Annotated in this window: 36 protein-coding genes and 1 pseudogene (1 of these 37 running past the window's edge); 20 read left to right on the top strand and 17 right to left on the bottom strand. The window is 45.3% G+C overall.

Annotation, left to right across the window (positions count from 1 at the left end; genetic code table 11):
* From QUB13_RS23720 to QUB13_RS23710, 3 genes are all read right to left on the bottom strand, one after another.
* Positions 1–2,925 carry part of the coding region annotated (locus QUB13_RS23720; protein ID WP_333385616.1) for an ATP-binding protein on the bottom strand (this coding region is incomplete at its 3' end). 1,445 nt of the annotated region lie to the left of the window's left edge, so 2,925 of the 4,370 annotated nt are shown.
* A gap of 916 nt (positions 2,926–3,841) precedes the next feature.
* Positions 3,842–4,681 carry a M56 family metallopeptidase gene (locus QUB13_RS23715; RefSeq protein ID WP_333385613.1) on the bottom strand — a complete coding sequence of 280 codons (840 nt, stop codon included), beginning with the start codon at positions 4,679–4,681 and terminating at the stop codon, positions 3,842–3,844.
* A complete protein-coding gene (locus QUB13_RS23710; protein ID WP_333090177.1) occupies positions 4,681–5,103 on the bottom strand; it encodes a BlaI/MecI/CopY family transcriptional regulator in 423 nt (140 codons plus the stop codon). The genes QUB13_RS23715 and QUB13_RS23710 overlap by 1 nt, the downstream gene beginning before the upstream one ends.
* Positions 5,104–5,314: 211 nt before the next feature.
* On the opposite strand from QUB13_RS23710, the gene QUB13_RS23705 reads away from it, so the two are divergent.
* Positions 5,315–6,265: an MbnP family copper-binding protein gene (locus QUB13_RS23705; RefSeq protein WP_333385609.1), complete on the top strand. Its 951-nt coding sequence runs from the start codon at positions 5,315–5,317 to the stop codon at positions 6,263–6,265.
* A gap of 184 nt (positions 6,266–6,449) precedes the next feature.
* Positions 6,450–7,646, top strand: coding sequence for an MbnH family di-heme enzyme (locus QUB13_RS23700; protein WP_333385605.1), 1,197 nt, complete (start codon positions 6,450–6,452; stop codon positions 7,644–7,646).
* A 38-nt stretch (positions 7,647–7,684) separates the two neighbouring features.
* Here QUB13_RS23700 and cydB read toward each other — a convergent pair whose 3' ends face one another.
* The 8 genes from cydB to QUB13_RS23660 form a co-directional block, all read right to left on the bottom strand.
* Positions 7,685–8,695: a cytochrome d ubiquinol oxidase subunit II gene (cydB, locus tag QUB13_RS23695; RefSeq protein ID WP_333090185.1), complete on the bottom strand. Its 1,011-nt coding sequence runs from the start codon at positions 8,693–8,695 to the stop codon at positions 7,685–7,687.
* 8 nt (positions 8,696–8,703) lie between these two features.
* A complete protein-coding gene (locus tag QUB13_RS23690; RefSeq protein ID WP_333385601.1) occupies positions 8,704–10,146 on the bottom strand; it encodes a cytochrome ubiquinol oxidase subunit I in 1,443 nt (480 codons plus the stop codon).
* A gap of 327 nt (positions 10,147–10,473) precedes the next feature.
* Positions 10,474–10,947, bottom strand: a complete 474-nt coding sequence (locus QUB13_RS23685; protein WP_333385598.1) for a hypothetical protein — start codon at positions 10,945–10,947, stop codon at positions 10,474–10,476.
* Positions 10,922–12,127: an urease accessory protein UreH domain-containing protein gene (locus QUB13_RS23680; protein ID WP_333385595.1), complete on the bottom strand. Its 1,206-nt coding sequence runs from the start codon at positions 12,125–12,127 to the stop codon at positions 10,922–10,924. Before QUB13_RS23680 ends, QUB13_RS23685 begins: the two co-directional genes overlap by 26 nt.
* A 396-nt stretch (positions 12,128–12,523) precedes the next feature.
* The gene (locus QUB13_RS23675; RefSeq protein ID WP_333385592.1) at positions 12,524–13,585 is read right to left on the bottom strand and encodes an LOG family protein; all 1,062 of its coding nucleotides are present in this window, start codon (positions 13,583–13,585) and stop codon (positions 12,524–12,526) included.
* A 322-nt stretch (positions 13,586–13,907) separates the two neighbouring features.
* Positions 13,908–14,231: a thioredoxin gene (gene trxA / locus QUB13_RS23670; protein WP_194011591.1), complete on the bottom strand. Its 324-nt coding sequence runs from the start codon at positions 14,229–14,231 to the stop codon at positions 13,908–13,910.
* A 204-nt stretch (positions 14,232–14,435) separates the two neighbouring features.
* Positions 14,436–14,570, bottom strand: coding sequence for a hypothetical protein (locus QUB13_RS23665; protein WP_333090199.1), 135 nt, complete (start codon positions 14,568–14,570; stop codon positions 14,436–14,438).
* 225 nt (positions 14,571–14,795) lie between these two features.
* Complete coding sequence (locus QUB13_RS23660; RefSeq protein ID WP_194011590.1) at positions 14,796–15,959, bottom strand: GuaB3 family IMP dehydrogenase-related protein; 1,164 nt, start codon at positions 15,957–15,959, stop codon at positions 14,796–14,798.
* Between the two features lie 110 nt (positions 15,960–16,069).
* Here QUB13_RS23660 and QUB13_RS23655 point away from each other — a divergent pair, with 110 nt between their 5' ends.
* Both QUB13_RS23655 and QUB13_RS23650 read left to right on the top strand, forming a co-directional pair.
* Positions 16,070–17,278, top strand: coding sequence for a lipid-A-disaccharide synthase-related protein (locus QUB13_RS23655; protein ID WP_333385589.1), 1,209 nt, complete (start codon positions 16,070–16,072; stop codon positions 17,276–17,278).
* A 367-nt stretch (positions 17,279–17,645) separates the two neighbouring features.
* Positions 17,646–18,836 (top strand): RNA-guided endonuclease InsQ/TnpB family protein, encoded by a 1,191-nt coding sequence (locus tag QUB13_RS23650; RefSeq protein WP_333385587.1) that lies wholly within the window; start codon positions 17,646–17,648, stop codon positions 18,834–18,836.
* A 35-nt stretch (positions 18,837–18,871) separates the two neighbouring features.
* Here QUB13_RS23650 and QUB13_RS23645 read toward each other — a convergent pair whose 3' ends face one another.
* Complete coding sequence (locus tag QUB13_RS23645; RefSeq protein WP_333385584.1) at positions 18,872–19,573, bottom strand: polysaccharide deacetylase family protein; 702 nt, start codon at positions 19,571–19,573, stop codon at positions 18,872–18,874.
* A 583-nt stretch (positions 19,574–20,156) separates the two neighbouring features.
* On the opposite strand from QUB13_RS23645, the gene QUB13_RS23640 reads away from it, so the two are divergent.
* Positions 20,157–26,657 (top strand): AAA family ATPase, encoded by a 6,501-nt coding sequence (locus QUB13_RS23640; protein WP_333385581.1) that lies wholly within the window; start codon positions 20,157–20,159, stop codon positions 26,655–26,657.
* A gap of 172 nt (positions 26,658–26,829) precedes the next feature.
* On the opposite strand, the gene QUB13_RS23635 is transcribed toward QUB13_RS23640, so the two are convergent.
* On the bottom strand, positions 26,830–28,065 hold the full coding sequence (locus tag QUB13_RS23635) for a response regulator (RefSeq protein ID WP_333385577.1): 1,236 nt from the start codon (positions 28,063–28,065) through the stop codon (positions 26,830–26,832).
* A 14-nt stretch (positions 28,066–28,079) separates the two neighbouring features.
* On the opposite strand from QUB13_RS23635, the gene QUB13_RS23630 reads away from it, so the two are divergent.
* From QUB13_RS23630 to QUB13_RS23600, 7 genes are all read left to right on the top strand, one after another.
* Entirely contained in the window at positions 28,080–28,283 is a 204-nt protein-coding gene (locus QUB13_RS23630; RefSeq protein ID WP_333385574.1) for a hypothetical protein, read from the top strand.
* 630 nt (positions 28,284–28,913) lie between these two features.
* On the top strand, positions 28,914–31,130 hold the full coding sequence (locus QUB13_RS23625) for a transporter substrate-binding domain-containing protein (RefSeq protein WP_333385571.1): 2,217 nt from the start codon (positions 28,914–28,916) through the stop codon (positions 31,128–31,130).
* A gap of 196 nt (positions 31,131–31,326) precedes the next feature.
* The gene (locus tag QUB13_RS23620; protein ID WP_333385567.1) at positions 31,327–32,211 is read left to right on the top strand and encodes an RNA polymerase sigma factor; all 885 of its coding nucleotides are present in this window, start codon (positions 31,327–31,329) and stop codon (positions 32,209–32,211) included.
* Entirely contained in the window at positions 32,151–33,884 is a 1,734-nt protein-coding gene (locus QUB13_RS23615) for a tetratricopeptide repeat protein (protein WP_333385564.1), read from the top strand. Before QUB13_RS23620 ends, QUB13_RS23615 begins: the two co-directional genes overlap by 61 nt.
* Before the next feature lie 547 nt (positions 33,885–34,431).
* A complete protein-coding gene (locus QUB13_RS23610; RefSeq protein WP_333385561.1) occupies positions 34,432–35,754 on the top strand; it encodes a hypothetical protein in 1,323 nt (440 codons plus the stop codon).
* A 683-nt stretch (positions 35,755–36,437) separates the two neighbouring features.
* Positions 36,438–38,216 (top strand): ABC transporter ATP-binding protein, encoded by a 1,779-nt coding sequence (locus QUB13_RS23605; RefSeq protein WP_333385558.1) that lies wholly within the window; start codon positions 36,438–36,440, stop codon positions 38,214–38,216.
* A gap of 30 nt (positions 38,217–38,246) precedes the next feature.
* The gene (locus QUB13_RS23600) at positions 38,247–39,110 is read left to right on the top strand and encodes a class I SAM-dependent methyltransferase (RefSeq protein ID WP_333385554.1); all 864 of its coding nucleotides are present in this window, start codon (positions 38,247–38,249) and stop codon (positions 39,108–39,110) included.
* Positions 39,111–39,501: 391 nt separating this feature from the next.
* Here the strand turns inward: QUB13_RS23600 and QUB13_RS23595 are convergent, their stop codons facing one another.
* Positions 39,502–39,687, bottom strand: a complete 186-nt coding sequence (locus QUB13_RS23595; RefSeq protein ID WP_333385551.1) for an NfeD family protein — start codon at positions 39,685–39,687, stop codon at positions 39,502–39,504.
* Between the two features lie 76 nt (positions 39,688–39,763).
* A complete protein-coding gene (locus QUB13_RS23590; RefSeq protein WP_333385547.1) occupies positions 39,764–39,952 on the bottom strand; it encodes an NfeD family protein in 189 nt (62 codons plus the stop codon).
* Here QUB13_RS23590 and QUB13_RS23585 point away from each other — a divergent pair.
* The 3 genes from QUB13_RS23585 to rodA all read left to right on the top strand — a co-directional run bounded on the left by QUB13_RS23585 (position 39,875) and on the right by rodA (position 42,568).
* The gene (locus tag QUB13_RS23585; RefSeq protein ID WP_333385544.1) at positions 39,875–40,303 is read left to right on the top strand and encodes a tetratricopeptide repeat protein; all 429 of its coding nucleotides are present in this window, start codon (positions 39,875–39,877) and stop codon (positions 40,301–40,303) included. The two genes, QUB13_RS23590 and QUB13_RS23585, sit on opposite strands and share 78 nt — an antisense overlap.
* Before the next feature lie 193 nt (positions 40,304–40,496).
* On the top strand, positions 40,497–40,850 hold the full coding sequence (locus QUB13_RS23580) for a VOC family protein (RefSeq protein ID WP_194011581.1): 354 nt from the start codon (positions 40,497–40,499) through the stop codon (positions 40,848–40,850).
* Positions 40,851–41,308: 458 nt separating this feature from the next.
* Positions 41,309–42,568 carry a rod shape-determining protein RodA gene (gene rodA, locus QUB13_RS23575; RefSeq protein ID WP_333385539.1) on the top strand — a complete coding sequence of 420 codons (1,260 nt, stop codon included), beginning with the start codon at positions 41,309–41,311 and terminating at the stop codon, positions 42,566–42,568.
* A gap of 288 nt (positions 42,569–42,856) precedes the next feature.
* Here rodA and QUB13_RS23570 read toward each other — a convergent pair whose 3' ends face one another.
* The gene (locus QUB13_RS23570) at positions 42,857–44,218 is read right to left on the bottom strand and encodes a proton extrusion protein PcxA (protein WP_333385536.1); all 1,362 of its coding nucleotides are present in this window, start codon (positions 44,216–44,218) and stop codon (positions 42,857–42,859) included.
* A gap of 53 nt (positions 44,219–44,271) precedes the next feature.
* On the opposite strand from QUB13_RS23570, the gene QUB13_RS23565 reads away from it, so the two are divergent.
* The 3 genes from QUB13_RS23565 to QUB13_RS23555 all read left to right on the top strand — a co-directional run bounded on the left by QUB13_RS23565 (position 44,272) and on the right by QUB13_RS23555 (position 53,330).
* Entirely contained in the window at positions 44,272–46,485 is a 2,214-nt protein-coding gene (locus tag QUB13_RS23565; protein WP_333385533.1) for a recombinase family protein, read from the top strand.
* Positions 46,486–46,831: 346 nt separating this feature from the next.
* Positions 46,832–50,116, top strand: a complete 3,285-nt coding sequence (locus tag QUB13_RS23560; RefSeq protein WP_333385530.1) for an Ig-like domain-containing protein — start codon at positions 46,832–46,834, stop codon at positions 50,114–50,116.
* A 154-nt stretch (positions 50,117–50,270) separates the two neighbouring features.
* Positions 50,271–53,330 (top strand): Ig-like domain-containing protein, encoded by a 3,060-nt coding sequence (locus QUB13_RS23555; protein ID WP_333385527.1) that lies wholly within the window; start codon positions 50,271–50,273, stop codon positions 53,328–53,330.
* Positions 53,331–53,653: 323 nt separating this feature from the next.
* On the opposite strand, the pseudogene QUB13_RS23550 reads toward QUB13_RS23555, so the two are convergent.
* Positions 53,654–55,016 (bottom strand): annotated as a pseudogene (locus QUB13_RS23550) (IS4 family transposase).
* Between the two features lie 1,394 nt (positions 55,017–56,410).
* Between QUB13_RS23550 and QUB13_RS23545 the strand changes: the two are divergent.
* Both QUB13_RS23545 and QUB13_RS23540 read left to right on the top strand, forming a co-directional pair.
* On the top strand, positions 56,411–56,863 hold the full coding sequence (locus QUB13_RS23545) for a hypothetical protein (RefSeq protein ID WP_333385524.1): 453 nt from the start codon (positions 56,411–56,413) through the stop codon (positions 56,861–56,863).
* Between the two features lie 70 nt (positions 56,864–56,933).
* Positions 56,934–57,515: a helix-turn-helix domain-containing protein gene (locus tag QUB13_RS23540; protein WP_333385521.1), complete on the top strand. Its 582-nt coding sequence runs from the start codon at positions 56,934–56,936 to the stop codon at positions 57,513–57,515.
* Positions 57,516–57,671: the final 156 nt, after the last annotated feature.

Here is a 57,671-nt window from a genome sequence, read left to right as displayed (position 1 = left end):
TAAAGCTAACTCACTAAATTGATAGCCCAGATCGATATTGTTGACGATTGCACACAAAAGCAGCCCGTATTTAGCATAAGCAGAGGCAGACTCAGAGGTGTTTCCGTACTCTAGGGATAAATTAACTTGCTTTAAGACAATCAACGGTAATAATTTAGGACTTGAGAGATAAGTGGCAGGAAACATAGTTGACAGAATCCGCATCATTGCCAGCTTATACGGATCTGTCATCTCTGGTAAATCGATTAAGCTTAAGGTATCTCTGTTATCTAGAATTAATAAGGTTTCTTTGAATGCTTGCTCAGTTTCAGAAGTGTCTGGTTCTAGGGAAAATCTTTCTCCTAAAAGTTCGAGAACATCAAGAGCTAGTTTGACAGCATCAAGCAACTTATTCTGAGCTTGAAATTTCTGGATTTTCAGATCGTAGGATTTGAGTTTGTCGAGAAGCGGATTGTCTTTTTGCAACACCACTTCAGTCAACCGATCCATCTGTTCAAAATCGCCACTGAGATATGTAGCTTCTGCGGCTGTTTCATACAGTGCTAATGCTAAAGGATATTGATGTTGCCAACAGTTTTCCTCTAGTAATTTGATCCCAAAAAGAGCATACTCGGCTCCAGCAGTATAAGCCGTAGAAATGTTAGCCTTTTGTCCAGCAGCTAAATTTAACCGAGCCAACTCTGGTTTTTCTGTAGAATGAAGTAACTCAAAACCTAGATTTAAATGACCTACAATGTCAAATAGGCGTTCTTCTTGTTCGATCTGAGAAGTTCCTTGCAACAAAAGTTGCCCAATTTTTAAATGTGTTGCTTGTTTTTGCTCGTCAGGAATCAAAGAATAAGCCGCTTGTTGAACGCGGTCATGCAAAAACCGATAAGTCGGATTAGCTAAACTATTAAAGGCTTCTTCATCCTCCAATTGGATAAAGAATTTATAGATTTCGGTAGTAGGAATAATCAAGCCTTCTTGCAATGCTTTCCATAAGGTTGTAGCTGCAACTTCCGCAGATTGTTCGCTAACAATAACTAAGGTATTCAAATCAAATTCAGCTCCAATACAAGCTGCTAATTTAAGGATATCCTGAGTCTGTGTCGGCAATTTTTGCAATTGCAATGCCATAAACTCCACGACATCATCAGTAAGTGCTAAGGCTTTAACTTGGGCAATATCGCACTGCCAATGTTGGATATTCCACTCAAAACTAATTAATTTATCGTCATGTAAGGCTTTGATAAACTGGGTTACAAAAAATGGGTTGCCTTGAGTTTTTTGATATACCAATTCTGTCAGCGGCTGTGCCAAGTTAGGAGAACAAACTAGCGTATCCGCTACCAATTGATTCAAACTAATTTTGTCGAGCGGTGCTAATGTAATGGTGTTGAGCGTTGTTCCTGCCTTACTAACTTCATCTAGGGTCAACATCAGGGGATGGGTTGGTGAGACTTCATTATCCCGATAGGCTCCCAGCAGCAACAGATAACCCAATTGCGACTCATTAACAAGCAATTGCATTAACTTCAGCGATGCCGAATCCGCCCATTGCAAGTCATCCAAAAACATCACCAAGGGATGCTCTTTTGTCGTAAAGACAGAAATGAATTTGTGGAAGAGCAAATTAAAGAGATTTTGAGCCGCAATCCCCGATAATTCTGGGGCGGGAGGTTGTTGTCCAATAATCCGTTCTAGTTCGGGAATAACTTCAATAATGACTTGTCCGTTGTCACCAAGAGCTTCGAGAATTTTAGTTTTCCATTCTTGGATTTTGGCATCACTTTCACTAAGTAACTGTGCCATAAAATCGCGGAAGGCCTGGACAAATGCCGAAAAGGGAATGTTGCGATTGAACTGGTCGAATTTGCCTTTGATGAAATAGCCCCGTTGCCGGACAATGGGTTTATGCACCTCGTTGATGACTGCCGTTTTACCAATCCCGGAGAACCCAGCGACTAGCATTAATTCTGATGTGCCATTCGCCACGCGATCGAAGGCACTCAACAGGGTTTGGACTTCAGTTTCTCGACCGTAAAGCTTTTCAGGAATCAGGAAGCGATCGCATACATCCCGCGTTCCTAACTCAAAAGTCTCAATGTTCCCAGTTGCTTGCCACTGCTGCAAACATCGTTCTAAGTCCTTCTTCAAGCCCAAGGCACTTTGATAGCGCTTTTCGGCATTCTTTGCCATCAACTTCATCACCAGATCCGACACTACCTGTGGGATTTCTTGGCTGTTAATTGAAGGAGGTTTTTTGCCAATATGGCAGTGAAGCAACTCCATCGGATCGTCACATTCAAATGGCAGTTTTCCTGTTAGCAGTTCGTAAAATGTGGCTCCTAGAGAATAAAAGTCGGTGCGGTAGTCAATACCTCGGTTCATTCGTCCGGTTTGTTCGGGAGAAATATAGGCGAGGGTTCCTTCTAAAACGTTGGGATTTTGAATTTCTTGAGTTTCTCTCGGCAGTAGGGAGGCGATGCTAAAGTCAATCAGTTTGACTTGTTTAGTTTCGGGATGAATCAGAACGTTAGCTGGCTTAATATCTTTGTGAATGACTCTGTTTCGGTACAGTCCGTCAAGAATGTCAGTTATTTGAATGGCAATTTCTAAGATTTCTGCTAGAGTCAGCTTCCGTTCTTGGGCGTAGTCTCGTAGGGAAATGCCACCAAAATCCTCCATCACGAGGGCATAGCTGTGGCGATAGGACTCTAAATTGTAGGGTTCAACTACTCCCGGCAGACGTAGATTTTTGGCGATGGTATACTGGTTGCGGAATTGCAGCAGTTCGCTAAAGCTGGGATAGTCTCGATTTAATAGTTTAATGACAACCGGAAGCTGATCTGTTTCTCGAATGGCTCGATAAACTAGGGTTCTCGAACCACAGTATAATTGCTCAACCAGATGATATCCAGAAATTCGGTTTGTCAAATCCACTGCGGTACTCCTCTGGATTACTCCATCTCAATGGAGTAATGATGACATTGACTCTTATCACTAAGTATAGCATTTCTCAGATAGATGAGGTACTATCCGGGATAGGGCATAGGCCTCCGTGGGCATAGGGCATAGGGCATACCTCATTTTTGTGAGAACCGCTATATAGCATTTCTCAGATAGATGAGGTATGTAATAATACCAATTTCATAAAGTAGTGCTAGATATTACCCGCCCCAACCCCCCCGCGAGTTCGGGGGGGCTAAGACTTCATCTATGGCACATCTTTAGAAAAATGGTATAAGGCTTTAAATTCCCGATATTCAGGGAACAGGAGTGTACCTCATCTTTTTAAGAAAGGCTATATACACTTTTATTGATCTAGTCTGAGGAAAATAAAACTGCGAAATCCCCAGCCTACAAACTCTACCGTTTTTATGCTTTTTAACTTTTGAATAAAAAGATGGCGCTCTATCAAGATAGTCTGAGGGAGCATCTGAATGAAAGCAGCTAAGCTAGAAATTGGAGTTTTGAGGCAGGAGGAAAGAAGAAGAAGGATGGAGCTAGAAGAAGTCTTTTTACAAATATGAGATGCTCCCGGATAGCAGGAGGCAGGAGACAGGAGACAGGAGACAGGAGGAAAGAGGAAGAAAGAAGGAGTCACAAGAAGTGTTTTTATAAATATGAGATGCTCCCAGACAAATCCCCCCTAGCCCCCCGAATCAAGGTGCGGACAAGAAGTTGCTCTTTCATCCCCCGACAATCATGCAGATGCGAGGGATCTCTCCGGGAATTAACAGCTTAACAATCGCTTATTGAGTTATGACGGGGACGGTTTCAAGCAGCAAGTCAAACTTTCGTCCGCCGAAGACCGACTGGTCGATCGAGGGGTTTCAAAACCCAGGTTTGGTATTAATCAACTGTGAAACGGCACCGTCAACAAAGGCAAAAGTGTTAAAATTAGCCAAGCAAAAAACCACTTATTCACCTTTAAAACTAATTCAGGCTCTGCCAACAGCGCCTCTATTCTCTCTCCCAATCTATTTTGCGAACCGACAGCACCAACCACGCAATCTACATCAAAATTTCGGTGCGGATAACTCGCCACTAACAGCAAAGCTTCTGCTAACAATAAACCATCCACTCCCGCCGCCGCCTTGGCATCAGCCCGCAATTCCCGCAGCGTTAATAACTCTTCCCACAAAGCTTGTGTATTCGGCAGCCACACAGTAATTTTTCGCAGCCATCCCAGCCAGAAAAACCAGAACGTATCGCGATAATAGTAGTGCGCTTGTTCGTGAGCAATTACTGCTTGCAGGTGAGCTGAGTCGAGGGTTTTTAACAATCCCGTACTGACTACAAATTCGGTTTTCCAAAAACCAATTATAGCAGAAAAAAAAGCTGGCGTGTTGATGATTTTGACATTAATTCCGGCTATTTTTTTCTGAGGAAAAGTGCGAATTTGCTTTAAAAATAGATAGCCATCTGTCGCTAACTTGACCCACAAAATTGTAGCTACGTTCAAAAAAGTTACAGCTAGCAAATAGCTAAACCATCCGTCCCACAATCTTACCATTTGTCCCTGAGTTCCCATAACAACAACTGCTGTAGCTGTCGCGAGCAACAGCAGCGGAGGAAATAAGAAAAATAAGAGCGATCGCTGCCAGCGACGGGCCCAATTTCCTTGAGGAACAGACCATCTAATTCTCAAAAAACAAGCTGCAACCAACGCGGTAAAAATCAGGATTAAGTGCATTATTTTTGCTCCTCCCGGGCTTGGCGGACAGCTTGAATGCGAAGGGAAATTTCTTGTAATTGTTCGACTGTTGCTTGGTCGAGGCTGTCAGCAAATGCTGCTACAATATCGGGATTGCCAACTGCTAGAAACTTTTGTAGGCGATCGTAAGCAAAAAGCGATCGGGCTTCTTCGCAAGAAACTAAAGGTTGCCAAGCGAACGTCCGTTCTGTTTTGTCGCAGGCCAGCCAACCCTTCTCGGTCAAGCGGCGCAGCACTGTTGTTACTGAAGCGTAGGCCAATTCGCGATCCGGATCGGCTAAAATGCGATCGTGCACGTCTTTGACTGTAGCAATTTCTAGCTCCCAAACTATATTTAAAATCTCAGCCTCCAAAGGGCCGAGAGAAAGTTGCTTGGGGCGATAATTCGGCAGAGGATTCATGTAATTTTAGATTTGAGGTTTGAGATTTTAGGGATAATATAATTAATTATCGATCGACAATACATCATTAAGGCTTTTTATCGACTGTTTCTTTAGAAAGGCTTAATCACTTTGCTATTTATAAGTTTGACAAGCCGTCATTTGACAGTTGCAGCAAAAAGTGTAAAAATCAGGCCGGAATTACCTGAGTTAGTATTTTAAGTATCCCTAAATGAAAAAACAACTAATCTTGGCCTCAACCTTGGCAGGCGCAGCTATTTTGGGCAGCTTTTTGGTGATTGACAGGCATCAAGCCACAGCCGCAGAAACTCAAGAAATCGAAATTAAATTTAGCGCAACGGTAGGCGAAAAATCTTTTAACTGTGGCGAAAGCTACAGCAATTTAGGCACTTCGGCTGCTACCGTTACACCTACAGATTTCCGCTTTTATGTATCCGAAGTTGCTTTAATTGACGGTAGTGGCAAAGCTGTACCGCTGACTCTCAAACAAGACGGCAAATGGCAGCATCAAAATGTGGCTTTGCTAGACTTTGAAAATAAATCCGGTGATTGCGCTAACGGAACAGTCGAAATTCGCGATCGAGTAATCGGCACAATACCCAAAGGCAACTACAAAGGCCTGCAATTCACCCTCGGCGTACCTTTTACCCTCAATCACGAAGACGCAAGTCTCGCACCTTCTCCCCTCAATTTAACATCCCTGTGGTGGAACTGGCGCGGCGGCTACAAATTTCTGAGGATTGACATGAAAAATCAAATGGCTGACAAAAACCCCGACGGTAAATCAGGCACAGAAAGCCGCCAAATTGCTCACAACGCAGGCAATCACGGCAGCAGTCACGGTGGCGGATTGCACGGTTTTATGATTCATTTAGGTAGCACGGGATGCAAAGCTGAAGGCAACAATCAAAAGCCGACTAGCTGTGCCAATCCTAACAAATCAAAAGTAATTTTTAGCAACTTCGATTCAACTAAAAATACAGTAATTGCTGACTTGAACTCCCTAGTTTCTCAAACTAATTTAACAGCAAATCAAGCCAATACTCCGCCCGGATGTATGTCGGAACCGAAGGACGGCGACTGCGCCGGAATCATGAAAAACTTAGGTTTGCCATTTGGAGATCAACCTGCTGCGGGACAAACTTTCTTTAAAATTCAGTAATAGCACTGACGCAGCATTTTTGTATAGCAGTCGTGGGGGCGGGTTGAGCTATATCTAGGCTGGTGCATTTTTGCTCGTTACCAGGCTCTGCCTGGTAATGCAGATCCGGAGGCTCTGCCTCTGTTTATGGCACACCTCAATCTCTATGTAATTGTCAAACCGCCGACTACCTACAAAACATCAAATGAAGTGGAAAAAATTATTAAATCTGACTATTATCTGCATTTTATCATGCTTCCTAGCAATTAGTTTGAGTGCAGTATTATCCCAGCCAAATTTTAGTTTAGCCACTGCACCGCCTCCAACTTACAATTGGAACATTCCCGCTGGAATACCAAAACCAATTGTACCAGCCGACAACCCAATCAGCCAAGAAAAAGTCGAATTAGGCAGGCATCTTTTCTATGAAAAACGCCTGTCAATCACAGGAAAATTTTCCTGCGCTTCCTGTCACATTCAAGCCAAAGCTTTTACCGACGGAAAAACGCTAGGAGTCGGCGCAACCGGAGAAAAACACCCGCGCAATGCTATGAGTTTAGCTAACATTGGCTACAATTCCGTGCTGACTTGGGCAAACCCGCTACAAAATAAACTCGAATCTCAGCTATTAGTACCTTTGTTTGGCGAACATCCCGTAGAAATGGGAATGGTTGGTAAAGAAGAGGAACTTTTGCTAATATTGCGATCGGATTCGCAATACCAAAAAATGTTTGCGGCAGCTTTTAGTCAACAACCCAATCCTATTGATATTAGCAACTTAGCAAAGGCGATCGCCTCTTTTGAACGCACTTTAATTTCCCTGACTTCTCCCTACGACAGATACCGCTACAGCGGCGACTCCGGCGCAATTTCAGCTTCAGCCAAGCGGGGCGAAGAATTATTTAACAGCGAACGTTTAGAATGCTTTCACTGCCACGGCGGACTAAACTTCTCAGATTCTATTATGCACGATCGCCTAGCTTTCAAAGAAATAGCTTTTCACAATACAGGATTGTACAATCTTGACGGCAAAGGCGCTTATCCGCCCAACAATACTGGAGTATACGAAATCACCAGCGAACCCTCGGACATGGGCAAATTCAAAGCACCAACCCTGCGAAATATTGCTTTGACAGCGCCTTATATGCACGACGGAAGTATCAAAACCTTGCCCGAAGTTATCGGCCACTACAAAGCGGGCGGCAGAACTATTAAAAAAGGAGAATTGGCGGGAATAGGCAGCGAAAATCCGCTCAAAAGTAACTTTGTTTCTGGCTTCAAACTCAACGTGCAAGAACAGCGCGATTTGTTGGCTTTTTTGCACAGCTTAACCGATGAAAGATTGATCACAAATTCTGCTTTTAGCGACCCATTCGTTCGTAGTGAAGACTTTAGTCCTTAATTTTTTAGGAGGATTTTAGCCCTCACTACGAACCTATTTTATTCGCCGTAGCCGCCAGTAACCTTACCCCGAAATACAATGTAATTGTAGATGTTGTAAAAAATCATGATCGGGATCAAAAAGCCAATGAACACAATCATAAACACCAGGGCGCTGGGGGAAGCTGCGGCTTGGTAAATCGTAATTTTGGTCGGAATAATGTACGGAAAAACAATCAATCCCAAGCCAATAAAACTTAGCAAAAAAATTAATATTGTCCACACAAACGGCGTTTTTTCTTCTTTTTTTGCTAGGCTTTTTAGCAGCATTCCTACCAGTAGCAATCCCACCAAAGGAATAGCCACAAATACATAAACTAGCGGTTTCTCGAACAACCTGGATCTAGCACTTTCGTAAAAAATCGGAGTGGCGATCGTAATTAAAACTGCTCCGATTAAAGTCGTCACCGCCGCAATTTTAGCAGTGCGATAGTGATTTGTTTGCAGTTCTCCGTCAGTCTTCATAATTAGATAGGTGGAACCGATCAAAACATAGCCTTGAACCAGCGTCAAAGCTACCAAGATCGATCGCCAATCCAGCCAATCCCAAGTTGTCCCCACAAAATGCCCGGCCTCATCCACCGCAATGCCTTCAAGCACCGCACCGAGGGCAAATCCTTGAGCTAAAGCAGCCAAAAAACTGCCGACCCCAAAAGCATAATTCCAAAATTTTTTCCGGTTAGAATGCTCCCGAAATTCAAAGGCGACAGCCCGAAATATCAAACCAAAAAGCATCATGCAAATCGGTATGTACAAAGCAGTTAAAATCGTGCCGTAAGCGAGGGGAAATGCCCCAAACAAAGCGCCTCCCATTAAAACCAGCCAAGTTTCGTTAGCATCCCAAACGTTGCCCAGACTGGTCATTAAAATGCCCCTGCGTTCCTCATCGTCAGCAGTCAAAGACAAGATTCCAACTCCCAAATCAAAACCGTCTAGCATGATGTAAAGGAGTAGAAATAGAGCCAAGACTACAAACCAAACTTGCGGGAGAAAATGCTCCAAAGCTTGCATAAAATCTCCTATTGTTGTGCTTCTGCTGGACGTTGATTGGGAATATGTTCTGCGGGTTGAGTTTCGATGGCGGGTTCATCCTCTAATCCCGGCACCGGTAGATTTAAATTCGGCCCTTTGCGGATAATTCTGCTGCCGAAATACAAGGCACAAACAAACAAAAAGCTGTAAATAACTGCAAAGAAAGTGAGGGAAGTTAAAACATTGCTAGCGGGGATTGCCGATACACCATCAGCAGTGCGAATTTGCCCGTATAAAACCCAGGGCTGTCGGCCGACACAGCGCACTATCCAACCGGATTCTACAGCAATATATCCCAGCGGCGCAGCTAATACCCAAGCGCGCATCAGCCAAGGTTGATTGCTAATATTTTCGGGCGAAAGTTTGCCTCGCAGCCACTGAATTATACTGAATAACATCAATCCTAGAAAAAAGAATCCAATCCCGGACATGATGCGGAAAGAATAGTAGATTAAACCCACCATTCTTGGTCTATCTTCGGGCTTCCATTCTTTTAAGCCGAGAACTGGTTCGGATAGTTTTTGCTTGAATTCCAGAACGTATCCTAAGCCATTAGGAATCTTAATTTCCCAGTCATTTTTTTGAGCTTTTTCGTTAGGTAAAGCCAGCAAAGTCCAATCGGCTGACTCTCCGGCTGGGGAGGTTTCCCACTTAGCTTCAATCGCAGCTAATTTAGTGGGTTGATAGTGATAAACTTGTTCGGCGCTCAAATGTCCGATGAATATCTGCAAAGGTGCAACGGCGATGGCTGTGGCTATGGCAATTTTTAATGATTTGGAAAAAAAGGCTTGGTTGCGCTTGTTAAGAATGTACCAAGCGCTAATGCCGCCAATTACAAACAGTGAAGTTTCTAACGTCGCAAAAAACATATGCAAAATGCTGTTTAATGCGAAGGGGTTCATAATTGCTTGAAAGTAATCGCTGACAATAAATTTGCCATTGACCATTTCTCCGCCCGCTGGAGTTTGCAGCCAAGAGTTGGCGACTAAAATCCAGACTGTGGAAAGGTTTGCGCCGAAGGCTACCATGATTGTAGCGAAATAATGGACGATCGGGTGAACGCGCTCCCAACCAAATAGCATAATTCCTAAAAAGCCTGCTTCTAGCATAAATGCCATTGAAGCTTCAAAGCCTAAAATGCTGCCAAAAAAGTCACCAACAGCTTCCGAAAATGGGGCCCAGTTCGTGCCAAATTGAAATTCCATCGGAATCCCGGAAGCTACGCCAATGCCGAAGTTGAGGACGTAGAGTTTCGACCAAAAACGAGCGTGGTGGTAGTAGTCAGGATTGCGAGTTTTTAGCCACATTCCTTCAACAATTACTAGATAAATTCCCATTCCAGTAGTCAGAACTGGCCATAGCATATGGAATATTGCCGTTAGCGCAAATTGCATCCGCGATAGCGCGACGGTGTTTGATAAGATATCCATTGTTATATCCTTTAGTCAGTTCAAGAGAGGTTAGTTTGAACAATTTCCAGAATTGACGCTGGTTATAATGTAATGTAAAAATTTGTGAGATTTTGTAGAGTTGGCAATTTTTAAGGTTTTATACAGATTTGATCGGAATGATTTAACCGCAGAGAACGCAGAGAACGCAGAGAAAGAGAAGAGAGAGATGAATAATTCTGATGAAGAGCGTATATGATATTACCGAAGGTTGGGTGGGGGCGGGTTTATGAGATTGTGGGTTTTAGGCGTTTATTGTCAGGTTTACCCGCCCCTACAAGATTTATGTTGGGTGATGGAAAGATGATCTTAGCGAACCGTGACAGTATAATTAAATTTAAATGGTTTAAAATTAGCTTTGTTTTTGGCTGTTCCGCTCAATTCAAGTTCGTAAATACCAGCTTTGGGAAATACGATATCGGTGCCCGGAATGCCTTGATATTTCTCCGCAGATACTGCTTTTAAAGGCGGCTGCATCAGGGGCTTGTCCCCCTCTTTGTGCTGTTTGGGATAAACTGCTAATTTGCAGTTACACTGCTCTAGTGGGATTATTTTACCGCCCCGGCGAGTCAGGGCAAACCAAACTCTGGCGGTTTCTCCGGCGCGGGGGTTGTGGTTGGGTTCTAGGTGAAAGGTAGCGGCTACATCTCCCGATACTTCCACTTCGTGCGCCCAAACTGAAATCGAGTTTAAGTGCGGCGCATTGGGAATTGCTGCTTCAATTAGCAATCCTAAAAAAACTAATATTCCCAAACATTTACTTTTGTTTGACAGGCGCAACATAGAACTTCTCCAGTGATAAAATTGACCAAAATAAGCGCGATCGCACGCACAGAACTAACACTGCAACTACGGCTAAAACGGCGGTCAGCAGTTGATTGTGCAGCTTCCATTCAAAGCCGCCGAGATAGTGGGAACCGATGAGGGCTGCGTGGATGGCGGACAGCAAAAAAGCGGGAACGGTTAACAGGTGAATTCGCCGCCACAGTTGGCCTAAATAATGTTGAAGGCGATCGACACTTGTTACCGCTGCAGGTACCATTAACAGCAGCGCCGTCATCCCAGCTACGATTCCCAACTGATGTTGCGGCAACATGAAAGACACGGCATCAAAATTCCATTTCAGCGTATGATCCAACATATGAAAGGTGTGGGCAAGGGCGATCGCGATCGCACCCACACCCAAAGCGCGCCGGTAACGCAGCAGTGCCGGCAAAAACTTGCTAACGGGACGCGCCAACAGTGCTAGCATCAAGCACAGCAGCGCTGCGTGGCCTGTAAAATCGACCATTTCGTCGGTTCGCAGCAAGGTAAGAATCCCGATCGAAATTGTCACCCATCCGCCCATCCGAAACAGTTGACTTTGTTTGTCAGCGCTCAACCTGCCGGCAAAAAAACCTACTCCCAGCATGGTTGGTAGGGTTCCCAGTCCAAAAGCCAACATCGTCGCCGCACCCAAAACCGGATTTCCCGTTTGGGCCGCTTTAATCTGGGCGGCGTAGAGGAAACCGCAGGGAATTAAACCCCAAAGCAAGCCCAAAGCCACGGGCACCCACCATTTTTTTTTCGTCGAAAGCTTGTTCATGGCTTGTGCGACTCGATCGTGCGACATTGGGTGCAACAGTGGTAATCGCGGCAGCAAACCCGGTTTGATTTGGACTACTCCGAACCAAACCAGCATTGTACCTGTCAGAAGTGCGATCGCCCGCCGCAATCCGCTACCGGTACCGGCCATTTGTCCGCCAGCAATTAACGCTGAACCCAGTCCGCCAATGGCGGCACCAACCACAGCGTAGGCCGCAATTCTCCCTAAATTCAGCAGCAAATGAAAGCGGAAAGTCGCTAATTTTTCGTTGCGGGAATTGGAGAGAGAAAACGCCACTGTCAGCGGGCCACACATTCCCGCGCAGTGACCGAAACTGCCGAGAAATCCCAAAGTGCTAATTAGCAGCAGGTCTAGCATTTTGCTGGTTTTTCCCTAAATAAGGCGATCGAGATATTGACAATATTTTTTGACCTCGTACAAATTTTGCTCTCAGTCGATCGCTTTTGTCAAAAGACAGGCTGTCAAACTTCTAATAACAATTTCATAAAGTAGCGCTAGATATTACACCCCCCAACCCCCCCGATAGTTTGGGGGACTAAGACTTCATCAGCACATCTTTAGAAAAATGGTATAACTGTACTTTTGTGATAACCGCTATATTGACTAATCACTAATCACTAGCCTTCAACTTCGCTCAGGCTAAAATGACTAATGACTAACAACCAATAACCAATAACCAATAACCAATAACTAATAACTACTGACTACTGACTACTGACTACTGACTACTGACTACTGACTACTGACTAATAATTATTTTTGTTCTGGATGCGCGGCCGCCGGCGAAGCTGAACCCATTTGATTGATAGCAGCAATTAGCTGATAAAGCCGCCCCAAATTCCGCTGGTTGAAATGCAAAGTCAGGCGCGGTAGATCGAAAGTTGGATCTCCTATTTCTGGAGCCAAAGCTTGACTTTTTGCGATTTTTCCGGTGACAACAATATCGCTAAAATCAGTATTTAGCCGATCGACATTTTCCTCAGAAAGCTCAGTTTTTAAGCGAATTACCAGTTGTTCGCGCACGTAGCGGCAGGAGTGATAAACTAGATAAAAACTCGCGATCGCCTCGCAAGCTACATTTACATCGTCTGTAATCGTGTAGAGACTGCGATCGTCAGCAGAAATCAAACCCCGGCCACCCAATTGTTTTTGCACAAAATTATTCCAATCAAGCCAGTAATCTCCTCCGGGTCGATCGATCAATATTACAGGAGCAGGCCCGAATTTGCCGGTTTGAGTCAAAGTCAGACACTCAAAAGCCTCGTCGAGAGTGCCGAAACCGCCCGGAAACAAAGCTAAAGCATCGCTTTCCCGCAGAAAAAATAACTTGCGAGTGAAGAAATATTTAAAATTGAGCAACTTGGAGTCGCCGGCAATAAAAGGATTGGAATCTTGCTCGAAAGGTAACTGAATGTTGAGCCCGAAAGAACGTTCAGCAGTCGCCCCCTCATTCGCCGCCTGCATGATTCCGCCGCCGCCGCCAGTAATCACCATAAATCCCTGCTGGGCGATCGCCCGTGCAAAATCTCTCGCTATCAAATATTCCGGCGATTTTGGGGATACCCTCGCCGAACCAAAAATCGCGATTTTGCGAACGTGGAGGTAAGGATAAAACAGGGAGAAAGCTTTTTCCATATCTCGCAGAGACGACGAGATAATTTTCCAGTCCAGGCGATCGAGCTCCTCTCCTGCCATTTGCACTATAGTCGAGAGCGATCGTTCGATCCACTCTGAGTGCTTCAACATTGGTAGGCGATCGATCAAATCGAGCGCATCAGCTTGGAGGGACTCAAAACCTTGACATGAAGGAACCATGAACTTTTCTGAAATGGTAACAATTTATTGCTAAAAAAAATTAAGGGGCAAGCCAAATTTAGAAGTTAATAGCCACCAGCAAATTGCCCTGCTGACAACTAATAACTTTTCTACTAGCTTTGCCCCCGTTCTGAAGCTGCGGCTTTCGCTGCCCAAAAAAACAGTGCCACACTGCTCGGAGTTGGGCGAAACTTACTTTTTGCACCATTCTCGCTTAACAGGCTGTATGCCCTGTTAAGCGAGATATCGAATTTCTTGTGGGGTGGGCAGTTTCAGAAACCCGCTCTTGAAAAACTTATTGGCAATGGTGCAATATGTTGGGTTAAATGTACTTTTCCAGAGTGTTGGCCAGAGTAGTTTTCGGAACTGCCCCAACCACCATATCAACCCGCTGACCGCCCTTAAATATCATCAGCGTCGGAATGCTGCGGATACCGTATTGGCTGGCGACGTTAGGGTTTTCGTCGGTATTAACTTTTACTACCTTCACTTGCCCTTCATATTGGTTGGCAATTTCCTCTACGACGGGTGCCACCATGCGACAGGGCCCGCACCAAGGAGCCCAAAAATCCACTAGAACTGGAACTTCGCTATCGAGCACTTCCTGCTTAAAGGTAGAGTCGGTTACTTGCGCGGCTGCTGACATCCCTAGCCATCCTTGTAAATACTATTTCTTTGTTAACAAGTTTAGCAAATAGTGTTACCACTTGCATGACCGATTTTAACAGAACGAAGTTTGGCAACGAATGTTGTAACGGATGTAACCGATTGAACGGATTGATGTTAAGGGCGCAAGACATTCGTGCTGGGGCGATCGAGCAAAACCGAGCATGAAAAATACTTTTTTCGCTCAAAACTGAAAAGTCATCAAATCCCGTAGCATCCCAAATACGAGGGTGGCTTCGCCTCCGGCCGCCATTTTGGTGATGGTAATCGATCGGACATCAGAACAGCCCTCCCCAATCTCCCCCAAAATTGGGAGCAAACAGCCTTAACCCCTTAGCCAGTAAGCAAACAAGAGCGCCGGCACTAAAAAAGGAACCGCCCGAACAGTAGTCCGGGCGGAGTGTGGTGTGAGGAGTGAACGGAAACTTTTGTCTCCGCTTCCTCTATTGTGACATCTCCTTTTGGATAATTCCACAAAAATTCTGTAAATTTTGAGACTCTTGAACAAATTTTGTCAAGATATCCTGGAATTTGATCGGTAAATCTACTTACCCATGCCCAACTGCTGAGCTTTTTGATAGACTTTACCCTCAGTCAGCAGAGAAGGAGCAATCACCACTTCCACTTGCTGCATCTCCTTAAGGTTCTTAGCACCCAGAGTTCCCATGCTAGTTTTCAGAGCTCCGAGCAAGTTGTGCGTACCATCATCTAGCAGCGCAGGCCCCCGCAAAATTTGCTCCGCAGTACCCGTAGTCCCGACACGAATCCGAGTACCCCGCGGCAAAACCGGGCTCGGAGTCGCCATCCCCCAGTGGAAGCCCCGGCCTGGAGCTTCAGCAGCCCTAGCAAAGGGCGAACCAATCATCACTCCATCGGCACCGCAAGCAATGCACTTGCAGATATCGCCGCCGGTAATTAAACCGCCGTCAGCAATCACCGACACATATTTGCCAGTTTCGCGATAGTAGTCGTCCCGCGCGGCGGCGCAGTCTGCTACCGCTGTGGCTTGAGGAACACCGACACCCAATACGCCCCGAGACGTGCAAGCAGCCCCCGGCCCGATGCCCACGAGAATGCCTGCAGCGCCAGTTTTCATTAAATTCATGGCGACTTCGTAGGTCACGCAGTTGCCCAAAATTACCGGTATTGGCATCTCTTGACAGAACTGGGTCAAGTCTAAGGAGGCGATCGACTCAGGGGAAAGAAAAGCCGTCGAGACTACAGTCGCTTGCACAAAAAATATATCTGCTCCCGATTTAGCAACCGCCTGGCCATATTTGCTCGCGGCTGCAGGTGTACCGCTGACAGCAGCAATCCCTCCTCCAGCTTTAATTTCTTTAATTCTGAGCTCGATTAATTCGGGCTTAATGGGTTCTGCATAGAGTTGCTGCATCAGGGAAACAAATTCGTGGTTCCCAACAGAAGCGATCCGCTCTAAAATTGGTTGGGGGTCGGCATAGCGCGTTTGAATTCCTTCTAGGTTGAGAACGCCCATTGCTCCCAATTCCGACAGCAAAATGGCCATCCGCACATCGACTACTCCATCCATGGCGCTAGCAATGATTGGGATTTCTCGATCGATCCCGCCAATCTGCCACTTGGTATCTGCCAAACTCGGATCGAGAGTGCGCTGTCCGGGTACCAGCGCGATTTCATCTATGCCGTAAGCTCGGCGAGCGCTTTTGCCCCGCCCAATTTCAATATTCACGCTGTTTCACTTCCACAATGTATTTAAATTAGATTAACAAAATCGTAGCCTGCTTGAGGGTAGCGATCGCGCGAGTGTGTTAAAAAAAGTTCGGCACTAATTCTGACTCTATGGAATCCCAGGAAATACTTTTTATCAGCAACGGCCACGGAGAAGATGCGATCAACTGTCAAATAGTCCAAGCTTTGAGAGCATCAGGCGCGGATGTTGACGTGGCTGCGATACCGATTGTAGGCGACGGGGCTGCTTACGGGCGATCGGGCGTACCAATTATCGGGCCCACAAGTCCCATGCCATCTGGCGGAGTTTTTTACATGAATCCCCTGTTTTTCCTCAAAGATGTGAGGGCGGGGCTAGTTCGTTTGACTTTACAGCAACTCAAGGCTACTAGGAAGCATTCGCAGCGCTGCGATTTGGTAGTGACGACTGGAGATATTGTCGCGGCGGGGTTCGCCCATGCCACAGGTCGGCCCTATATAATTTTTCTGTCAGCTCATTCTACTTATTACGAAGGGCTAGCCGATTTGGGTTTCCTCTTGAATTATTTGCTTTCCTCCGAGCAATGTCTAGCCATTTTCACGAGGGACGCATTGACTGCTGCGGACTTAAACCGACAGGGTTTCGAGAAAGCCATATTTGTCGGCAATCCTGTCATGGACAACCTCAGTCCTACAGGCAAAGATTTGCAGTTAAAAGCCGGAGTTAGGACGATCGCCCTTCTCCCCGGTTCTCGCCTCCCCGAAGCCAGCGACAACCTGATTTTGCTGCTGGAATTAGTCAAAGAAATTGCAGCCACTGCTTCGCCATCAGTGCAGTTTCGGGCCGCATTAGTTCCGAGTCTAATGCTCGAATTAGATAATATTGCAGCACAAGCCGGATGGCTGCACCGAGAAGGAAAGCTAACTTTTCCAGGAATCAAACAGCCAGGTAGCGCAGAAGCAGAAACCGTGGAAGTAATTTGTTATTCAGATACTTTCGCCGACATTGTGCAGCAGTCGAAGTTAGTAATCGGGATGACAGGAAGTGCGATCGAACAAGCAGTAGGCTTAGGGAAACCCGTAATTACCATCCCCGGAAACGGCCCATCATTTACCTATCGGTTTGCAGAGGCTCAAAGTCGGCTTTTAGGTGGTTCCGTACAAGTTATTGGCACAGAAACAGCAACACTTGACATTATTAAAGAAGCTGCTTTAGCAGTCGAACGCACATTTCAAGACAAAAAATATTTAGAAAATTGCGTAAAAAATGGCTTAGAAAGAATGGGCGCACCAGGAGGCAGCCTCAAAATTGCTAATTACATCGCAAAACATCTAAAATAAATTGTTACCACAATCCTGCACGCATAAAACCTCCACAACCGAATTCTTGTCATTTCTACAAACTGTGACAAATGTTCTAGCCTAAGATGACTCGGCGGTTAAAACCGCGTCTGCACTTTGGTATCAATTAGCATCAGCATCATTCAATTCTCTTTTCTTTCTCAGCGTCCTCTGCGTCCTCTGCGGTTTAATCAAATCCTCTATTATAATAAACAAGCTGAAAACCCTGTGACTTCAGTCCGGGGATGAAAGGTCGCGGGAGGCTTTAGCCTCAAGCGTAAGCTTCCTGTTTCATCATTGTAAATTTTTTTGACTGATCGAACAATCTTACGTCAAACGATATAAGATAAAAGCGGGAGGTAAAGCCATGTTAGTTTTTGAGTTTAAATCAAACGGCAAGCAGAATCAGTACAACGCAGTAGATGAAGCAATTCGTACCGCTCAATTCATCCGCAATAGCTGTTTGCGATATTGGATGGATAATCAAAAAGTGAGTCGGCACGACTTGAATAAATACTGCGCTGTACTGGCTCGCGACTTTCCTTTTGCCTCGGAACTAAACTCAATGGCTCGACAATCGAGCGCAGAGCGAGCATGGTCTGCTATCTCCCGGTTTTACGACAACTGCAAGAAGAATGTTCCAGGTAAAAAAGGATATCCAAGTTTTCAGAAAGATTGCCGTTCCGTGGAATACAAAACGTCTGGATGGAAGCTTGCAGATGATAGAAAATCGATAACTTTTACCGACAAAAAAGGGATTGGGAAATTAAAGCTCAAAGGTACACGCGACCTGCACTTCTACCAAATCAATCAAATAAAAAGGGTAAGATTGGTTAAACGTGCTGATGGCGTGTACATCCAATTCTGTGTGGATGTTAACAGAAAAGAAAACACAGAACCGAATGGTACCACGATCGGATTAGACGTAGGTTTGAAAGAATATTACACCGACTCGAACGGAACTACGGTGGAAAATCCGAGGTTTCTGATCAAAGGTGATCAAGTTCTTAAACGCGCTCAACGCCGCGTATCCAGAAAAGTTAAAGGTTCAAATAACAGGGGCAAAGCTAGGCAGATTCTAGGCAAACGCCACCTCAAAATAAGTAGGCAGCGCAAAGACCATGCAATAAAACTTGCAAGGTGCGTAATCTCATCAAACGATGTAGTCGTCTACGAAGATTTGAGAATCAAAAACATGGTGAAGAATCATTGCTTAGCCAAGTCTATTAACGACGCTTCTTGGTATCAATTTCGTGTTTGGCTTGAATACTTCGGAAAAGTGTTTGAGCGCGTGACGGTGGCGGTAAATCCGCAATATACCAGCCAAGAATGCTCTAGCTGTGGTGTAATTGTCAAGAAAACGCTATCTACAAGAACGCACGTTTGTAAGTGCGGTTGTATTTTAGATCGTGACGAAAATGCAGCTAGAAACATCCTAAGTCGGGGATTGGGTACGATAGGGCATATCGGAACCTTTGGTCTTGAGCCAAGGAACGCTTTAGGAGAGTTGACCTCTACTGTCGCTGGAGAAATCCTGCCTCAGCAAGTCGGCTCGTAGATTAAAGAATCTCCGTGCGTTCACGCCGGAGAGTGTCAATTCAGCAACTCCGAAACTGTCTTAAACGAGTAACCTTTCGACTGCAAAGTCTTGACAATTATCTCAGTAGCTGCTACCGTTTTCGAGCGATCGCCCCCGCCGTCGTGCATCACCACAATCGAACCCGGTCGCACATTATTAATCACCTGATTTGCAATATCATCTACCGTGTGAGTTTTCTCATAATCTTGAGAATCCACATCCCACATAATCAATTTTTTGTGCATTTGGGAAACCAAATAAGACAAACCTATAAATCTCCGTCCCCAAGGCGGCCGAAAATTAATACTGTCCTGCTTCACCCCATTTTTCTGCAAAAGCTTGTCAGTTTTTTCGATCTCAGAAACCAAATGTGGCTGGGGTTTAAACATCATATCTTTGTGAGAGTAGGAATGGTTTCCCAACTCATTTCCCCTCGCCACAATCATTGGCACGATTTCTGGATGTTTCTCAATATTGCGGCCAATTTCAAAAAAAGTCGCTTTAACTTGATAGCGGTCAAAAATATCTAAAAGCTGATTTGTATACGGAGGAAAAGGGCCGTCGTCGTAGGTAAGGGCAACAACTTTTTCTCCGGTATCGGCGCGGTTGAAACCGAAATAATTGTTAAATTTAGTAACGTTAATTAACACAGTAGCTGCAAAAAAAAACGCTACAGTTAACAGCAGAAATTTTTGTATTTTTTTACCGATTCGCATAGCTGCACTCGATCGAGAATGAAAGTGGACTGTTCTCAGATTATCACAATTAAAGCCCTGAATCCTTAAGCTATTTTATCATTAATTATTGTCCGTTCCGAAAATTTTAAGTTCGGGCGATACCCAGTAGCTAGAAGCTGCGCCAGCAAGCTAAGGAATGAAAATTTAATAACTTAGAATTTAATTACTCGTTACCAGGCTCTGCCTGGTAATGCAGATAGGCGAGGCTCTGCCTCCTTTTATCTGGCAACTTACAGGAGAGAAGACTGTAGGAGGTGTTTAAGTTATTAAGTTTTCGATCCCAATCCGCATTTAAACTATCTGGTAGAACAAACTTTCAATCGGGCGGGGCGGCCCGCAACCCCGCCCTCAACACATAATTTAAATGCACCACAGCTTAAGGTTGTACGCTACATATAGCGAAACTAATTCCAGAGCAAAAAAGCAACAATAAAAGATCGGGAGTTCCAGGGCGTAACGCAAAAATTTATATTCCGAGCCAGTTTATAGATCCCCTCACCCCCTCATCCCCATGTTATATTTATTAATATACCAACCCTTTTAGACAGCAGTAATTCCCAACATGATTTCACTGCCAGACATCACAATTCTCAACCAAATCTACGAAAGCGCTAATTCCCTCGTATACCGGGGCATAATTAATCAAAATCGGCAACCAGTGATTTTGAAACTCCTCAAAGAAGATTACCCCACACCAGCCGAACTATACCGCTACCAGCAGGAATACGAAATCACTCGCAATCTCAACCTAGATGAAACAAGTAAAGCTTACGAGTTGAGAAAACACCAAAATACTCAACTAATCTTGTTAGAAGATTTTGGGGGAGAATCATTAAAAATAATTCTCAAACGCCGTACATTTTCAGTATCGGAGTTTCTCCACATCGCCATCCAAACTACCAAGGCGTTAGGCAAGATTCACCAAAAAAAAGTTATTCACCAAGATATTAATTCATCTAACATTGTCTTGAATACTCAAACCGAACAATTAAAAATCATTGACTTTGGCTTATCTACCATCTTATCCCAAGAAAATCCCAGCCTCAAAAATCCTCATCTTATAGAAGGAACATTAGCTTATATTTCCCCCGAACAAACAGGAAGGATGAATCGCTTGCTCGACTACCGCACCGATTTCTATTCACTTGGCGTTACCTTCTACGAACTGCTAACCAATCAGTTGCCTTTTGAATCAGTCGATGCCCTGGAATTAGTCCATTGTCATATTGCCAAACAACCCACTTCACCTCATAAAATCAATCCCAAAGTACCCTTAAATCTTTCAGAAATTGTCATAAAATTAATGGCAAAAATGGCAGAAAATAGATATCAGAGTGCTTGGGGAATCGAGGCAGATTTAGCAACCTGCCTGGAACAATATCTAACTAATAAAATCAAAGCTTTTCCCTTGGGATACCGAGATATTTCTCCTCAATTGCAACTCCCTCAAAAACTGTACGGCAGAGAATCGCAGATAGAGTCATTATTGGCTGCATTTATGCGCGTAACTTCTCCAGAAAAGCAGCAAGTAGCGGCAAGCAACCCAACCACAACTCAGTCACAAAATTGTCCCGTACACGGACAAACTGAACTCATGCTTATTTCCGGATACTCTGGCATCGGTAAATCTGCTTTAGTTCGGGAATTGTATAAAATAATCACTCAAAAACGGGGTTACTTTATTGCAGGTAAATTTGACCAATTCCAGCGCGATATTCCCTATCAAGCATTAGTCGCTGCCTTCCAAGAATTGGTACGGCAATTGCTCACCGAATCTCAACCCGAATTACAGCAGTGGCAAGATAAGATTCGACAGGCATTAGGCAGCAACGGACAAATTATTATTGATATTATTCCCGAAGTAGAACTGATTGTTGGCAAACAGCATCCCGTCCCAGAATTACCTCCAGCAGAAGCACAAAATCGGTTTAATTTAGTATTTAAAAAATTTCTTCAAGTCTTTTGCCAAAAAGAGCATCCCCTCGTCCTATTTCTAGACGACTTGCAGTGGACAGACAGCGCTACGCTGCAATTACTTCAGTTGATAATCACCGATTTTACTACTCAACATCTGCTGGTAATCGGAGCTTATCGAGATAACGAAGTCAGTCCAACTCATCCTTTAATGCTGAATTTATCTGAACTCAAAAAGCAGGGAACAAAAATTAATTATATTTCCCTGGGACACTTAAATTTAAACCAGGTTAATGAATTCATTGCCGACACGCTGAAAACCGATCGCATCTCTACGCAAAAATTAGCCGAGTTGGCTTGGCAAAAAACGCAGGGAAATCCCTTTTTTATTAAAGAATTTTTCAAGTCACTTTATCAAGAAAAACTACTGAATTTTGATACTAATGCTTGGGCTTGGAATTGGGATTTAGAACAAATCATTACTAGAAATATTACTGATAATGTTGTTGAATTTATTGCAGATAAAATTCAAACCTTATCACAATCAGCACAAAAAATCTTACAATTAGCCGCTTGTCTTGGCAACCGATTTGATTTGCTAACCCTTTCAATTATTAATGAAAGTTCTCCAAAAGCAGCGGCAAATGAATTGTGGAATGCCATGCAATCGGGATTGATATTACCTGTCGGCGATGATTACAAATTCCTGAAAACAGACTTAGAGACAAAGCAATTAAAAATTACTTATAAATTTGCTCACGATCGCATCCAGCAAGCAGCCTATTCCTTAATTCCCCCAGGCGAGAAGCAAGTCATTCACTGGCAAGTCGGGCAACTGTTATTGCAAAATACACCGCCACAGAACCTCAAACAAAATATTTTTGATATTGTCAATCAACTTAACTTAGGCATTGAAGCAGTTGACGTTCAGTTAGAAAAAGATAAACTTGCTCAATTAAATCTGATTGCCGGTCAAAAAGCGAAGGCATCAGCAGCTTGGAAACCTACCTGGAATTACTTACAATTTGGTATAAATTGCTTGAGTGCAGATAGTTGGCTTCGTAAGTATGACCTAACTTTGGCACTGTACGTGGAAACAGTAGAAGCTGCCATCTTGAGCAACCACGTTGAGGAAATGGAAAAATTGGCTGACATTGTGCTTCAACAAGCTACTTCATTGCTAGACAAAGTAAAAGTCTATGAAGTCAAAATTCAAGCCTATACAGCACGAAATAAACCTTTGGCAGCGATTAATACCGCACTTTCAGTATTGAAATTGTTGGGGATTCGCTTTCCCAAACAACCAACAAAACTAAATCTTTTTACGGAACTGGTGAAAACCAAGTTAAGTTTAGCAGGCAAGCAAATTCAGGCTTTAATCGACCTACCAGTGATGACAGACCCCGATAAGCTAGCAGCGATGCGTATTCTATCAACTGTAGTTTCTGCTGCCCATTTAGCCGCACCTGAACTTTTGCCGCTAATGGTGTTCAAACAGGTAAGATTATCAATTAAATATGGGAATACTTCTGTATCTTCTTGTGCCTATGCTACTTACGGATTGATTTTGTCTGGAGAAAACGTAGGAGATATTGAGACTGGCTATCAATTTGGGCAACTTGCTCTTTTGTTGCTCGATAAGTTTAACACTAAAGAACTCAAAGCCCGAACAATATTTATTGTTAATTACTTTGTGAAACATTGGAAAGAGCATCTTAGGGAAACCTTAAACCCTTTGCAGAATGCTTACTCGATCGCCCTAGAAACAGGAGACTTAGAATATGCAGCTTATGCCGTTTGCGTATACTCCTACCATTCCTATGTATTGGGCAAGGAATTGCCAAAAGTTGAGTCAGATATGGCAATGTACAGTAATACGCTCAGCCAACTGAAGCAAGAAACATCATTTTACTACAACCAACTCAATCGACAGGTTGTATTAAATTTGATGGGACAGGCTGAAGATAAGTGCCGTTTAGTTGGTGAAAGCTATGATGAAGTAAAAATGTTACCCCTGCATCAAGAGGCAAATGCTAAAAACATTTGTCGCTCTCTTTATTTTTACAAGCTATTTCTCTGCTATCTTTTTCAAGACTATCAGCAAGCTCTGGAAAATGTTACTTTAGCCGAAAAATATAGCGATAGTGCTGTAGGTACTATTCCTTTGTACCATTTCTACAATTCTTTAGTTTATCTGGCTATATATTCTGAGGCATCCAAATCCGAGCAAAAACTCATCCTCCAGAAGGTGAAAGCCAACCAGAAAAAAATCAAAAAATGGGCGCATTTTGCTCCGATGACTCACCTGCATAAATTCTATCTCGTGGAGGCAGAGCGATATCAAGTGTTGGGTGAAACCACTTTCGCTATAGACTATTACGATCGCGCTATTGCCTCAGCCAAAGAACACGAATACATCAACGAAGAGGCTTTGGCTAATGAATTGGCCGCCAAGTTTTACCTCGCTTGGAGAAAAGAGCAAATTGCCGAAGTCTATATGAGCAATGCTTACTACTGCTATTTACGTTGGGGTGCTACAGCGAAACTCACGGATTTGGAACTAAAGTACCCGCAACTTTTAAAGCGTTTTATCACAGTCAGAAACTCCGATAAATCGCGCAGCAGCTTGTCGGAAAACTCTGACAGTTCTGCGGCAGAACTTCTGGATTTAGCAGCATTAATGAAAGCATCTCAGGCAATTTCTAGCGAAATTGAACTCGATAAACTTCTCAAAACTTTGATGAGAACGCTGCTGGAATGCAGCGGTGCCCAAATTGGCTATCTCATTTTAGAGTCTCAAGGACAACTGCGAGTAGAAGCGTCAGGCGAGGCTAGCTCAGATCGGGCGATCGTGTTGCCCTCGACTCTCATAGAAAACTGCCTGCCTTTATCGGTAATTAACTATGTTGAAAGAACTCAGGAAGGATTGATTGAAACTAATGTCACCCGCGAAGGTAGGTTTACTGAAGATGCTTATATTAAAACCCAGCAACCTAAGTCAATTCTTTGCGCTCCTCTGCTGAATCAAGGGCAATTAATTGGGATTGTTTACTTAGAAAATAATTTAGCAGATGGCGTGTTTACATCCGATCGCCTGGAACTAATTAAACTGCTGTCAACTCAGGCGGCGATCGCACTTACCAACGCCAGACTCTACACCCAAGTACAATCGACGCAAAATCGCCTGAATAAATTCCTCAATGCCATACCTCTGGGCATCTCCGTTCACGACGCCAAAGGACAAATCATCTACACCAATCAAGTTGCACAGCAGTTACTGAATATTCAAGATTTACCCAACGCCGAAATCGAGCAACTCTCAAAAACCTATCACATTTATCGGGCAGGGACAGGGGAGATGTATCCAGTCGAACAGTTGCCCCTGGTGCGATCGCTTGGCGGTGAAAAAGCTCAGGCGGATGACTTGGAACTGCACCACAGCGACGGGAGCATTTTTGTAGAAGCAACGAGTACGCCAATTGTCGATGACGCGGGTAATGTAGAATATGCGATCGCAGCTTTTCAAGATATTAGCGATCGCAAGCAGGCAGAAAAAACGCTGATTGAAAATATCCGCTTAGAACAGGAAATTAGCGATCGCAAAAAAACAGAAGCAGAACTCGAACAAGCAAAAGAAGCAGCCGTTGCCGCCAACCTCGCCAAAAGCACTTTCCTTGCCAACATGAGCCACGAATTGCGAACTCCCCTCAACGCCATTCTCGGCTTTTCTCAACTGATGGAGCGGGATACAAATCTGTTAAATGAACAAAAAGAAAACCTCAACATTATTCATCGCAGTGGAGATCATTTATTATCTCTAATTAATCAGGTGCTTGACCTTTCCAAAGTCGAAGCTGGACGCATGACACTCTCGGAAAATAATTTAAACATCCATCACTTATTAGCTGATATCGAGGATATGTTTGCGTTGAAAGCCAAAGATCGAGGCTTACAATTACGAGTTGAATGTGCTGCCGATGTTCCCAAATACATCTACGCTGATGAAGTTAAGTTACGGCAAGTGCTGATTAACTTAATCGGTAATGCCGTTAAGTTTACCTCTTCTGGAAGCGTGTCTGTAGAAGTAAAAAGTAAAAATGCCAAAGGCAAAAGTGAAGCCGAAACACAAATAACAAACAACCAACAACCAACAACCATTACCTTTGAAGTCAAAGATACGGGAGTTGGCATGGCATCAGACGAACTGGAGAAACTATTCAAACCTTTCGTGCAAACAGCATCCGGTCAAAAAGTGCAGCAAGGAACGGGATTAGGACTGACGATTAGCCGTCAATTTGTTCGCTTGATGAGAGGTGAAATCACCGTTATCAGCGGCGGCAAAGCTTTCACCCCTGGAATGCCTCTGGGGGAATTATCTGATGATACAACGGCTCTACCGACATCTGGTACAACATTTAAATTTGACATTCCTGTAGGCATCGCTGATGGAAGCGCAATTCAAAACGAACCCTACAATCGTCGCGTCGTTGCCTTAGCTCCCAAACAACCCCAATATCGCATCCTAGTAGTGGACGATAAAGATGACAATCGGCAATTGTTAGTTAAACTCCTCAAACCTCTTGGTTTGGAAGTGCAAGAAGCAACTAACGGTATTGAAGCCCTTGAAATTTGGGACTCCTACTCACCGCATCTCATCTGGATGGACATGAGAATGCCCGTTATGGATGGTTATGAAGCCACGAAACGCATTAAAAGCACGATTAAAGGGCAAGCTACTGCTGTTATTGCTTTGACGGCTAGCGTGTGGGAAGAAGAAAAGGCAGTTATTTTATCGGCTGGCTGCGATGATTTTGTGCGAAAACCTTTCCCCACACAAGCCATCTTTGAGATCATGGCTAAACATTTGGGAGTCAGTTATATTTATCAGGAACAAGAGCTACCGTCTCCCCCTTCTAATGTGACTGGAGAACCGTTAAATTTAACTTATTTATTAACAGCAATGTCAAAAAAATGGCTTATAAAATTGCATGAAGCAGCTCTTGAAGCGGATTCAGAATTAGTGTCTCAACTCCTTGAGGAAATTCCTGAATTCCAGGCTCTCGAACTTCAGACTCTCAGGGGTTGGGTGAATCAGTTTCAGTTTGATAAGATTCTGGATTTTACTGAACCCTTGGTTGGTGAATATTGATACAGCAGATTACAGGTTTATGAAGTAAACTCTCGATCGATCTCCCTGGCGCCCCCCTAAAAAAGGGGGGGACAAGAGTATTCAAAGTCCCCCTTCTTAAGGGGGATTTAGGGGGATCTAGACTCAGCTAAAAGCGAGATTTCTTGGGTCGGATTCGTAAGCCCCGTTTATCCTATTTGATGCTAACACGCGGTTGATTCAGTTGCATCATTGACTTTAATGGCGACTGTTTTAAGTCTGTAAGATCGCGGATGGTAATTGAGCAACCGTCTCCCAATGTCACAGCAGTGAAATAATAGCATTTGCCAAGGTAATCACTTTCTAGATGAACCTCTCCTTCAAGCGATTCTCCAGTCTCAACAACTTCTACTAATAAATCAAACAATCCTGGACTCAATTGATTGAGCAGTTTTTTCAGAACGGGTGCGCCCGCGAGTTCAGTTCGTTTTTTCCCTAAGAGTCTGGCAAAGACAGGGTTAACTACCAAGCAGCGAAAATCTTCAATTTCTCCAGCGATATCCCCCCTCACCGCCTGCACTGCGGCTATTCCATCCAGAGATGAGTTTAGCAAATTTGCCAGCAGGGCGCGAGATTGGTAGGCAATTTCTGCGGTTTGCTGGTGTCGCTCGATTGCTTCTTTAAGCTGGCGTTTTTGGTGGCCGATAGTGACCTGAGTTTCGAGGCGAACTAGCACTTCTTCCGGCTCAAAAGGTTTAGAGATGTAGTCAACTCCTCCTACCTTAAAAGCTTTAACTTTGTCAAAAACTTGGTCAAGTGCGCTTAAGAAAATAATCGGAATTTCTGAGGTGTTTTCATCGGATTTGAGGGCTTCGCAGACTTGATAGCCGTCCATGTCTGGCATTTTAATATCCAGCAAGAGAGCATCGGGGGGATTATGGCGAACAGTCCTCAAGGCCATCGTACCATTGGTGACGCAGCGAACTTTATACCCATTCTTAGTGAGAATTTCTGTTAGAAAACGCAGATTTTCTGGGAGGTCATCAACAATTAAAATGTTGCCTTTGGGAGTTTCTAATTCATTGATGTCACTTCCTTGGGCCGCATCGATCGCGATCGATTCGCCTTTTGTATCGGATCTCGCAGTTGTGGTGCTTTGCTTTTCTAGCAGAGAGCGGAAGTTATTCTTAGTAACTTTTTCTCCCATTAGGTCTGAAAGGCGCTGCCACAGGACGGCAGCTAAATCTTTGATATGTCCTATGCTCAGGTACAAGCTGTCAGCAATGACACTATAAGTTGCGTTTTCCCAAGCAGCTTTTAAGATTTCTTTTTCAAGCAAAGTTAACGGTTTACCCGTCTTGGACTCTAAGGCTGATTCGATAAATTCTAGGGCTTCTGCAAAAGTCATATACACATCCATCTCATCGGGTAAGGTTTTCCAGTTTTTCACCCTAGTTTTGAGTTATGCACCGTACTAAGTCGGTGGAGAAATTCTTAATAGCTATTATGACAGGCTTATTGACCATTACGATCGGGGCGATCGCCCCCGCTCCTCATTCCACCTTGTCGAAACCCGAAAAAGGGGATCGCGCCCGCCTAATTCTTTTTGAGGGCGATCGGCTTAAACCCTTTAATTGCAAGGCTTTTAAATTTCTGACCACCCCCTGAACGCCTACGATATCGACTCTTTGACATATATAAAACTATTAAAAAATCTGAAAACCTGGTTCATTTTTCATAAATCTGAGCTCGTTACCTAGCCGACAACCGTATAACTCAGTATCAAGGCTTGTCTCGATCCAAAAGACAAGCCTTGATTAGTTTTTATATGGTCAAGTAAAAACATCCGCCGATTAGCGCCGACAATTCCATTAATTTTCAGTATTATTACCGATGTCTTTTAGCGCGTGATATTGTAATTCTCACTCAGGAATATGCCCATTAGGCAAAGATCCGACTTTTCCGACTTTACGATCCGACTTTTCCGACTTGCTTTATGCCGATATTCCAACCATACTATTAATAGCATCCACCAAAAGACATATAACAGTACCAGTCATGCTGTCGATCTGCTCCATCTAAAGATAGATAGTAAAACCAGCGCATCCGACTTTTCCGACTTTACGATCCGACTTTTCCGACTGACAGGGGCAGGGGAGGGGAGCGATGATAGAGACCTGGAAAGGATACAGCCTCAAAAAAAGGCATTGCATCATTAATTGGCTGCGGTTGGAGCAGAAATTAGCCTCGCTCGGAATCCCTGCCAATTGAGAACACAAATTATCTAATTACAGGAGTATGACCATTCTTAACTACAACGAAAGCACCTATCTGCAAGAAAATCCCGACGTGGCACAAGCCGTAGCTTCAGGCATTATTCCCAACGGCTTCGAGCATTGGGTAAAGTTTGGTTTTATTGAAAAAAGAACGCCACAAATTCCCTTCAACGAGCAATTTTATCTAGATGCTAACCCCCAGGTAGCAGCAGCAGTTGCCAACGGTAGTTTCTCAAGCGGATTTGAACATTATGCGCGGTTTGGAGCGGCTGAAGGTCGATCGCCCGTTGCCAGTACCACACCCACAGGATCTCAACTTCAAGAAATCTTAAAGCGCGGGTTTGTGCGGGTTGCAGTTAACGAAGATGCACTCGGATTTAGCAACCGAGAAGCCGACGGTTCTTTTAGTGGGATGGGTATTGATTTTAGTCGCGCCATTGCCACTGCTTTGTTTGGGAACCCGAATGCAGTAGAATTCGTAGTCGTCAAAGCCGGTGAAGACTTTAACAGCGTAGCCAGTGGCGCAGTAGATATCGCCGCCACTTTGCCCACTCAATCTGTTCTCCGCGATGCCAGTTTAGGAGTAGATTATTCGCCTACCGTTTTCTTCGACACTCAAGCGGTATTGGTGCGTGGTAATAGTGGAATTAGTTCTGTTAAGCAGTTATCAGGAACAACCATCGGCGTATTAGCAGGAACGCGCTCTGGGCAAAATTTAATAGATGCCGCCAAACGTGCCGGAATCGCCCTCAACATCCAAACTTTCCCCTCACAAGATGCTCTGTTTGGCGCTTACGATGCGGGACAATTGGGGGCAGTTTCGATTAATCGCGGGGTGCTGAGCAATCGCATTCCCACATTATCCAATCCGGGAAATCAAGTCATCCTGGATGAAGCCATTTCTAAAGAGCCTTTAGCACTCATCGTGCCGGAAAATCAGTCTGAATGGGCTGATGTGGTGCGCTGGGCGGTCAACGCTCCCATCCAAGCCGAATTCTTTGGCATTAACTCCCAGAATGTGAATGAATTTCTTGATGGAAATTCTGCCAGTAAGCGCTTCTTAGGCGTGGAAGGGAATTTAGGAGAATCTTTGGGACTCAAAAATGATTTTGCCTTGAAAGTTATCCAACAAATTGGTAATTACGAAGAGATTTACAATCGCAATTTCAATCCCGAAGTGCTGCCGCGCCAGCTCAATGAACTAATGTTTGTCGAGCCTGGGGGACTGCTTTATTATCCACCATTTTCGGGGACTGACGAATTAAGTGTGCCCTTGGTAAATAACGACAACCGCAACGTTTTACAGGAAGTTTTAGACCGGGGGTTCGTGCGCGTTGGGGTGAGAAATGATGCACCTGGACTCGGTTTTTCTGACCCCAACGGCAATTTAACCGGATTTGATGTGGATTTGGGTCGGGGATTAGCAGCTTCCTTATTCGGCGACCCCAACGCAGTCGAATTCGTGATTCAGAAAACGGGGGCTCAGCGCTTCAGCGATGTCGCCAATGGCATCGTTGATGTAACTAGCCGCAATGCCACCCTCAACCTCAAGCGGGATGCTTTGCTGGGGGTAGATTTTGCCCCCATTAATAATTACGATGCTCAATTTGTGGTAACACCAACCGCCAGCGGAATTACCTCTTTTGAACAGCTTGCAGGTCGCCGAATTGGCGTGACTGCAAATACCACTTCTGAGGCAACTCTGCGAGAAAAGTTGAGTGCTTCGGGCATTAATGCGGAAATCGTAGCCTTAGATAGCTTCCCGACCATATTTGATAGTTATATCAAGGGCGAATTGGATGCGATCACCGGCGATGGAAGTCTGATTATCTCTCGTCTTCTCACCTTACCCCCAGACCAGCGAGACCGGCATCAGCCATTTCCAGAAGTTTTGGGAGAGGAGCCTTTAGCAATGGTGGTGGACGAGAATCAATCCCAGTGGAAGGATGTGGTTTCTGGAGTTACTTATTCTCTTTATGAAGCGTTAGAACTGGGTTTAACTTCTGAAAATGTAGCTGAAGCCGTCAATAGTTCAGATCCAGTTGTCCGCCGCTTTTTGGGAGTGGAAGGAAATGTGGGTGAAAGTCTGGGTTTGTCGAATAATTTCGCTTTGAATGCGATTTCTGCAGTGGGGAACTATAACGAGATGACCGCTCGCAACTTCCCGGGTATTCCTGTTAGCCCTTTTCAAGCGCCTTATACCGAGGGCGGTGTCTTGTTCTCGGTTCCTTTTGCTTGATTTTGCTGAATCGGGGTGATTCATGAATCACCCTTACAACAATAAACCTTGAATATTGGCTAACGACATTGAATCCAATCTTTAGCCGCATAAATACTCAGATTGCACTCAGCTAGATGTTTGCGGGATTGGGGTGCAACGAAAAAAGCAACAGAGGAATGTTCCTTCACATCTATCTTTCACCACTTTTAAAATCATGTCAAATTCTCAATCCGTTATTGCAACAGACATTCGGTGTTGTCCAGAAGATATAGAGAAAGCATTTTGGCAGCTATGGCAGCAGAATCGAGATTATCTTTACCGTTGCTGTCTCAGGTGGATGGGAGGGAATCCTATTGATGCCGAAGAGGTGCTCAGTCGCGCCATGCTCAAAGCTTGGGAAAAATTGCCAGACTATGCCGAAAAAATCACCAACCTCCGAGCTTGGCTCGCCCGCTTAACGCACAATCTATGTATAGATATACACCGAGAACGCCGCCGCAAAGCAATGCAAATGGAGGATATTGAAGCAGTAGCTACTACAGAAAACTCGGCAGTTATTTCTGGTTTGAACTCTCCTGAAGAAGTGCTTCTACATCATGAGTTGGGACAGTACATTCGCCGCGCTATTGATACTCTTCCTTCTCGATTACGCAATCCGTTTATCCTGCGTTACTGCCACCAGATTGCCTATCAAGATATTGCCCAACAACTTGCTCTCTCGCTCAATAACGTTTACAAGCGCATCCAACAGGCACGAGAACTTCTGCAAAAGCGTTTGAGCAGGTATTTGTCAGGGTTGGATGATGCTTTGTCAGATTCCTCCGAGTCGTCTAAACAGGGGGACGTTGCCTCGATCGGGGATGATTTTGCTGTAGGGGTATTGCCCCAGTGCCTACCCCGTCAAGATTCTGGGGCGATCGCGGGTGGGGCGATCGCAGGCGCATTGCCCCTACAATCCGATGAAAGGATCGCATCCGACTCGATCGCCCCCATCCCTCAGAACATTGGCGAGACAATTAATTATCAGGTAACAGCAATATGTCTAGAAACACTGCATTCCGGGTGGTATCCCTCACTCAGTCCTCTGGGGTGGAGTTGAATGCTTACCTGGTTGGAGACTCCAAGCCAACCCGACAAGAGCAGAAGCTGAAAACATTAAGTGAGTACGTGCAGCAGTATCCATCTGGGTGGAAGAAGCGGTTGGAATTGGCGAATCTGCTGTATGAAATGGGTCATATCGAGCAGGCGGTTGAGGAATATCGCCAAGTGATCGATCGGCAGCAACCATTGATTGGCGTGCGGTTGCAATTGGGGAAACTTTTGCAGCTTATGGGACGAGAGGTTGAGGCAGTAGCGGTTTATGAAAGTGCCTCGGCCAATGCACGCAATGAGGCGACTCGGCAGCATATCAGCGGATCGATCGCACTCTGTAAATGTGACACTCAGGCAGCGATACTCGCTTTTGAGTCGGCGGCTTCCCTAGAACCAGATAATGCGGCTCACTGGCTGGCGTTGGGGCAGGTGCAAATGGGGAGAGGGGATGCGGTTGCAGCTTTGCGAGCCTTTGATACGGTTTTGTCACTGAACCCGGATGATGTTGTAGCGCTGATTGACAGCTACGACGCGAGTCAGGCGGTGGGGAATGTGCGCCAAGCGCAGCGCAGGTTGAGCAAAGTGCTAGAGGTGGCTCCGGGTGATTTCCGAGCGCTCAAACGACTGGCGGATACTCGTTGCCGGATGAGATTGGTATCGGGTGAGGAGGGGAAACAGACTAAACAGATAATTAGTTCTTTGCTGCAACTGGCTCCTGATGCGGCGGATGCCCGCGAGTTGCTGGCATATTATCACGTTTTCCGGGGGGAGTCGGCTAACGGGGTTGGGGTGTTGGAACGGTTTACTGAGGAACATCCGAATCATCCTAGGGGTTGGTATTCCTATGGGCGGTGCTTGTTCCATACGGGGGAATATCAGAAAGCGGCTGAGGCGATGCTGAAGGCTTATCGTCTGTATCCGCAGGATTGTGAAATTTATCGGGCGTTGTGCGAGATTTTGCCTGCTGCCTCTCCCCCTGTTCCTCTCGATCCCCCCCAGCCCCCCTTAACAAGGGGGGAGCTAGAGCAGGCAAAGTCTTCTAATTGCAAGGGGGGAACTCCTCTGGAAGTCCCCCTTTTTAAGGGGGATTTAGGGGGATCGAACCATCAAGTAACCCTTGCATCAATAGTAGAAGAGATGCTCGATCGTTTTCCCGAACGCTGGAGTGTTTGGACGACGGCGGGGCGGGTGTTGGTGGAAAGTTTTCAGGAGATTGAGCGAGGGTGTAGTGTTTCTGCGAAGGGAACGCAACTTGAGCCGCAGTTACCTGATGCTTGGCTTGGTCATGGGCGGGTGTTGGCGCTGGCGGGGAAACACCGGGAGGCGGTGGAGGCTTTGGCGCAAGGATGGCAGTTGTTACCGGAAGAGGGGGGTTATCTGCAATCTGTGTCTGCTGCGGTGTGGCTGGGGGAGAGTTATCGGGTGCTGGGGGATGAGGTGGCGAGTCGGAAATGGTTGGAAAAGGCTGGTCTGTTCCGGGAATTGATGGAGTTTGACCCGGCTATCGCTTGTTACTGGCAAGGGAGAGCGTTGTTGGGGTTGGGGGATGTGACGGAGGCTGTGGAGGCGTATCGAAGTGCGCTGAGTCAGCGGTTGCTCTACCCTTTTCGCGGTGAGGTTGAGGAGGCTGTGAAACGGTTCAAAGGTAAGAGGCGAAAGGGCGATCGGGCTAAAGCGTAGATCCTTGACTTCTTAGGGAAGTCGGGGATCTGAACCTCTCAGAGTGCATTAAGTTAGGAAAAAACCGCCTCTAACTCGAAAAATTCAGAAATTGACCTCTGGATTCGTCTTATAGGTGTAGAGACGGAAGAGAAACATAAAATTTCGTCTCGAAAAACCCAAGTAAACCTAATAAAAAAGGATGCCTATCATGTACCGACTTCGCTAAATTTTTAATGTCAATATTTAATTAGCAAATTTTCATTGGTAAGCTGATTAAATGTAATTGAAACTTGATGTAGGGTGGGCACTGCTGTCAGCGACTACCCTACATTTTTTGTTGCCAACCTCAACTCAATGACAAAATTTTGTGCGATGGGCGGTTCTCGTTCTGAGGGTGGGTTTCATAGGTGCATTGAGTTAGGGGAAAACTGCCTCTAACTCGAAAAATTCAGAAATTGACCTCTGGATTCGTCTTATAGGTGTAGAGACGGAAGACAAAAATAAAATTTTGTCTCGACATTGATACAAAAATGGCAATTTGATTACAACATAGAAGGAGATGAAAATGGCTGTACATATCTGGAAAAAAGTTGGACAAATTTGGGATTCTTTTGTAGATGGAAATGGCGATTTAAATCCTACGTCAGAATTCACAGTCACAATAATGAAGGGTTCAGCCGATCAGTTGAAGAAAGGTAATGATTATAAGATTACGCAAGGACAAAAGCCAACTGACGAAAAGATATATAGGTGTACGAAGGTTACTGCAAGTCCAGGAAAGGGGAGTGCAAACTTCCAATTAAACACATCGGACAACGCTTTGGCAATAAGTGAAAACAAAAAGGATATCTACAATTCCCTAAAAAATAAATATCAAGAAGGGAAAAGATATTCCATCTATATCTTTAAAGAATTTTTGCTGGATCTACAATCAGTTAACTACCAATGGTTCACTCTAAGTGTAGAAAAATATTGGAGCGCTAAAATTCCAAACCATCCTCTCTTGGAGTTCGAGCTAGCTGCTGATAAAGAAGGCATGGTCTATTCTGAAATTGTCCAAAAATTGTCTGAAGCTCTTCAAGCTGCTGAGGAAGTTAACATATTAGTCGATCCTTACACTCCAGAGGGAGCGAGCCAACTAATATTAAGAGTTTCAGAAGCCATTTCTACATCTGCTCGAATTCCCTACTTACTAAGAGAGTTAGTAGCAGCAGTACCCATCAGACAAGCGTTTGGTGCTGGCGGAAACAGCGACATAAAAGTTATTGTAGAAAATCTTTCTGAGGACGAGGTGAGCATTGTCTTGTTTCAACAAGATCCTAATATAAAAGGTATGTTTGACAAAATTTTTCCTACGGCTTGGAAGGTTTTTCCACTCAAACCTTCCACCGATACTAAGACTAGCCGAGGAAGTACAACCTATCCAATTCAACAAGGAATTGGTGTCACTAGAAAAGCTGCGAGCAGCGATGCTTTGCCCTATGGCGATTTAGATCTAACAATAGAGGTAGACGCTAACGAAATCGTCGAGTATACGATATCTCAAAGTGGCGCGCTTGATTTAAACTCAACCGGCGATTACAACGAAGATGGTACTATTTCTTGTATAAATTCCTCTGACGAACGATCTAATATAGCTCTTTACAAGAATGGCTCTGTAGTGGTAGCCCAACCAGGGGTAGCCAGCGGAGAGTCTGCTGATTTTCTACTCACGCTAAAGCTATATGCAATGTGGGTAAGGGAAATGAAGGAAGGAGCAATTTTCAAATCGCAAATTAAGTCGCCAGAAGTTACTTCAGTAGATCTAACCAACAAACGCAGCGTTACCTTTACTCTTAAAACTACTGGCACAGGAGGCAAAAAAGGATGGGACGTAACCACAACTTAATGAACATTTGAGATCGTTAGGATAATTTCCATCTTTAGAGTGCGAGCGCTCAATCTCGTAAATTGGGTTGACGAGGGCGTTCAACCCAACATTTCCCAGAGATTAGGAATACTTCATCTTTCATAACTCTGAGTTCGCTACCTAGGGGACAACCATGTAACTCGGCGTCAAGCCTTGTCTTTATCCCTAAAACAAGGCTTAATTTTTTTATTAACAATAAAAAATAGAACGATTAGCCCAAACAACTGGATTAATTTTCAGTATTATTACCGATATCTTTTAGCCCGTGATGTTGCATCCGCTAAAGTATGTCTAAATTAGGCAAAAATCCGACTTTTCCGACTTTGACGATCCGACTTTTCCGACTGACAGGGGTGGGGGTGGGGAGCCATGATAGAGACATGGAAAGGATGCAGCCTCAAAAAAAGAGCAACTGAATTAAATCCAAAGCCGGACAAAAATTGCGTTAAAAACAAAAAATCTATGTGAATAAAAATAAAAAAAACGAGAAAAAACAAGAAAAAACTGTTAATAATTAGTTGAATTTTCTAACAAAACATGATTTAATTAATTGAGTAACGGTCATCTATTACTACCCCACCTACTGATCGAAAAGCTATCCCAATGAAAACTGCCAACCAAATTCAAAGTCTAAATTTTTCCCAACAGGATTCACATCAACAATGCAGCAAATTATTTGGTTTATAAAAACAATAAGTAAATATCTCGGCTCCTACCGATGGCAATTTATTTTAATGTTTGGCTGCCTGATTTTCGATGCAGCCTTTGATTCTGTACTAAGAGTTAGTTTGAAATTTATTGTGGATGCAGCAATTATTCCTCAAAACTATAAACTTTTAGTTTTAATCATATCCCTGTTTGGCGTAGGCGCGATTCTCTACACTGTCATTGGTTTACTGGGCAACTTTTTAGGAGCGCGTTTGGGCATTGTCATCATCAACAATATTCGGCGCTCCCTATTCGAGCATCTCCAAAATCTGTCAATGGAGTTTTTTGGGCGACGTTCAGCCGGAGATATTGTCAAATGTCTGATTTCCGACGTACAGCAAGTAGAGAATGGTTTAATTACGATGGGGCTAACCGTCGTTGTTTTAGAAATTAGCAGCATCCTATTTACTACTATTTTCATGTTCTCACTTAACTGGCAGTTAGCTACTCTAACTTGCATTGGTTTAACCATCTGTATCATTGCCCCTGCCCCCATTGCTCAGATGGCTACTTCTCAAGGCTATCATGTGCTACAAAAGGAAGGAGAAATTGCCAGCATTGTTGAAGAAAATATTCTCTCCCAATCTGTTGTCAAATTATTTGGGATGGAACGCCGAGCTACCCAGGATTTTGCCGCTGATTTGAATGACTTGCAACTGGTTTATGTTAAAGCAACATTTTTGTCCTACTTGGTGCAAAAAGTCCCCATGATTCTTTTTGTCATAACCCAGCTTGTGATTTTGAGTATCGGTGCAGTGATGACCTACCGCAATTACATTTCTGTAGGAACTCTAGTTTCCTATCAGGTTTTGTTGTTGGGCTTAAATCTGAATATTATTGGCTTTACCGGTTCGCTTCCCATTGTCATTGATGGAGTAGCCGCTCTACAACGCATCAATGATATTCTGTCAGAAACGCCTGCGGTTCGGGACACCTCAGATGCGGTTGCATTGCCGCATCTTGCCCAAGATATTTGCTTCGATTGTGTCAGCTTTAACTACTCTGCCGAAAGAATGGGGGTGAAAAATCTCTCGCTGAAGATTCGCCGGGGTGAGTATGTCATGTTTGTCGGGCAGAGTGGCGCAGGCAAAAGTACGATTGTGAACTTACTAACGCGCTTTTACGACCCTGATCGAGGGCGCATTTTGTTAGATAAAATCGATCTGCGTCATGCAAGAGTACGCTCCCTCCGCTCTCAAATTGGATTAGTTTCTCAGGAGGTAATTCTGTTTAACACAACTGTGCGGGAAAATATTCGCATGGGGGATTTAGAAGCCAGTGACGCACAGGTAGAAGCTGGCGCAAAAGCCGCTGAAATTCACGATTTTATTCTGACATTACCCCAAGGTTATGACACTCCTGTCGGTGACAGAGGCGGACAATTATCGGGGGGACAACGGCAAAGAATCGCCCTTGCTAGAGCCTTAGTTAGAAATCCCGCTATTTTGATTTTAGATGAAGCCACATCCGCCCTTGACTTGGTAACAGAAGCGGGTATCCTCGCCACTATCGATCGCATTGCCAAAAAATGTACTGTGATTATGATTACCCACCGCATCACCCATGCCTTGCGTGCTAATCAGATTTTTGTGTTAGAAAACGGCAGCATTGTTGCATCGGGTAGCCATACCGATTTGCTGGAACAAGAAGGACTCTATGCCACACTTTGGCAACAGAGTCATCACTCCCATAACGACTTGACAATGCTTGCCCATTCTCAATCACAAACTTGACCTGTACTGAATATCTTGGAGTTGAAAATAATGACTAACACAAATGAATCTAAATGGCTCATCCCCTCTTCTAGTCGCCTTGCCTCAAAATCTCTTGAAGAAGAGAAAGCGATGTGGGATGAAAACCACAAAGATTATGCTGGCAAGGCTTTCAGCCTGACACAAGACCCTGACCTTTGCAAAGCCCTGATCCGTCCTTACAATCAATCTTCCTGCTTTGATATTCCCAATTCTCCAGACATCCAAGTTCTGATTCCTAGCTGTGGCTCCGAAATTCATCTTCAGAAGGCATTACTAGAGTTTTGTCCGCAAATTGGCAAAATTTACTGCACAGATTTTTCCCAAACCGGAATTGAAAAAGCACGGGAAAATTGGCAAAAAGCAGATGGAAATTCCCGGCTTAACAGCCAACAATTAGTTTTTGAGAAAGTTGATTCTACCAAAATAATAGAAGAAAGACCCGATTGGAAAGAAAAATTTGATTATGTCCTAGCGGTTGCTGCCGTTGTCTCCAGTGAGGATGAAATCAATCGCCAGATAATACACGAATTTTCTAAAGTTCTCAAACCAGGTGGTAAGCTCTACGGCTTTTTTCCTACCATCTTTTGTCCTTTGGAAATTGCCCATTTAAGTAAACCCCACGCTTATTGGGTAACAGAAGGGCTAGTCAATGTACCGCACAACACCCTTCACGGGCGGGAGTGGCATTATTCACAGATACATTATACGCCCTTGCGCTTGAATCGCATCTTTAAAGAAGTGGGTTTTAAACGGCTAAATTTTGAGATTTATTTTTTGGATTCGGAAATTTTAGCTAACGTTCTCAAAGAGGATATCGAGCATGACGATCCCGATATCTATCTCTGGGATCTTCTCGTCCGGTATGAGAAATAGGCTCTCGGTTGAGGATTTTCGCAAGGCACTTACCTTAAGTTGACCCAATGAACACGGTGCGTTGTTCCTACTGAAAAAAACCCGCCGACAAAACTGTCAGCGGTGAGTTGTGGTTGAGGTTAAACTCTAGAATATTGAAATTAATATCAATTTCGTTAGCATCGGAATGATATAAACAGAGGACACGGCAGTGCCGTTTCCCTACAATTGATCGTGGTAGGGAAACGGCACTGCCGTGTCCTCTATATCATTCCGGTGCAGCCGGAATTGATATAACAGAGGTGATGAGTACGATCGCGCCTTTGAAGAGAAATGTATCGAAATAGAAACGCGATCGCAACTTTATTTTTTCTACCCTCCGATAACTCCCCACCTCCAGATTAATTCCCAACTACGCTTTAACTATCAGAGTAATGTTGTCAAGTCCCACGACGCGAACCACCTCACCCGGTTTCAAAGTTATTTTTCGATCGCACTTAGCGGGCCACCAACTGCTTTGGAATCGGACGAGGCCGCATTTATTAGGTCGAATTTCTTCTTCTACAATCGCTTTTTCTAAATAGCTGACAGTCATCATTGTTTGCTCCTAATTGCTAATTTTTTGTAATTTTGAGATGCTAAAAACTGATAGTCCGAGTCCCTAAATCATTGACTTATAATGACGCTTCAACTATTAAAGTAATATTGTCAATTCCCACGACGCGAACCTCGTCACCGGGTTCAAAAGTCAGGTCTAGATCGCACTTCGCCGGCCACCAACTGTTTTGGAAACGAACACGACCGCATTCGTGAGGTCTAATTTCTTCATCAACGATCGCTGTTTCAACATCGTTAATAGACATAGCTGCTGGCTCCTGAATATCAATGCGATCGCCGATCGACTAGATGCCGATCGGGAAAACAGTCAGTTGGTGGCTACGGGATACAAGTTAGTTTTTCTCGCCGCCACCTATCAAAACCTGGGAGATCCAGAGAAAGCCTTGATCTTGTACCGTCAGGCGATCGCCCGATCCGACCAAAACCAGTACAGTACCATCAAAGCCAAAGCTCTCAACGGTATAGCAGCGCTGTACCGAGAATGGGGAGAATTAGACCGAGCCGTACAGCACCATGCAGCCCTAGAAATACTCGATCGCTCCAACAAATTAAACCGAGCCGAAGCTTGCTATCAACTAGCTCTGACAGAACAATAACTTGGTAACACCGATAGAACCCAATAAAAATCCGATCGCACTATTAAACTGTTCAGCCCAATGAATGCCAGCAAAAAAGTAGAAAAGGTACAGTTAGCTCGCACCAAAAATTTACAAAAAATACCTAATTAACCGAGAAACAAATCAAAAAAAAGATACAATAAACTCAAACACAACCATAAAAATTCTAGACATGAAACTAAAAAGATTGGGACACGTAGCCGTCTGCGTGCAAGACATCGAAAAATCTGCTGAATTCTACCGAAATTTGGGGATGGAGTTAGTGTGGAAAGATGCAGACTGGGCTTACTTGAAAGCGGGAGAGGACGGCTTGGCGCTGTTGAGTCCGAGTTACGACCAAGCAGGGCCGCATTTTGGTTTTGTGTTTGACGATCGCACCGAAATGGAATCCGCCTACCAACAGCTTAAATCCGAAGGTGTTTCCGTCACTCAGATTCACGAACACCGTGACGGTACAGCCTCTTTTTACGGTAGAGACCTCGACGGTAACGGTTTTGAGTATCTTTACGAACCCGCCAAAGGATGATTTTAGGGCTTGGGGGGCGATCGGCTATTAAATCCAGGTAAGGCGCGCCCCCGACCCACCGTGAAGATTGGTTGCTGTGCAGGGTTTGTAGCGCGTGCGCTGCGCTTAGTGTTGACTTTGTGGGCCAGTGGAAATCGCCTGTCGATCGGCGTTTGGGCGTTTTGATTGTAAAACCAAGATCCCCCAAGCAATTTTTTGGGCTTTAACTAATGAAAAAATCGGAACGCGAATTAATTAAGCCCTAGATTGGTGCGGAATGCACAGGCCACGGGATTGGTGCGAATCAGCAAAGGCCCGTAGCTGAAGGCCCGGAACCTCTGTAGGAGTCGCCGAATAAAGTGACGTACTGACACCAATGCTCGCGCAGTAGGGTGTAAGCTCAGAATCGGAAATATATCCACAACTTCCGAACATCGGTTCGATAATCTAAAATCTAAAATCTAAAATCTAAAATCCTCATGTTGCAGAGAATACAAAGCAGAAACCGCTGGAAATCCATCTTCAAACCCTGGGAAGAATCAGATCCTTGGCTGTTTATCGCCTGCATAGGCCTCACCATCTTGGGCGGAATCATGATCCGCAGCGTCGAAATGAACCAGGCATCGATCGACTGGTGGCGCCACTGGGTAACTGGCGCAGTCGGTTTGTCCATAGCTATAGTCATTTCCCGCTGCCGCTACGAGATACTTATTCAGTGGAAATGGCCGATTTACATAGCCATTAATTTGTCACTAATCGCAGTTAGATTTATCGGTACTACAGGGCTCGGTGCCCAGCGGTGGATCAATATCGGCGGCTTTTACCTGCAACCGTCAGAATTTGCCAAAGTAGGGATGATTATCACTTTAGCAGCTCTCCTGCACGACAAAACTGTCCCCACAGTCAGGGATATGTTGAAGATGCTGGCGATTATGGCCCTACCCTGGGGATTGATCTTTGCTGAACCAAATTTAGGTACTTCTCTGGTGTTTGGCGCGATCACAATGGGGATGTTTTACTGGGGTAATGTCAATCCCGGCTGGCTAATATTGCTGTTTTCTCCTCTAATCTCGGTTCTCCTAAACAACTTGTCTACACCGATTTGGGTTGCTTGGGTAGTCGTTGCGGGGATTATCGCTTGGCGAAGCCTACCTTGGCCTTGGTTGGGGACTTTTGCTGCTGTGGTGGTGAACGTGGTTTCGGGACACGTCGGACATATTTTTTGGGGTGTGCTTCAGGATTATCAAAAAATGCGCCTGACAGGCTTTTTAAATCCCGAGAAAGACCCTTTAGGCAGCGGATATCACTTGATTCAATCTCGGATTGCGATCGGGGCTGGGGAGCTCAAAGGCAGGGGTTTGTTTCACGGAACCCAAACTCAGCTTAACTTTATTCCCGAACAGCATACGGACTTTATCTTTTCAGCGATCGGCGAAGAATTGGGCTTTATTGGCTGTATTTGCGTTCTGGTGACGTTCTGGATAATTTGTTTCCGGTTGGTGATTATTGCTCAGACTGCTAACGACAATTTTGGTTCATTGCTGGCGATCGGCGTACTGTCAATGTTAATTTTTCAAGTATTCGTAAATATTGGGATGAACATCGGCTTAGCCCCAGTAACAGGAATTCCGCTACCTTTCCTAAGTTATGGGAATGCGTCGCTGCTGAGTAACTTTCTCGCACTGGGACTGGTGGAGTCAGTAGCCAACCGGCGACAGCGCAAGAAGCGTTGGAATTAGGTAATTGGTAATGGGTAATGGGTAATTGGTAATTGGTAATTCACGACTTACGCATAACCTTTATATGTAGGGTGCGCAATGCGCACCTTACCCTATAAGTAGCGTGTAAAATCACTTTTGCGTCCAGCACTTTAATGGGAAATTCGAGCCATCTTATGTCCTGTAAAATAACCCTAATATGTCTGTAGTGAGGATTGAACTCCTCAAAATTTTATCAAGATTCAAGCCATCTCATGTCCTGTAAAATAACCCTAGTAGGGTTATTTTGCAGGAATAGATATGAGCCGATTACTCGTTCATATTCTTGTAAGTTGCAACTGCAGAAGGCGAACTCCGGTTTAAATAGCGGAAGATCCAATACTTAAATACTGTATCTAATATAACTGGAAACGTCGCGATAAACAAAAATATAAACTGCCTATTTTCTGGTAGTCCAAAATGCCTCGATAAACCTTCGAGAATTATTTCCCAACCGTGCGGTGAGTGGAATCCGACAAACACATCCGTAAACAAAATAATTATGAAAGCCTTAGCACTGTCGCTAAGTCCGTAAATCACATCGTCCATGAAAGATTTTAAAATCTCAATCTCTCTCTTGTTAACAAGGAGAATCCAGACAAAAACAAAGCAAGAAATTAAATCGGCAAAAATATTTTTAATGGCTCCACCGCTTTCACCGCGGTATTCCTCCGCTATCTCAACTGCTTTTTCGGTAATCTTCTTTTCCGTTTCCTCTTCTGAAAGCGAGGGAGCAATGCCAATTAACTTTTCAAATTTTAGCTGCCGCTCAAATTGCTCTAGTTTTTCAAAGGCTTCTTCTTCCAACTCATAATTTATGAAAATCCGAGATTCTTCCGGAGGTCTAAACTGGTCAACTATCGGCCCTACAATAAAGTTTTTGGAAATTTGATTCGCCAACAGCGGAACTAAAATCAGCAGCAAAATAAATCTCAGAGAAATGACTGTTTTTACTTGGGAATTGCGAAAATTCTTAACTACGTCTTTTTCTGCTTCTGGGTTAAGTTCTTTAGTGATTCGATTCAAGGTTCCCAAAAGCGATCGGGGCAATAAATTCACCTCTTCAGAGTTAGTGTCTACTTCGCCCGCCTGAGTTTGAAGTGAATTAGCTGAACCTGGGCTTCCGTTAGGTTGAGAGGTGTTATTTGTAGATTTAAATAAAAGGTTTTCTGAGCTTAAAACCGGAACGATCGCAGTTGATTTACCCTGATGAATATATTTATCAATGACCCCATCAATAAATGCGAGCTTCTCAAAGACAAGGGATGCTCCATCTCTATCGTCGAAACCTAATCCGTGCTGGCGGCGCTCTGTGCTATCTGTCGCCTGCGGTTTTGCTCCTACCCGATCGGGCAATTCCAAAAAATAACGGCTAGCATTAAACTCAACCATCCTAGTGTGGATCACCTTGAGGTATTTTTGCAGTTCGGATTTAAAGTAAGACAGGGTGCTTTGTCCGTAATCGCCCGCTCGCTCCGAAATCCGTTGGCCCCCAAAATGCTCATCTTCGATCGCCTTAATTGCTAAAGCAGCATCATAAGCTTGTTCTAGAGCTCTTTCAGGTGTATCTCTATACCACTGGTTAGCGCTGTAGAGATATTTGACAAACCTATTCCACGCAGAAGTATTCATAACTAAAAGCTGGTTCGTTGGCAGCAGGCATTAGTGACTAAATTATTCATGGTATGGTAACAGATTTACAAAAATTGGGAACGTCGGCAGAAAATTCAATTTGGATTGTCGGAGCCGCCAAAACGGGCAAAACCGCTCGTTTAGTCGAGCAGTTCTGTATTTGGAGCGAAACCGTTAAGTCCTTGCCCGCAACAGTTTCAAGCCGGGGGCATTCCGGGCGGTGGCGGGCGGGACAAACAGCCCCAGCAATTTTAGTATTAGCAGCTAACGGCGACAATCGGCTGGAACTAGCCGATCGCATCGCCGTAGCCACCCAAGGAAAATATGCCTTTCACTCCACAACACCCTTCGGTTTTTTTGAGCAAGAAGTATTGCTATTTTGGCCGCTGCTAGTTGAGTCACTGCAGTTGAAGGCTCAATTTCCGCTGAGGCTGCAACCTGAAACAGAATTGGAACTTGCCGCCCGACTCTGGCGTCGCGAATTAGACGAAGGCATTTTGCAACAAACAGGAGTCAGTCCAAACCGAATGGTGCGTCGAACTCTAGACTTATTACAACTTGCTGCTGTCAGCGGTACCCCGAGAGAAGAAATTAAGAGCATTTTGGAACAGGGATTTGTCGGCTTTGGCGACTCGCACAGCCTGTGGGCTAGCATGGGAGAATTGCTCGAAAGGTGGTGGGAATGGTGCTTGACGCGGGGGCTGCTGACTTACGGGATTGTTTGCGAACTCTACTGGCGTTACTTGTTGCCAAATGTTACTTACCAGCAGCAGTTGACCTCTAGATACCAAGCTACGATCGCAGATGATGTTGACGATTATCCAGCCATCAGCCGCCATTTGTTCGATCGAATGCTCGATCGAGGCGTGGCGGGAGCCTTCTCCTACAATCAAGATGGAGGAGTGCGTTTGGGTTTGGGGGCGGACACCGAAGACCTCGCCCAACTCGAAAGCAGGTGTCGCATCGTCGAAAAATTGGACGCAAAAGCGGGTTTATCCCCAGAAATTGGCGAATTGGCGGTAAGTTTAGCAGTAAATTCTGAGGGTTTTTATCCTTTAGGCTTGAGTTTGCCCGGATCAGTTCGATCGCTCGAAACAATTTCCCGGGCCCAACTGCTGCGAGAAACCGCCGAAATCATCGTGGATGCAGTGAAATCAGCAGCCGTAGAGCCGCAGGAAATCGCCGTAATTGCTCCGGGGATGGATGCGATCGCCCGTTACAGTTTAACCGAAATTCTAGCCAGACACGGCATCGCCGCCGAATCTCTCAACGATCAGCGTCCCCTCTCGACTACCCCAGAAATTCGAGCTTTGCTGACTTTGTTAGCCTTAGTTTATCCGGGACTGGGCCGTTTAGTCGATCGAGACGCAGTAGCCGAAATGCTGGTAATTTTAGGCAGCCAGAAACATCGGGAAGTAGTGGAAACAGAAGATTCCCAGCCCAACTTCCATCTAAAATCTCAAATTCCGAATCAAAAATCGATCGACCAAGTGAGAGCCGGTTTAATCGCCGATAGCTGTTTTTGTCCCGATGTCGATCGACCTCAATTGCTACCAATTACAGCCTTTCCCCGGTGGGACAGAGTGGGACACCGAGCCTGTGCCGCCTACGAGCAAATTGTCGAGTGGATCGAACAACAGCGATCGCAACAACAAGAGCGGCTGTTGCCTAGTCCCATAGCCCTGCTCGATCGAGCCATCCAGAAATTTCTGATCAACGACAGATACCTAGCCTACGATCGGCTATCAGCCCTGCGAGAGTTAATGGAAACCGCCGCCCACTACTGGGAAATACACGGACGAATGCAGCGCCAAGAACCAACAAACAGTAGCGAATCAGAAACCATCGCCCGGTTCATCCAGTTATTGCGCCAAGGAACCGTCACCGCCAACCCCTATCCCGTCCGCGCCCAAGGAACCCAAACCCAAGCCGTCACCCTGGCCAACATCTTCCAGTACCGCAGCAGCCGCCGCGCCCACAAATGGCACTTTTGGCTGGATGCCGGCTCGTCCCTGTGGCTGAGTGGCGGTGCGGCGACATTGTTTGGTGCACCCTTATTTGTGCGATCGCAACTGGGGCGTCCCTGGGAAACCGAAGACGAAACCACCGCCGACCAACAGCGGCTGCGACGAATTCTGCTAGATTTGTTAAGTCGCTGTTCTGTACTTTACCTTTGTCACAGCGAACTAGCCGTCAACGGACAAGAGCAAACTGGGCCACTTCTGCCCCTCATTCAGAGTTCTGTTTCTTATCAGCAGTCCGGCTAAAACTAAGAGATTCGACAGGCATCAAGAAAATTCTGAATGCAAAGATTTTCATTTTTTCCACCCTTGGATAGCTCATCGAGGCTGACTTGAATTCAGACTTTTAGGTTCGATCAAAATCCGGCGATATTAGAGTGTACCCAAAACCCACATCAAAACTTGCAAACATTACTATTTCTAGCGCAAAAAATACCAGAGTTCAAAAAAATCTATAGCCCTGGCAATTTTGATTTATTATGCTAGAAATGAGCGAGATTATTAATCAATAATAAGCCAGATTTGAGGCAACAAACTGAGATTGATCAGTTCTTAAAGTTAATCGGAACCGTCGTTTAAAGGAGCCAAAATAATGCCCAGTGCAGTACCGCGTATCATAATTGAGCCAACTCCAACTCCAGATCCAGCACCAACGCCAACTCCAGAGCCAACTCCGACACCCGCACCGACACCGACACCCGCACCGACACCGACACCCGCACCGACACCGACACCCTCCGGCGACGACACATTTGGTGGCATAGACGACACCTTGGGCGGAGGCGGTACCGCACCCTCAACGATCGGAGGCGTGATCCGGGGCACAGAAGCCAACGACTCCCTAGGAGGCAGTCCCGGCCCAGACGTGATTTCCGGGCTGCAAGGCAACGATACCGTCCTAGGCTTGGACGGCGACGATTTAGTATTTGGCAACGAGGATGACGACGTGCTGTTCGGCGGGCCCGGCAACGACGTACTCGACGGCGGTTCAGGACTCGATACCATCTACGGAGGTAAAGGCAACGACTCCCTTGATGGGGGAAATAACCCCGACCTGCTGTACGGCAATGACGGCAACGACACAGTAATCGGAGGCGAAGGCAAAGACACCGCTTACGGCGGCAAAGGCGGCGACAGCTTGCGCGGGGGCTCTGGCGACGATAGCTTTTTGGGCGACAAAGGCGACGACATCGTGTGGGGCGACCAAGGTAACGACTCGCTCTTCGGTGGCGACGGCGAAGACTTGCTATTTGGCAACGAAGGAGGCGACTGGCTCTACGGAGATGCCGGCGCGGACACAATTTTTGCTGGCGACGGTGACGACATCGTGTTTGGAGGTGCTGGAGACGACATCATCGACGGTGGCGCTGGCAACGACGTGCTGTGGGGCGACGAAGGCAAAGACATCGTGGCCGGAGGCGAAGGCAGAGATGTCTTTGTCATTGGTGGCTTCAGTTCCCCCAGCGGCAGCAGCAACGGCACTAACCCGGCATTTGTGACCACAGGCGGCCCGGATATCGCCGATGCGGACATTTTCACAGACTTTCGCCAAGGCGAAGATTCGATCGGACTCAGCGGCGACCTCAAGTTTGAAGATTTGGTAATCTTCCAAAGCACCGACAGCAAAGCCGGCAGCACAATTATTCGCAACGGAGTCAGCGGCGACTTTTTAGCAGTATTGCCCGGAGTTGACAGCAGAACCCTAGGACGCAACTCCTTTGTAATTGCCCCCACAGTTCCCGGTAGCGCCACCCCCCTCCCCCTACCCACACCGAGTCCTTCTCCGACACCGACTCCGACGGCAAGTCCGACACCGACTCCGACAGACAGTCCGACACCAACACCGACATCAAGTCCGACACCGACACCGAGTCCGACACCGATGTTCCCGACGCCGACAGCAAGTCCGACGCCGATGTTTCCGACGCCGACAGCAAGTCCGACACCGACGCCGACAGCAAGTCCGACACCGACGCCGACACCAAATCCTACTCCCTTCCCGAATCAGGCTCCCAGAGCAGTTAACGACAACTTCACCACGGTTTCGGGTCAAGAACTCAGTCTTAACGTTCTATTCAACGACACCGATCCTGACAAGAACCCCCTGAGTGTCAGCACTTTTACTCCAACAGCCAAAGGAACCCTGACTCCCTCTGGTGGGGGCGTATTCAAATACACGCCGAATCCAGGCTTTTCGGGTAGTGACAGCTTCAGTTACTCGATCTCAGATGGCAGGGGCGGCACCAGTCAGGCGGTAGTAACCATCAACGTCAGCAACCCGCCGCAGCTAGTAGTTAACGGCGGTGTGGTGGTTGCCAAAGCTGCTCCTACCCAGACAATCACCGCTGCGGATTTGTTGGTAACAGATCCCGACAACCCGCCGTCGGAAATCGTTTACACGATTACCAAAGCCCCGGATGCTACTAGAGGTTTTGTCCAAAGGGGCACCACGTTTCTCAACGTCGGTGGCAAATTCAGCCAAGACGATATCAACAACAACATTGTCAAATACAACTTGCTGGCGGCTGGCAGTAGCGACAGTTTCACGTTTACAGCCTCCGACGGGTCTGCAACGATCGGGCCTGCATCCTTCAGCATTACGGTGGTAGATAATATTGTCGATCGCACCGCACTCCCAGCAAGTACCTTTACAGGCAGCAACCTCAGCGACTACATCATCGGCGGTGCCGGCAACGATACCCTCTCTGGGGGCGACGGCAACGACATCATCGAGGGCATGGGCGGCGACGACCTCCAATTCGGTGAGGGAGGTAACGACTCAGTGCTAGGTTCGATCGGCAACGACACCCTCGACGGCGGACTCGGCAACGACACCATCGACGGCGAAGACGGCATAGACTCCCTCATTGGCGGACAGGGCAACGACCTGATGTTCGGCGGCAATGACAACGACATCATCTTGGGCGGCGACAACGGCGACACCATTGATGGCGGAACAGGGAATGACTCAATATTGGGAGAAGCCGGCGAGGACTCGATACTTGGAGGCACCGGCACCGACACCTTATTGGGCGGTCTAGGTGACGACACCATCGACGGCGGTGCAGGCGACGACATCCTCGACGGCAGCCTCGGCAGAGACTTGCTCGACGGCGGTATCAATAACGATTTCATCTCCGGCGGCGACAGCGAAGACACGATTTTGGGCGGAGAAGGCAGCGACACGGCACTCGGAGGTACCGGCAACGACTACATTTTGGGAGAGGGCGGCAGCGACTCCCTGTTCGGCGAAGCGGGCGACGACACTGTAGACGGCGGTGCCGGCAGCGACTGTCTCAGCGGCTCATTCGGCAACGATTTGGTGTTGGGCGGCGATGACAACGACACCCTAGAAGGCGGTGCCGGCAATGACATTTTGGGCGGCGGGAACGGTTCTGACTTGCTCACAGGCGGCGCTGGCGATGATTTCTTCTACTACGAAGTTCCGAGTGAAGGTGTGGATATTATTGCTGACTTCAATGTCGGCGGCACAGGCACCGACAGATTCTTGTTCAGGTCGTCAAATTTTGCCGGTCTAATCAACTCTGGAACTACTAACGATTTCACCAGTTTTATCGTCAGGAATATCGGCAGTGGCGGCGACAACATCAGCAATCAAGAAGTCATTTTGTTTGAATCTAAATTTGACAACGCTCAAGCTGTCAACGCAGTGTTGAAAAATCAAAACGGTTCGAGCCAAACAGGAGCTTTCTTCGTGTACCTGAACAATACTTTTAACAAGTACGTTCTAGGGTTTGACCCAAATGTGGCAGATGACAGTCTCCCAGCTTTCGATTTGGCAGTGTTGAATACTATTCCTACAGTGCCGGGAGCTCTGAGCACAGTTATTACTGCCTCTGACTTTAAGTTTATTTAGGATCGAAAACTTAATAACTTAAGCACCTCCTACAGTCCTCTATCCTGTAAGTAGAGCCGACTGATCTGCATTAACGAGAAATCGCTTAAGTTATTAAATTTTCATTCCTTAGTAGTTAGTTTTTGATTGAGTAGCGTCGCAAGGAGTCGAAACAATGCCGAGTGCAGTACCAGCAATTATTGTCGAAACGATGACGGAGCCCACGCCATCGCCGTCGCCGTCACCGGGGACTTCTCCAACGATGACGGGGACTTCTCCAACAATGACGGGGACTTCTCCAACAATGACGGGGACTTCTCCAACAATGACGGGGACTTCTCCAACAATGATGGGGACTTCTCCAACAATGACGGGGACTTCTCCAACAATGACGGGGACTTCTCCAACAATGACGGGGACTTCTCCGATGATGAACGGGACGGGCCCGGGGATTTCGGTCACGCCGGTGCCGCGGCCAGTTCCGACTGCACCCACGCCTCCCCCAGAACCAGTTTTTGTCGATGGCTTAGTTGTCGGAAATGAGGGGAATAACTATTTAGTCGGCAGCTTGTTCAATGACACGATTTCCGGGGGTATCGGTGACGACACGATTCTGAGTCGGGACGGGGCTGATATCGTCAGGGGCGATGATGGTGACGATTCTCTCAACGGTGGTGCCGGTCAAGATATTGTTGAAGGCGGCAGCGGCAATGACACGGCGCGGGGCGGCAAAGACGATGACTTGGTTTCTGGCGACGTTGGTAATGATGTAGCTTTTGGCGACCAGGGCAATGATATTGTTTTGGGTGCTGAAGGTAACGACACGCTGTACGGCGGTAAAGGCAATGATTGTCTGCGCGGCGGTGCCGAGGATGACCTGATTTTTGGCGACAAGGGCAGTGACACTATTTTTGGCGACACTGGTAATGACTGCCTGATCGGCGCTAGGGGTAATGATATTTTGTTGGGCGGCGATGGGGGCGATGTCATCAGCGGTGGTGTGGGTAATGATACTGCTGATGGCGGTGAGGGTGATGACCTGATCTTCGGGGGGGATGACAATGATTCTCTGTCTGGAGGTGGTGGGGATGATATTCTTTCTGGCGATCGCGGGTCTGATACTCTGACTGGAGGCGATGGATCGGATATTTTTGTTCTCGCTAGGGTGGGCACTTCGCCTAGTGGCAACGGGTTTCTCACGACAGGCGGCCGCGACATCGGGGATGCTGATTTAATTAGAGATTTTAAGCCGGAAGATTCGATCGGTCTGGCTGGAGGTCTCAACTTTACACAGTTAGAAATCTTTCAGGGTCAAGGCTCGAATTCTAGCAACACGATTATTCGGGACAGGCAAACTGGGGAATTTTTGGCGGTGTTGGTGGATGTGCGATCGAACTCGCTAGATGAATCTCGGTTCACTACGGCTCAAATACCCCGCGTAGAGGACAATCCCTTCACAATTGTGGGGACAAGTCCTTCTCCAACTCCGGGAACGGGGACAAGTCCTTCTCCAACTCCGACGGGGACAAGTCCTTCTCCAACTCCTTCGGGGACAACGCCTTCTCCAACTCCTTCGGGGACAACTCCTTCTCCAACTCCTTCGGGGACAACGCCTTCTCCAACGCCTTCTCCAACTCCGACGGGGACAACGCCTTCTCCAACTCCAGCGACGACTCCGACTCCGGCAACGACTCCGACTCCGGCAACGACTCCAACTCCGGCGACGACTCCGACTCCAGCGACGACTCCGACTCCAGCAACGACTCCAACTCCCGAACCGACTCCCACTCCGACACCAGGGACAAGTCCGAGTCCGACTCCATCACCATCACCGGGGACAACTCCAAATCCAACTCCGTCACCGGGGACATTGCCGACACAGGTTCCGAGTCCGACTCCGACTCCGACTGCGGGCGGGACAATTCCGAGTCCGAGTCCTTCCATCGTCCCGACTCCGACTGCTGCTACTCCAACTCCTCCACCTTTCGGCGGGGGGCCGGTGCCGCCTAGTTTCACATCTCCGACTCCTAATGAGCCGCCGATCGTGGAAACTGGTAAGACGCTGACTGGTTTGCAAAATTTGCCTTTGTCTCTGAGCATTTCTGCGCCCAGTGACCCGGAGGGCCAAGCGCTGGCGGTCAACGTAGCTGGACTTCCCAATCCGACTTTCGGTCAAGTAGTTATCGGTACGAGTCCGCTGGCTATCAACCAAAAATTGACGGTTCAGGAATTGCTGGGCTTGCAGTTCCAACCTAAAGCTGATGCGATCGGGCAAGCGGGCTCTTTCAGCTACAGCGTGGCTGACGACCAAGGCGGCACGGCTGCAGCCTCTGTCGCAATTAATATCAATTCTTTCGATACCTCGGTAACTGTTCCAACTACTCTGTCGCCGATTGTTGGCGATGACGGCATCGTATTTACGAGTACGAATAATTTGCTGCCCACTTTCATCGATGTGCTCGCCAACGATTCGAGCCCGCAAAAAGGGCCGCTGAGCATTATCAATGTCGGTACGCCAACACAGGGCATAGCTGTCAATCTGGGCGATCGGGTGCAGTTCATCCCCGGTAACGTAGCGGGTACCACTACTTTCACCTACAGCGTCAGCGACGGCTTCGGGACACTTCCGGGCGTAGGTACTGTCACCGTTGGCATCTTGCCGGCCGATACGGGCCCCAACAAATTGATTGGAGGCTCATTGCCGGACAATTTGAACGGTTTGCTTGGCAGCGATACTGTTGACGGCCAAGGCGGCAACGATACGATTAATGGCGGTTTGGATAATGACGTGTTGATCGGAGGCCAGGGGGCAGATACCATGAGCGGAGGTGGCGGCAGCAATCAATTCCGGTATACTAGCCCTGCTGAGGGTGGGCCGGTGTTTGATGCGGCTTCTTCGGCGGCGATCGATGCTGCGATCGCCACGGGCGGATACGATGTGATTACCGATTTTAGCGGTCTCGGCGTGCCGATCGAGGATCAGTTTAATTTTGCCCCCGGATTCCCGAATCTGAGCAATGGCAGTCAAGTTCTCCTGAACGTGCAGACAACTGTTTCTGCAAATATTTTGGGAGGAACCGCTTTCTTGTTTGCCTACGATTCCGGCGGCAATACTTACATCATTTATGACGGCAATGGTAATAACGTCACCGGCAACGATTCTCAGATTTTGGCGAAGTTAAATGGTGTAACTGGAGTTGCTTCTCTTTCGGGATTTGACTTCACTTTTATCTAGAAAGTCATTGGTCATTGGTCATTAGTCATTGGTCATTGGTCATTGGTTATTGGTTGTTGGTTGTTGGTTATTGGTTATTGGTTATTGGTTGTTGGTTAGTGGTTATTGGTTATTGGTCACTAACAACTAATGACTAATGACTAAAAACTAATGACTAACAACTGAGGGCGGGCACGCACCATCCACCGCCCCTACCAACTAACAACTGAGGGCGGGCACGCACCATCCACCGCCCCTACCCACTAACAACCATTACTCACAAGTTAAGCTAAAAACACTATTGTCAATGAGTAATTTTACTCATTTTTTACCTGTTGACCCACTTAAAATATGACTCCATTTGTTCCTTTATTATTGAAAAAACACTGTTCGGGACTTCTTTGAGTTCCAGGGAAAGGAGAAATAATTAGCCTGACATGAGGTTTTCATGCCTAGCTTAACAATCCCTAAATCTTGATTCTTCTCGGCGGCAAAATACTTAACTAGGTCAGAAGCTATTCCTTTTTGATAGGCCACCGAAAAATGATACATCCCCCGATAAATCATTTCTAAAGAAATACGTTCAATTGGTACTCCTAATTCATGTGCAATAGCATCTCCTAAGTCTACTATAATCGCATAAAATACCCAATTTCCCCAGATTTGTAGCTTGATTCCATTTAACGAGCCTGTCCATAAATAGCTTAAATTTAGTAATCTTTTTACCGTACAAAATGCCTGTTCAATTCGCCAGTGTCTTTGATATAAATCTGCTACTACATAGGGGGGTAATATTTCGGGTTCTCGGACACTTGTCAGATAAGAACGCCAGGAATTTTTGGAGCGAATCTATACTAATCTTATAGTCAAAGCTGGTGTTTTTTTTGTGCCTGCACCTATCTGAATTATCTGGTCTTTAACATCATAGGTATTTGTTAATATCCGTTTTACTTGATAAGATGCACCTTTCTTTATTCGAGTAATAAATCCAATTTCGTGGTCTATTAGTTTTGACCAAAAAGCGAAGTGATAGAACCCTCTATCCAATAACAGCAAGGTTTTTGGCTTGACTATCTTCAGTAAATCTTCTTCCCAATGAGTGTCTGCTTGTTTAGGATTTGTCCAAAACCAAATTTATAAAGGAAGATGAGTTACTAGGTCTATAATTACTCCCATTTTTCCGGCTAATTGACCAATTGGCACATCTGATAAACTTTGTAACTTCTTAAATAATGCTTCTAATGTTGACCCGTCAGCTATCCAGATATTTTCAAAGTTTTTTAAGGCAAATTGTGCGCTATCCGGTAGTGGTCTTGATTTTCTTGTTAACCATTTTTGGCGAAAATGAGGCAGTAATTCTTTAAAGACTTTTTCAAATAAAATTGCTGGAAAAGTTAAAAATCTTTGCGATAATGCTTGTTGACTAATCTCTTGTGCCTCACACCATAAAAATCCTTCTCTATTTAATAATCTAGTTAATTCTGTTACTCCTGCTACATTTCGCCATAAAAGACTTAATATTGCTGCCATCATTAATGGTAGTGTCAGAATCCTATCTCTTAAATTTAGTTGGCGATAAAAAGTTTTTTGGGCAGCCATTGCCGGAATTAATAAATCTTCCAGGTGATTCGCGATCGCTTCATTTTCTATTTGGGGACTATTTTTTTTCTTTGCATGATCTCGGTTGATTCGTTTTTTGCTACTCATAGCTGGTTCAACTATGGCTAAACTGATTGCCAGATAGATGTTTCAGCCTATTTTACCTTTTTTGGTTTACCCCCTTGACAATTTGCACTTTTTCTTAACTTGTCACAAATGATTTGCCATAGGCTGTCATACTGCCACTGACATCTGCCAGGATAATAACGGGCATCATTCTGGCAGTGGCAATGGAAAAATCTTTGAGCTTGCTCATAATCAATATGGATTCTGATAATTTATTTTAATGTGCTGCATGACACCTGTCAATAAACCTCAAAAATATAGGGTTCTATAATTTTTTATTCCCTTAACTCAAGCTCCTCGCAGGATTTCTTCCGCCTGTATAGCGGGTATTTGAGCATTTTTGACTGGCGATCGCCAAAATGATTTTCTTGTACGTTGTATAAAACGTAACTGGGTTGGTTATAAAAATTCCGAAAAAAACGATTGTGACAGTAGAGGGTGCGGAATGTGAGATGTAAGAGTTGGCACTTGATCTGCGTTAATTTGTGTTTATCTGCGGTGAAAATGTAAATCTCATCATCTTTCTTCTGGAAAAATCCTTAGCGGGTGACAAGGCACTTCTAGTCTAAACAGGACAAAGCTTTGAGAGAATGGTAAGGTAAAAAAATAAGGAGCCACACGGGATCCCCAAAAAACAAAATGTTGCCACCATTATCGCTCTTTCATCACTTTAGCCATAGTATAATATTCCTAAAGTCCTCAAATAGTTAAAATGTATGGTAGTACGCCGCTCACCAGTTCCTACAGTGAGTTTTGTAGACGAACACTGTCTTGCCTATCAACATCTATTTCTCTCTTGTAAGAAGTTTTGAAAACTTCAAGTATCTAATTATAGGGATGATTTCCGAAATCAAGCGAAAATTGCTAACAGGAATAGCGAAAGTGGTCGAATTGAAAAATGAACAATTCTACGTCATTTTTTAACAGTTTCCCCTGGATATTAAGGGTTTTGAATAATTAAGATTGTCGTTAATACTAGAGAAAGTCACTGGCAAAAAAGTCATATTAATAATAGATGAAACCGGAGACAAAAAAAGGGAGATACTACAGATTATGTGGCGAGACAATATATTGGGAATCTCGGTAAGGCAGAGAATAGAATAGTATTTGTTAATGCCTATGGTGTAGTCGGAAACACGCTATTTCCATTAATTTTTAAAATTTTTAAACCACAAGCAACTCTCCTACCAGAAGACACATATAAGACTAAACCTCAACTTGCCCTAGAAATTATATCGTAACTAGAGGGGATGGGATTTAAAATCGATCAGGTATTAGCTGATAGTCTATAGGGGGAAAGCTCTACATTTATACAAGGGCTAAATAAATGGCACCTCAAATATGTAGTAGCAATTCGCTCCAATCACAAAGCTTGGTTGAATAAAGAAGAAGTTACTTACAGTGACTGGCAAACATTTGACCGGGTATTTTCTAATGGCAATGAACACACAATATATATTCAAGAAATCATTGGTCCTGGCTCCTTAGATGTGAGATACTGGAAGATAACCAGTGATTTTTTCCGGGAGCTAAAAACTAATACTTGGTATTTAATGACTAATTTTTCAGGAGATTTATATTCGAGTATTGGGAATCACTATGGTTTTTGGAATTGGATTGAGTACGGATTCAAGCAAGCCAAAAACGAACTAGGCTGGGCAAATTTTCGGGTAACAAGTTATCAGCAAATATCCAAGTGGTGGGAAATAGTGAGTTGTGCATTTTTGTTAATTAGCTTACAAACAAACCAGAGAAATAATCCAGTGACACGCGAGAGTGTAAAAGAGGAATGCCAGAGCTTAAATTGCGTTGGGCTACAGGGTATATAGCAATCCTAAATCATTATCTACACTTATTATGATATAATTATATGCAATCATTGATTGTGACAATAAAAAGATGAATAACTTACAACTACCACAGAAAGATATGGAAAAAGAAAGAGCGGCGTTAGAATCTTTCATTAAAAGTGATCGAACTGTAAGAGAACTCAAGCGAGCAGTAGCCGTAAGGATGGCTATAGAAGGTAAACTTTACCATGAAATTAGCAAAATTTTAGGTGTAAGTAAATTTTTTATTGGTTATTGGAAAAAACAATTTAAAACCAAAGGCATCGCAGGAATCAAACTAGGGCATAAAGGGTCAAGAGGATATTTAACATCTCTACACAAAACTGAAGTAATGGAATGGCTAAAGAATAAAGAATATTGGGATTTCGATGAGCTAGTTACTTATTTAGAGCGAGAATTTGGTGTCAGCTATAAGTCAAAACAGAGCTATTATGCACTTTTATCTCTGGCAAAGATTACCTGGAAAAAAACTCAGAAAATTAATCCCAAATCCGATCCAGAACTGGTAAAAAAAAAGAGGAAAGAAATTAACAAGATTTTAGCCAAAAACAAGGGTGGCATAGAATCTGGAGAAATAATAGTATTTTTTTTAGATGAATGTCATCTACTTCATGGCGATATCAACGGCTAAGCTTGGGGTCGCTCTGACCTAAGAATTGAAGTCCCAATTACCAATCAAAAAAATAGACAAACTTATTTTGGTGCACTAAATTATCAAACCAAACAATTCCATGTTCAAGGTTATGAATCTGGCGATGGAAAATCAACAGTTAAATTCATAAAATAT

The sequence above is a fragment of the Microcoleus sp. B4-D4 genome, from assembly GCF_036705185.1.
Classification (GTDB): domain Bacteria; phylum Cyanobacteriota; class Cyanobacteriia; order Cyanobacteriales; family Microcoleaceae; genus Microcoleus.
Note: the sequence above shows the minus strand (reverse complement) of the source record. Positions and strands in the feature narration are given on the sequence as shown.

Excerpts from the sequence above, each read along its gene's own strand:
- QUB13_RS23570 (WP_333385536.1), bottom strand. The coding sequence starts at position 44,218 with ATGAATACTTCTGCGTGGAATAGGTTTGTCAAATATCTCTACAGCGCT.
- QUB13_RS23700 (WP_333385605.1), top strand. The coding sequence starts at position 6,450 with ATGAAGTGGAAAAAATTATTAAATCTGACTATTATCTGCATTTTATCA.
- QUB13_RS23685 (WP_333385598.1), bottom strand. The coding sequence starts at position 10,947 with ATGTTGCGCCTGTCAAACAAAAGTAAATGTTTGGGAATATTAGTTTTT.
- QUB13_RS23555 (WP_333385527.1), top strand. The coding sequence starts at position 50,271 with ATGCCGAGTGCAGTACCAGCAATTATTGTCGAAACGATGACGGAGCCC.
- QUB13_RS23615 (WP_333385564.1), top strand. The coding sequence starts at position 32,151 with ATGTCTAGAAACACTGCATTCCGGGTGGTATCCCTCACTCAGTCCTCT.
- trxA (WP_194011591.1), bottom strand. The coding sequence starts at position 14,231 with ATGTCAGCAGCCGCGCAAGTAACCGACTCTACCTTTAAGCAGGAAGTG.
- QUB13_RS23565 (WP_333385533.1), top strand. The coding sequence starts at position 44,272 with ATGGTAACAGATTTACAAAAATTGGGAACGTCGGCAGAAAATTCAATT.
- QUB13_RS23625 (WP_333385571.1), top strand. The coding sequence starts at position 28,914 with ATGACCATTCTTAACTACAACGAAAGCACCTATCTGCAAGAAAATCCC.
- QUB13_RS23540 (WP_333385521.1), top strand. The coding sequence starts at position 56,934 with ATGAATAACTTACAACTACCACAGAAAGATATGGAAAAAGAAAGAGCG.
- QUB13_RS23600 (WP_333385554.1), top strand. The coding sequence starts at position 38,247 with ATGACTAACACAAATGAATCTAAATGGCTCATCCCCTCTTCTAGTCGC.
- cydB (WP_333090185.1), bottom strand. The coding sequence starts at position 8,695 with ATGCAAGCTTTGGAGCATTTTCTCCCGCAAGTTTGGTTTGTAGTCTTG.
- QUB13_RS23715 (WP_333385613.1), bottom strand. The coding sequence starts at position 4,681 with ATGCACTTAATCCTGATTTTTACCGCGTTGGTTGCAGCTTGTTTTTTG.
- QUB13_RS23560 (WP_333385530.1), top strand. The coding sequence starts at position 46,832 with ATGCCCAGTGCAGTACCGCGTATCATAATTGAGCCAACTCCAACTCCA.
- QUB13_RS23705 (WP_333385609.1), top strand. The coding sequence starts at position 5,315 with ATGAAAAAACAACTAATCTTGGCCTCAACCTTGGCAGGCGCAGCTATT.
- QUB13_RS23605 (WP_333385558.1), top strand. The coding sequence starts at position 36,438 with ATGCAGCAAATTATTTGGTTTATAAAAACAATAAGTAAATATCTCGGC.
- QUB13_RS23650 (WP_333385587.1), top strand. The coding sequence starts at position 17,646 with ATGTTAGTTTTTGAGTTTAAATCAAACGGCAAGCAGAATCAGTACAAC.
- QUB13_RS23690 (WP_333385601.1), bottom strand. The coding sequence starts at position 10,146 with ATGGATATCTTATCAAACACCGTCGCGCTATCGCGGATGCAATTTGCG.
- rodA (WP_333385539.1), top strand. The coding sequence starts at position 41,309 with ATGTTGCAGAGAATACAAAGCAGAAACCGCTGGAAATCCATCTTCAAA.
- QUB13_RS23655 (WP_333385589.1), top strand. The coding sequence starts at position 16,070 with ATGGAATCCCAGGAAATACTTTTTATCAGCAACGGCCACGGAGAAGAT.
- QUB13_RS23620 (WP_333385567.1), top strand. The coding sequence starts at position 31,327 with ATGTCAAATTCTCAATCCGTTATTGCAACAGACATTCGGTGTTGTCCA.
- QUB13_RS23590 (WP_333385547.1), bottom strand. The coding sequence starts at position 39,952 with ATGTCTATTAACGATGTTGAAACAGCGATCGTTGATGAAGAAATTAGA.
- QUB13_RS23645 (WP_333385584.1), bottom strand. The coding sequence starts at position 19,573 with ATGCGAATCGGTAAAAAAATACAAAAATTTCTGCTGTTAACTGTAGCG.
- QUB13_RS23595 (WP_333385551.1), bottom strand. The coding sequence starts at position 39,687 with ATGATGACTGTCAGCTATTTAGAAAAAGCGATTGTAGAAGAAGAAATT.
- QUB13_RS23710 (WP_333090177.1), bottom strand. The coding sequence starts at position 5,103 with ATGAATCCTCTGCCGAATTATCGCCCCAAGCAACTTTCTCTCGGCCCT.
- QUB13_RS23610 (WP_333385561.1), top strand. The coding sequence starts at position 34,432 with ATGGCTGTACATATCTGGAAAAAAGTTGGACAAATTTGGGATTCTTTT.
- QUB13_RS23580 (WP_194011581.1), top strand. The coding sequence starts at position 40,497 with ATGAAACTAAAAAGATTGGGACACGTAGCCGTCTGCGTGCAAGACATC.
- QUB13_RS23640 (WP_333385581.1), top strand. The coding sequence starts at position 20,157 with ATGATTTCACTGCCAGACATCACAATTCTCAACCAAATCTACGAAAGC.
- QUB13_RS23680 (WP_333385595.1), bottom strand. The coding sequence starts at position 12,127 with ATGCTAGACCTGCTGCTAATTAGCACTTTGGGATTTCTCGGCAGTTTC.
- QUB13_RS23675 (WP_333385592.1), bottom strand. The coding sequence starts at position 13,585 with ATGGTTCCTTCATGTCAAGGTTTTGAGTCCCTCCAAGCTGATGCGCTC.
- QUB13_RS23630 (WP_333385574.1), top strand. The coding sequence starts at position 28,080 with ATGCACCGTACTAAGTCGGTGGAGAAATTCTTAATAGCTATTATGACA.